The sequence below is a fragment of the uncultured Jannaschia sp. genome (assembly GCF_947494025.1).
GTDB lineage: Bacteria > Pseudomonadota > Alphaproteobacteria > Rhodobacterales > Rhodobacteraceae > Jannaschia.
Genome location: NZ_CANLTQ010000023.1, coordinates 1 through 46,446, shown reverse-complemented (window position 1 = coordinate 46,446; position 46,446 = coordinate 1). Strand labels below are relative to the sequence as shown.

Here is a 46,446-nt window from a genome sequence, read left to right as displayed (position 1 = left end):
TCTCCCCCGTCAGGGGCTGAGAGCGGCCGCCACGTAACCGGACCGGCCGCCGGATACACAGAACTCCTGACACTCCCCGCAGGCCCCCGCGGTTGCGGTCCGCACCCACCAATGCTTCGTCCGGCAGCGCACGCAACTCATCAACGCTTTGCGCGGCCATCTTGCGGAGTTCGGGTTAACCGCACCGAAGGGACCGGTGAGCCTAAAGCTGCCGGAGAACGCCCTCGCCGACGAGACCGCGGACCTGCCCGGTCCGCGAGATGGGCGGGATTTATTTCAAGCAGATCGCGAACCTCATGGAGGTAATCGAGCGGCTCGCAGCCGAGTTGCGCCGTCTGTGCACCATCCCCGGGATCGGCCCGGTGACCGCCGGCGCCGTGGCCGCCTTCGCGCCTGACCTCGACACCTTCGGCAGCGGGCGGAACTTCGCGGCCTGGCTCGGCCTCGTGCCCCGGCAACGATCTACAGGCGGGAAGGCCAAACTCGGTGCGGCGAGCAAGATGGGTCAGGCCGACATCCGGCGGTTGCTCATCGTCGGCGCGATGAGCGTGATCCGCTGGGTGGTCCGCAAGGGCGGCAGCCCGAACCGCTGGCTCGCCGCTCTCGTGGCGCGAAAGCCGAAGATGGTCGCGGCCGTGGCACTCGCGAACAGGATGGTGCGGATGATCTGGGCCGTGTCCACGAAGCAGGAGGATTACAGGATGGCGTGACCTGCGCCCCAAAGGGGCAACGGCACGACATGGCCGCAAGGCCGGGGCGAGCGATCGACGAGGAGTACGCGACACGGACGCGCGCGTTCATGGCAGGGACATTCAGACGCGGGGCTCGAGCGCTTGCGGCTCTCTGAACCGATGTGAACCCAGCCATCCGAACAGCATGACCCACCCGTGGCGTCATCGAAGGCCACGCTCAGAGGCCTGACACACGTCCGATCGAGGCTCCCGCCGACGAACCGAAGATCAGGCTTGCCAAACAGGGGGCATCCACGCACGCCACGGGTTTGCCGGAAGCTCCAACTCATGAGTAGGATGGAGCATCATGAGCAAGACCACGAACAAGATTCCCCATGAAGTGGGCGAGCGCGCCATGCGGAAGGTTCTCGACGGCGAAGGCCAGCACGGCTCCCGCTGACAAGCGATCACGTCGACTGTGGCGAAGATCGGGGGATTTCGTCGAGGCGCATCGTGATGCGCATGGGGGTGAGCCGATCTGCGCAGTGCTGCCGATCGCTCCTTCCACAGCACTCCGGCGGCGCGGTCCGGTCAGACCGGGCCAGCCCGATACCGGCCTGCGGACACCCCCGCGCGACCGGGCCTTTTCTTGCATGAGACCCAAGTTCGGCCTGATGCCCGGTGGATCGAGGAGCACCGCGCCGGCACGCCTTGCGTCGCCTCCGGCGCCTTCCGGGGGATGTCCGGCGCCGCACGGACGATCCCGGCCGGGAACGCCATGTGCGGTGCGGGCTCTCCTGCGGTTCCCGATGAGCAACCCTGCCGCTTCGGGGCGATCGCCCCCGGTCACGGCGATCGGACACCGGCCGGATCGCCGGACTCGCGCCGCCGCCCGACACGAACGACCGGCGGCGATGCGGCCGAGGATCCGCCCGCAAAGCTCCATCGCGTGGAATGCGGCCCTGTTCCATCTCCCGCCGAAAGCGAACCGGACGGACGACCCCGCGGGAATCCCCGGTGCGTCAGGATGGGAGCAAACCGCGTTAATCGGCTATAGCGGATCGCGATAGATTAAAAAAAGATATCGATACGACCTCGAATGTCAAAATCATGAGCCGACCGCCTGTCTTAATGGCGGAATTTTGCCGGCATTTTAAAGTCTGAGGCAAGAAACCGCTAGGACATCCAACGCAATCGCCACTGGCATTGTTCCAATCCGTAGATTGGCACAAGGGTTCCTGCAGGCATCTGACGAGATATCGAGCGTCGATGATCCTGATAGCTGGTGCCGGGGGTCCGCTTCGCCGGAGTTGCGGTGCAATTGTACGTTCGTCAATCCGTCTTAGAGATCATGACCCTCAAGGAGGCCATCTTGACCGAACGATATCGGTGTCTTCCCGCATCTGAGCCAGGAAACTCTGTCTCCGAACAACAAGGTACGTCATGACAGCTCTGAACCCCGCGCGTAAGAATCTGCTTCAAATGTTCGCCCTCGACGCCCGTATGGTGCGTGGTTCCGGCTTTCGGCTCTTCGATGAACAGGGTCGCGAATACTTGGATTTCCTGTCGCAATACGGGGCGCTCCCCTTCGGCCACAATCCGTCCGAAATCTGGACGGCTCTGAACGCGGCGCAGGCCGAGGCGCTGCCCTCCATGGTTCAGCCGCTCCGCCCTGTCGAGGCCGAGCGTCTTGCCGAGCGCCTGGCCGAGGTTACGCCGGGCGATCTTTCGATCACCACGCTGACGAACAGCGGAGCCGAAACGGTCGAGGCAGCAATCAAGCTCGCTCGGCTCAAAAGTGGAAAGACGGGCATCCTGTCGACGGGCAACGGTTTTCACGGCAAGACGCTTGGCGCGCTCTCGGCCACTGGTAAACCGATGTATCAGGAAGGATTCGCCGCTCCGGCGCCGGGCTTCGACCACATCCCCTACGGCGATCTGAACGCGTTGCGCGACCGCCTCTCGGTGGCCGCGGACGGCATCGCGGCCTTCATCTTCGAGCCGATCCAAGGCGAAGGCGGTGTCATCTGCCCGCCCGAAGGCTATGTCGACGGTGCCATAGCGCTTTGCCGCGAATACGGCGTGCTGACCATTCTCGACGAGATCCAGACCGGGATGGGCCGCACGGGCAGGTTGTTCGCCTGTTCGGACGGCGCCGAGGTGCCCGACATGCTGCTCCTGTCGAAGGCGCTCGGCGGCGGCATGATGCCGATCGGCGCCCTTGTCGTGCGCCCCTCGGCGTGGGACGACGATTTCGGTCGGCGCCATAGTTCTACCTTTGCAAACAATAACCTGGCCAGCCGGGCGGCGATGGCCACGCTCGACCGCTTGCTCGCCGACGATCAGGCTTTGATCCGTGACGTTGCCGAGAACGGAGCCTATCTGCATGGCCGTCTGGAGGACCTGCGGAACAAGTATCCGGAGGTCATTCGCGAGGTGCGCGGACGTGGCTACATGCTGGGCCTCGAATTCCAGCGATTCGACAAACGCGCCGATTCCGCAATCATGGCGTTCGCGAGCCTGAACGGGGGCGTCATGCCGCTGATCAGCTCCTATCTGCTCAATGTCGAGGGCGTGCTCACGGCGCCGCTTTTCAACGAGACCCATGTGATGCGCCTGCAGCCGACCCTTACTTCCGGGCGGGTCGAGATCGACCGCGCGGTCGCGGCGCTGAACGCGGTCTGCGATGTGCTGGCAGCGCGGGATTATTATCGGTTGGTTCGGCACCTCGTGGCCAAGCCCGTGCCAGCGTGTTCCGACCTGCCTGATGCGGAAGCGCGGCCTGCCGTGACGCCGCCGATGCCCGATCAGGAAGGCCGCTTTACCTTTCTTATCCACTACACGGAACCGGAAGATATCTTTCGCTCCGACCCGTCTTTCCGCCAGTTCAGCGCGGACGAACTCGCCAACTGGTGCAACTGGGTCAAGCAGTTCGGGCCCGGCTTCGTCCGTCGCATGCCCGAGGTCACGTCGAAGACCGGCGCGACGGCAGAAGGGTGGCTGATGTCCGTTCCAATGCTGCCTCAAGACATGCGCGGCGGTGGGCGCAGTGTTGCGGCGAGCATGATCAAGGGCGGCGTCGATCTGGCCGCGAAGAACGGTGCGTCGCGGGTGGGCCTCGGCGCCTTCACCTCGATTGTCACTCGCGGCGGCGAAACGGCCACGGGCCGCGGTGTGCCGATCACCAGTGGCAACACGCTGACCGCGGTCTCGGCCGTCAAAGGCATCGAACGGGTGGCCAGTCGGGCGGGCCTATCGCTCGAGGACGCGCATGTCGTCGTGGTGGGCGCGTCCGGCGCGATCGGCCGCCTGGCAAGTCTGATGCTCGGCCGCCGGATCGGCCGGCTGAGCCTCGTGGGCAATGCCGCCAATCCTTTCACGCCAAGGCTTCTCTCCCGTGTGGCCGACGAGGTCTATGGCACGCTCCTCGATCCGCCCGAGATCACGAAGCATCGTCCGGGCAATCTGCGAACCGTTGTCCGTGGGATCGCCCGGCAGGCCAAGTTCGGCTTACAGGGCGAAAGAAAGGGTTTGGCCGAACGATTTGGCACCGCCTTTCAGAGCCAAGGCACGCGGCCATTGGTCGACTGGAGCACGCCGCTCGAGGTCGCGGTTGCGGATGCCGACATCGTGTTGGTCGCGACGAGCTCCGAAATGGCCCTGATCGATCCGCTCGATCTGCGGCCCGGCACGCTCGTCTGCGACATCGCGCGACCGCCCAACGTGGCCCCGGCCGAGATCCCGTCGGCCCGCGTGCTGGTTTTTGACGGCGGACTGATCCAGCCGCCCTTCGAGGTCGATCTCGGCCCGTTCCAGACATTGCCCGCCAATCTTTGCTGGGGATGCCTCGGCGAGACGATGCTGCTGGCGCTGGCACGGGAAAAGCGGGATTACAGCATCGGCTCGCGCCTGTCGCTCGCGGATGCCGATCACCTCGCCGAACTTGCCGACCAGCACGGCTTCGAGCCGGCGCCGCCGCAATGGTACGGTCGTCACGTCGCCGAGGGAGAACTTGCGGCCTTCGCGGGTCACGTCGCCGCGACCCGTATCGATCGCCCCGGTGCCTCGGAGCGTGCTGGAACTATCGGCAAGCGTGCCTGATCTTCCTCGACGTTCCGTATCATCGGAACGTCGCGACTCCTGCGGCCACGGTATCGGGTTCGTGTTTTCTCAAGCCGATCCATCATTCTGAACGGGCATCGCTCGCATGATTTCCCCTGCTGCCCGTTCACCCGACTGGATGGCCCCCTCGATGTAGCCCGTCCATTCCGACGCGGTTTCCGTTCCTGCCCAATGCAACGGACCGATCGGGATTCGCAGGTGCTCGCCGTAGCGGGCGAACACACCCGGCGGCGCATAGGCACCGTAGCATCCGCCCGACCATTCCTCGTCGGTCCAGTCGTGATCGATATAATCCAGAGGTCGCAGCGCTTCGGGACCGAAATGCTCGGCAAGCATCTCGAGCACGACGATGCGACGATCCTCCGTCGTCAGATCGGCATGCCGGATCGCATGGTTGCCATCGAAGAACCCGACGAGCAGACCCCGATCCTGGCCCGTCGGTGATACGTCCATGATCGGCGTTGTGGGAACGTCGTCGCGCAGGATCGTACCGTTCAGCCCTCGTTTGCGCCAGAACGGCGTCCTGTAGAGAACCCAGAACTTGATCGAAGAGCCCATGGACAGACGGTCGTGGATCGCGGTCTTCGGTTGCGGCAATTCCGGCGTGAACCGGATCCGGCGCAGGAGCGTCGGCGGAACCGCGATGATAGCCTTGCGGGCGGTGAACCTGCCCCTTTCGCTATGCACTGTCACAGCGTCGTCGTTCCATTCGATCGCGCTGACCGCCGCTTCGAGGCGTAGCCGCTCCCCGATCTCGTCGGCCATGAAACGGCTGATCTGATGAACGCCACCATGAAAAAGGAGGTTCTGCGCCCCGCCGGTATCAGAAGATATCAAGACTTCGAGCCCACCGCCCGACTTCAAGTAATGCAGAAAGAATAACAGCGAAACTTGCGATGGCTCGGCGCAGAGGATCGTGGCGCAGACTGTTCGGAATGCGACGCGAGGCAGGGGATGGAGGACATTTCGCGCGATCCATGTTTCCACGGTCATCGCGTCGAGCCGTTCCGCTTCGGGATGCGCCCAGGGTCGCTCGGTGTCGAGCGGTGCCATAAGCCGCTCGAGCTTCCACCGGGCATGCAGATAAGCGAGGCCGCCCCCTATGCCGAAGAGCCGGCTCAGATCCTCGCGCGGGCCCTGCCGCTCTCTTTTGCTGATGCGAAAGACCGCATTGCCATCGAGATAGGTTGGGTATGGGCGGACGCGATAATGGGCGGCGAGACGCTTCAGCCGTGCCTGCCCCGGTGCCATCCACATGCCGCCAAGATCGATGTCGAGGTTTCCGATCACGCCCGGTTTGGTCCGCCCGCCGACGCGATCCCGCGCCTCGAGGATGACGAAGCCTTCGCGACCCTTCGTGATGAGTGTCCTCGCCGCCGACAGACCGGCAAATCCCGCACCGACGATTACCGTATCCAGCATTGAGTTCTTTCCTCGCTTCCTGCGGCGCGGGTTTCACGCAATCGGGCCCGTGATGAAAAGAACAAGACAGAGCCGGTGTTCGAAGCCCGTGCCGCGGAGGAGAGGCCTGATCTGGGCATTGTCATCACCGTGTTTTCCTGGGTGCCGCTCGCGCGCGGGGCTGGGTCGAAGACAATCGGGCCCGCCGGCCTTGGTCGAAGCCCGGCTTGGATCCGACGGAGCTTTGGTGTCCGAGGGGTGATCCGGGGGTACCATGCAAGACAGCCCTTCGGTCCGGTGCCGGCTTGTGCCTGCCAAGATGCGGCGCAGGCAAGCACACCCGCCCGTATCAGTTCGGAATAATCGGCCGACTATTTTCCCGCGGCAGCCTCTGCGAACTTGGTCAAAGCGTCTTCCATCCGCCCGACATATTCGGCGTCCTCGTCAATATCGAGACCATCGAACATGTCCGCCGGCATCTGCCACGCGATCTGAGCGATGCCGCTGTCGTCACCATAGACGAGCATCCTGAGCGGTAGCTGAAGCCCGGCCCGGATATCATCCTGCATCGCCTGGGTCCCGAGCTGTGGATTCCCGAAGATCAGAAGCTGCGCGTCTTGGAGCTCAAGACCCGCCGCCTCGGCCCCGGCTCCGTGATCCACCCGGGCAAAGACCGTGGCGCCCGCCTCGTCGACGGCCGACTCGAGCCGATCCATGACGGCGGAAACCGAACCCTCTGCCTCGACGGTCATTATGTCCCCGAAGGCCAATGTGGGCGCGATGCTGCAAGCGGCAATCAATGTCAGTCCACGCTTCATGATGTTCTCCTTATGTCTGCGCGGCGAAACCGGCCCGTCGCGCAAGGGTTCCGACACGCATCTTCGCGTTCGATCGGTCCTGTTGCGCGAGGCCTTTCCGGCATTCCTATCCCATGTCCACCGACATAGTTGGCAGGAATGACCCACTTGGATCCACCTGTTTCCGCGCTCTGAACTGGTCCGCCCGCAACGCATCGCTGCGTATGCGCGACTCGCTGACCGTCCGGTTCAATCCCGTCATGGCGTGAGCCGCGATCAGCACGATGCGGGAGACGAGGCCATCGTTGCGAACGCCGTGGATGAAATTGCCTTCGAAGACAATGCAGCGGTCGGATCGCTAGGTGGCGGATGGACCTGCCACGGTCATCGCACAACCCTCGACGGGGATGTCGAGACCCAGAAGCAGCCGCGGCCGGGTGTTGGTGGACCCCGGTGAGGGGCAATCCGAGTGCCGTGCGCGAGACGCGAGACGCGAGACGCGAGAAATGGGCTACATCCGCGCCCTCCACTACCCTCGCATTGACGTTCAGGATGCCCGCTGTCCCCGGACAGGCTGCGCGTACGGCTTCGTGCGGACCGTCTTCGCCAAGCAGGAACAGGATCCCTCGCCCAAGGATTCGCAGAGACACCACTGAAGGCTTATTGTCGCCGATCCTTTCCGACATGACCACCATCGCCAACACACTACAGGACAGAACCGTCAGCCGCGCCTTGCCAATGAGCGGCAACGACGGCAACGAATACGTGGGTGCCTGTAGCGTCTTTTACTGGGGTCTATCGGCGAAAATCGGCGGGATCCGTTGATGCGACCGCGACACCGATCAGACGGTTGTCCGCGGTTGGCGCAACGACTAAGGACGGGGTGACATTGCCGTCCTTGTACACTTCGTAAGGACTTCCGGTAACGTTCGCAGGAAGGTTCCGTTCGCTTGCAACGACGAGATTTCGAGACCAGTGCCGGGGCGAGCCCCGCCTCCATCAAGCCGTTCCAGGTTCGTGGCCGGTTCTTCACCGCCGTCGCGCTGCGCCTCGACACGGGCGTGGACGACGGGTTCTTCGCCGCGCTCGACGCGCATATCAGCCAGGCCCCGGCCTTCTTCGACGACGCCCCCATGGTGCTCGACCTCGAGAATGTGTCCGGAACCCTGCCGAAGCCCGAGCTCGTCCGTCTCATCGACGGTTTGAAGAACCGTGGCCTGTCGGTGTTCGGGGTCCAGAACGGAACCGAGGAGCACGCTGCGATTGCGCGTGCGGCCGGACTAATCCCGATGCCCGGCGGCCGCGAGGTCCCGCTCGAGCGCAGCACGCGCAAGAGCGCTCCGGCCCCCGAGCCCGCGCCCGTGCAGCCGGAATCCGCCCCCGCGACGCGCCTGATCACGGAGCCGGTGCGCTCCGGCCAGCGTATCTTCAACGACCGTGGCGATCTGGTCGTGGTCGCCTCGGTCAGTGCGGGGGCCGAGCTGATCGCCGAGGGCAACATCCATGTCTACGGCCGGCTGCGCGGCCGAGCCCTGGCCGGCGTCAATGGCGACACCAACGCGCGCATCTTCTGCCAAAGCCTCGACGCCGAGCTTCTCGCCATTTCGGGCCTGTACAAGACCAGCGAAAGCATGAGCCCGGCGATCCGCAACGAGCGCGTTCAGGTATTCCTGCGCGACGAGATGCTCTGTATTGAGAAACTCGCATAACCCTTCACAGAACAGGAGGACATCCCTTGGCCAAGACCATCGTCGTCACGTCCGGAAAGGGCGGCGTCGGCAAGACCACGTCCACCGCCGCCATCGGGGCGGGTCTCGCCAAGCGTGGCCACAAGACGGTTGTGATCGACTTCGACGTGGGCCTTCGCAACCTGGACCTGATCATGGGATGCGAGCGCCGCGTGGTGTTCGACCTGATCAACGTCATCCAGGGCGATGCCAAGCTGAAGCAGGCACTGGTCAAGGACCGCCGTCTCGACACGCTGTCGGTGCTTCCCACCTCGCAGACCCGCGACAAGGACGCGTTGACCCCCGAGGGCGTGGAGAAGGTGCTGAGCGAACTCAAGGAAGAGTTCGACTACATCATCTGTGACAGCCCCGCAGGTATCGAACGCGGCGCGCATCTGGCCATGTACTTCGCCGACGAAGCCATCGTCGTGACCAATCCCGAAGTCTCTTCGGTGCGTGACAGCGACCGGGTTCTCGGGCTTTTGAACTCCAAGACCCGGCGCGCCGAGAAAGGCGACGGCGATCCGGTTAAGGCGCATCTCCTGCTGACCCGCTACGACAACGACCGCGTCGCCAAGGGTGAGATGATGCCCATCGACGACGTGCTGGAGATCCTCGCCATTCCGCTTCTGGGTATCATCCCCGAAAGCACCACCGTGCTACGCGCCTCCAACGTCGGGATGCCGGTCGTGATGGACGAGACGTCCAATGCCGGAAAGGCGTATGAGGACGCGGTCTCCCGGCTGATCGGCGAGCAGATCGAAATGCGCGTACAACCCCAGGAGCGTCCCAGTTTTCTGCGCCGTTTCCTGGGTCGGAGGGCTTAAGCGATGTTCGGTTTCTTCCGCCAGCAGCCGCGCCGGTCCGACAGTGCCCGAGCGGCCAAGGAGCGATTGCAGATCCTGCTTGCCCATGACCGTAGCGACCGGGCCCGCGATGATCTGCTGCCTCTTCTCCAGCGCGACATCCTCGCGGTCGTCAAGCGCCACATGCGCGTCGACGGCGATGCGGTGGAGATCAAACTCGAGCGCGGGGACGACATGTCGAGCCTGGAGATCAACATCGAAGTTCCGGACGCGCAGCCCGGGCAGGCAGGCTGAGCGCCCCCGCGCCGGTGCCAATGGGCTCGGCGACTTACGGAACCGATGTGCCCGGCGCGACGGGCTCTGTCTCAGACCTCTGTACGATACGCTTCGTATTCGGGCGCCGTCAGTGAAATCCTCGGCTCCCTCGCAGATCGCCGTCCATGGCTGATGCCAACTGACGGGGCCCAGGACAGCGACGTATCGTGGCAGGTGATAAAGCCTGCTACGGTCGTCGCAGGTGCGCTGCACCGTTCGACGGCTGATCGCGGATCGCGCGGGGGCAGACATCCGATCACCTGTCTCCGGACCCGCCGCGATTCCCGGCGTCGGCGGTCGACCGAGGCTCTCGTCCCGTGCGCGAGCTCGGTCCATTCCGGACCCGCTCCGTTTGGCGAACGGATCACGACCGGATCGCACATGGAGCACCGGCGTGATTGCGGCCGTCCCGGCCGTCAGAGCGGCCGCCGGAGCCACCGCGAGATGACCCCGACAATTCCCTCGCGGAACAAAAGGACACTGATAACGAATATGATCCCTTGGATGATGGTCACCCATGCACCGAGGGTTGCGAGATAGTTCTGCATCGTCACGATCACGGTGGCGCCGACCAACGGGCCGAAGATGGTTCCCATTCCGCCCAGCAGCGTCATCAGCACGACCTCGCCCGACATCGACCAGTGCACGTCGGTCAGGGATGCAAGCTGGAACACCTGACTTTTGGTCGCGCCGGCCAGTCCGGCCAGCGTGGCGGACAGCACGAACACCATGAGCTTGTAGCGGTTCACGTGGTAGCCCAGGGAGACCGCGCGCGGCTCGTTCTCGCGGATCGCCTTCAACACCTGTCCGAACGGCGAATGGATGATGCGGTAGATCAGAAGGATCCCGCCGAACGTGATCGCCAAGACGAAGAAGTACAGGACGAGATTGTTCTGCAGCGAGATTAATCCGAAAAGGTCGCCGCGCGGGACCGACTGGATGCCGTCCTCGCCGCCGGTGAATTCGGCCTGCAGGGCGAAGAAGAAGACCATCTGGGCGAATGCAAGCGTGACCATCGCGAAGTAGATGCCCTGGCGCCGGATCGCCAGAAACCCGATCGCGAGGCCCAGCACGGCGGCGGCGGCCGTCCCCGTCAGCACCGCGAGCTCGGGCGTGAAGCCCCAGACCTTGGCGGCGTGGGCGGCGACATAGCTGGCGCCGCCGAAATAGGCGGCATGCCCGAACGACAGCAGCCCCCCGAAGCCCAGGAGAAGGTTGAAGGCCGCCGCGAAGAGAGCGAAGCACATCACCTTCATCGCGAAGACCGGATAGACAAGGAACGGCAGCGCGACGAGCACTAGGAGAAGGACGGCGAAGATCGCCTTGTGCAAGGTCGGCATTCCCGCGCTCCGGGCCGCCGGCGCCGCGTTTGAGATAGTTTCCGTCGTCGCCATCAGGCGGTCCTCCCGAACAAGCCCTCGGGCTTGATCATCAGTACGATTGCCATGATCACGAAGATCACCACCGCCGATCCCTCCGGGTAGAAGACCCGCGTCAGGCCCTCGACCAGGCCGATGCCGTAGCCGGTCAGGATCGCGCCCATGATCGAGCCCATGCCCCCAATGACGACGACGGCGAATACCACGATGATCAGGTCCGCGCCCATGTTCGGGTTCACCGAATAGATCGGCGCGGCGAGCACGCCCGCAAAGCCGGCGAGGCCCACGCCGAACATGTAGGTCAGCGCGATCAGCCGGGGAACGTTGATCCCGAAGGCGCCGACCAGGACCGGGTTCTCGGTCGCGGCCCGGAGATAGGCGCCGAGACGGGTCTTCTCGATCATGAACCAGGTGCCGAAGCAGACGACGACCGACGCGACGACGACCCAGGCCCGGTAGTTCGGCAGGAACATGAAGCCGAGGTTCTGGCCGCCGGCCAGCGCACCGGGGATCTGATAGGGCTGACCGGAAATGCCGTAGTAGTTCCGGAACAGGCCCTGGATGATGAGGGCGACGCCGAACGTCAGGAGCAAACCGTAAAGATGATCGAGATGGTATAGCCGGGAAAGGGCCACGCGCTCGAGCGCGAGGCCGGTCGCGCCCACGATCACGGGTGCCAGAACCAGAGCCCACCAGTAGCCGAGGCCGAGATAGGTCAGCAGCATCCAGGCCACGAACGCACCGAGCATGTACTGCGCGCCATGGCTGAAGTTGATGATGTTGAGCAGGCCGAAGATCACCGCCAGACCCAGCGAGAGAACGGCATAGAACGATCCGTTGATGAGGCCCAGCAGGAGCTGTCCCATCATGACCTGCGGCGGTATTCCCAGAAGTTCGAACATGTGCCTGCTCAGTGACGTTCAGGATGCGGGATGCGGCGCGCCGCGATCGGGCGCGCCGCGGCCGGTTCAGCCGGCCTGTTGCGAGAAGTCACACTCGTCGATCATCGGCAGGAAGGCTTCCTCGCCCGGAATGACGGCCCTCTGTTCATAAAGGTCCCACTCGCCCTCGGACGCGTCCGGCGACTTGACCTCGAAGAGGTACATGTCGTGGATCACCCGGCCGTCGGCGCGGACATGGCCCTCGCCGAAAAGCGGATCGTCGAATTCCGTCTGCTTCATTTGGGCAACGACCTCCTCGCCCTCGGTCGAGCCGGTCGCCTCGACCGCGCGCAGGTAGTGCATCGTCGCCGAGTAAACACCGGCATGAACCATGGTCGGCTTGGCGCCGTGCTGCTCCTCGAACCGTGCCGACCATTCGCGGGTCTCGTCGTTCTGGTCCCAGTAGAACGCTTCGGTCAGCTGCAGGCCCTGCGCCGTCTCCGTCCCGAGCGCGTGAACGTCGGAGATGAACATCAGCAGCGCGGCCAGCGAAATGCCGCTTTGCGTGATCCCGAACTCGGAGGCCTGCTTGATCGCGTTGACGGTGTCGCCGCCGGCATTGGCGAGGCCGATCACGTTCGCGCCGCTGCCTTGCGCCTGAAGCAGGAAGGACGAGAAGTCGGTGGCCGGGAACGGATGCCGGACCGTGCTGACGACCTCACCGCCGGCCTCCTCGACCACGCGCGCGGTGTTCTCTTCCAGCGAATGGCCGAACGCGTAGTCGGCCGTCAGGAAGAACCACTGGTCGCCGCCCGCCTGCGTGACGGCCTGCCCTGTTCCCTTGGCGAGCGCCGCGGTGTCGTACGTCCAGTGCACCGTCGTCGGCTGGCACTGTCCTCGCGTCAGCTCGGTCGAGCCGGCGCCGGAGTTGAGGAAGACGCCGTTGTTCTGGGCCGTGATGTCGGCCACGGCGAGCGCCACCGACGATGTCGGCACGTCGAGGATCGCGTCGACACCTTCCTGATCGTACCATTGCCGCGCGATGTTCGAGCCGACGTCCGGCTTGTTCTGGTGGTCCGCCGACAGGATCTCGACGTTGAGCCCTTTCTCCTCGGCGCCGAAATCCTCGACCGCCATCCGCGCGGCGATTACAGAGCCTTCGCCCGATAGGTCCGCGTAGGTTCCCGAACGGTCGTTCAGCACCCCCAGCGTGACGTCCATCGCGTCCTGCGCGAAGCCGGGTCCGGCAATTGCGGCGATTGCGGCGGTGCCGATGGCCAGCCTTCTGATCATGGTCTTTCTCCCTTGTTGCGGCGCCGAGGCGCCGATGAGTTCCGCTATACGCCGAGATAGGCGTGCAGCTTGTCCGTGTTGGCCTCCAGCGCCTCGCCGGGAATCATGTCGACGATCCTGCCCTGATCGACGACGTAGTGCCGATCGGCCACGGAGGCGGCGAAACGGAAGTTCTGCTCCACCAGCACGATCGTGAATCCTTCGGCCTTGAGTGCGGCGATCGTGCGGCCGATCTGCTGCACGATCACGGGGGCCAGTCCTTCGGTCGGCTCGTCGAGCAAGAGGAGCCGGGCGCCGGTGCGCAGGATGCGGGCAATGGCCAGCATCTGCTGCTCGCCCCCCGAAAGCTTGGTCCCCTGACTCCGGCGGCGTTCGAGAAGGTTAGGAAACAGCTCGTAGATACGCTCGACCGGCAGGCCGCCCTCCTGGATGCGCGGCGGCAGCATCAGGTTCTCCTCGACGTTGAGCGACGAGAAGATCCCGCGCTCCTCGGGGCAGAGGGCAATGCCGAGACGGGCGATGTGCCGGGGCTGCATCCCGATCGTCTCGGTCCCGTTGTAGGCGACGGAGCCGGTGCGCTTTCCCAGGATGCCCATGACCGCCGCCAGGGTGGACGTCTTGCCGGCGCCGTTCCGGCCCAGCAGCGTGACGACCTCTCCTTCGCCGACGTCGAAGTCCATTCCATGCAGGACATGGCTCTCGCCGTACCACCCCTGGAGGTTCCTGACCTCGAGCAGCGGAGTGCCGGCCGGGGCGGCCGCGTGGCGTTCGACCGTCGTGTCAGTCATGGCCCGCTCCGATATAGGCGTCGATCACCTCGGGGGAACGCGAGACGGTCTCGTAGTCGCCCTCCGCGAGGATCTCGCCGCGGGCCAGCACGGTTATCCGGTCCGAAAGGTCCGCGACCACCGACAGATTGTGCTCGACCATCAGGATCGTGCGGTTCTCGGCGATGCGCCGGATCAGCGCCGAGATCCGCTCGACGTCCTGTTGCGCCATGCCCGCCATCGGCTCGTCGAGCAGCAGCATTCCGGGCTTCAGCGCCAGCGTGGTGGCGATCTCGAGAGCGCGCTTGCGCCCGTAGGACAGCTCGGCCGCCCTGTGATGCAGGAACTCCGCCAGACCGACCTCGGCGACGTACGATTCCGCCTCGTCGTCGAAGCGCGACAGCGTCTTTTCGGACTGCCAGAAATCGAAGCTCTCGCCGCGCGTACGCTGCAACGCGATCCGGACGTTCTGCAGAACGGTCAGATCGGCGAACACCGCCGAAATCTGGAAGGATCTGACCATGCCCAGCCGGGCGATCCTGGCCGCTCCCATCCGCGTGATGTCCCGCCCCTCGTAGGTGATGGTACCACGGGTCGGCTGCAGGAATTTCGTGAGGAGGTTGAAGCACGTCGTCTTGCCGGCGCCGTTCGGCCCGATCAGCGCGTGGATCGTACCCTTCTCCACGCGCAGCGACACGTCGTTGACCGCGACGAATCCCCTGAATTCCTTTGTCAGGCCGATCGCCTCCAGCGCAACGCTCATCCCGTCACGCCTTCGTCCGCCAGCGGCACTGGATTCTCAACTGGTACCAAGCTCGACAAACCCTCTCGTTTGATCGCCGCCCTGATATCCTCAGGTCCGGACAATGTCGAACAAACCATGCCACGCCGGAAAGTAAACCGCCATCGACGTCCGTCGTCGACCGAAGCTGACTTGGGGGCGCCTGCCGCGACGGCGCATCGCGATGGGAGCGATCTTCAGGGAGCGCCGGCGGCGTCGACGACGTTTTCCGTTCGTCCGGGCCGTCGTCAGCGCTATCTGCCCCCGCGATAGCGATATTGGCCAAGGTAGCGTTTCGCTCCGATCCGTCGATCCGACGTCAGCCTATCTTCGCGAACCTGAAACCTGGAGATTTCACAATGGCAACCACCGGCAAGCAACTGTTCACGACATTGGAAGCGGACGGAACGCTGACCGTCGCGATCGAGGACGTGACCCTCCCCGATCCGGCCGGCAACCAAGTGCTCGTGAAGATGGAAGCGGCGCCGATAAACCCGTCGGACCTCGCCATTCTGGTCGGTGGGGCCGATCTGGAAAATGCCAGCTATTCGCCGGGAAAATTCGTCGCGTCCGTCCCGGAGCCGTTCAACGCGGGTTCGAAAGCGCGTCATGGGATAAAGCTGCCGGCCGGGAACGAAGGCGCCGGCACGGTCGTTGCCGCCGGCGACGGCGACACGGCCAAGGCGCTCGTGGGACAGCGAGTCTCCTGTGTCCCGGGCAATGCCTACAGCCAGTACTGCATCGCCAACGCCGACATGTGCCTTCCGTTGGGCGATCATTCGGCCGAGGACGGCGCAAGCGCCTTCGTCAACCCCATGACCGCTCTTGGGTTCGTGGAAACCGCCAGAATGGACGGGCAGAACGCGATCCTGCACACGGTCGGGGCATCCAACCTGGGCCAAATGCTGACCCGGATCTGCAAGGAGGATGGCTTCGGTCTGGTCAACGTCGTTCGAAAGGACAGCCAGGCCGGCTTGCTCGAAAGGCTCGGCTCCACGCATGTCGTCAACTCCTCGGATGACGACTTCATGCGTCAGCTGCGCGACGCGATCGAAGACACCGGCGCATTCTACGGCTTCGATCCGATTGGCGGCGGCCAATCGGTCGACGATGCGTTCAAGGCCATGGAGCAGGTCGCGGTAAGCAGAATGACAGAATATTCGCGCTATGGCTCGAACCAGCCGAAGCGCATGTTCATATACGGGCGTCTGGATACCGGCCCGACGGTCCTGTCACCGAGCTACGGCTTTGGCTGGACCCTTTCAGGCTGGCTGCTGTTTCCCTTCATCCAATCGGCCGGAAGCGAAACCGTCAGCCGCATGCGCGACCGCGTGCGCGAGAATCTCGCCACCACCTTCGCAAGCCATTACAAGAAGCGCGTCAATCTCGACGAGATGCTGACCCGGGAAGCGGTAACCGATTATCGTGCGATGAAGACGGGCGAGAAATATCTCGTCACGCCCTGGTCCTGATGGCGTGTCGCGGAAGCGGCGATAAGGGCGATCTCGACGTGGTACGCCTTGCCGCACGCGCGATACGATGAAGTTGACCCGCTTCCGTGGCAACCCTGTGCCGGGGTCCCAGCCATGACTGGCTGATCCGGTCGAACGCCCGACGACGTGGTGCGCGCGTCGGGAGACGGGACTGGCAAGGGGTCGCCCTCGACATGGCGATCCCGGTCCGTGGATAGAAAGACCTTGTGCATCACGACGACAAGGGCAGCCATCGCCGCCCTGTTCGCGAAATCCGCTTCAGAAGGCTTGAACTGCCCGCTGGCGCATGTGTCGCGCGAGGTCTGCTCGGTTGGGAAGCACAGATGAGTTGCCGGCCCCGAGCGCCGACGGCTGCACGATCGACACGACGAGGAGAGACGGCATCCCTTTGCTCCTGCTCCTGCTCCTGCTCTTGCCGACCCCGCCGCGCGGGCGCCTCGTCAGCCAACGAGGGTTTCGGAAACCAGCACCGCGCCCAGCCGTGCGACCTCTTCCACCAGAATATCCAGGTCGTCCTTTGTTGTCCGGTGATTGTTTACCGCCGCGCGCAAACAGTGTCGCCCTCTCACGGTCGTGTCCGAGACCGCGGCGATGCCGGTTTCCTGCATCCGCACCATGATCTCGGTGTTCAGCTGCTTGACCGCCGCTTCCGGAAGGCCGCCGGGATCGTAGCGGAAGCAGACAATGTTGATGGCCGTCGGAAAGCACAGCTCCAGGTTCGGCTTGGCTGCGATCCGTTCGGTGAGGTGGCGGGCATGGGCGAGGTCCTGCTCGATCAGCCGCCCGAACTTCGCCAGCCCATGTTCCTTCAGCGCCATCCAGACCTTGAGGGCGCGAAACCCCCGCGATGTCTGGAGGCCGAAATCGTGCAGCCACGCCCCCGAGGCGATGCCCCGCGGCGCCCCCTCGAGGTATTCCGGCATGACGGAGAAGGCACCGAGATGCGCCTCGGCGTCCCGCACCAGCGCGCAGCCGACCTCGAACGGCGCATGGAGCCATTTGTGCGGGTCGAGGGCGATGGAATCCGCGCGTGCGATGCCGCGCACCAGCGCCCGTCCGCGGGGCGCGATCGCGAGAAGCGCGCCGATGCAGCCGTCCACGTGCATCCACAGCCCTTCCGCGGCGCAGATGTCCGCGATCGCCTGGAGGTCGTCGATGGCACCGGTGTTCACGGTCCCGGCCGTCGCGATCACACAGGCGGGGTGCAGTCCGGCCGCCCGGTCGTCGGCGATGGCCCCGTGCAGGGCGGAAAGATCCATTCGGCAAGCCGCGTCGGACGGCACCCGTCTCAGCGCCCGATTGCCCAGACCCATCGCTTCGACCGCGATCTGGTGGCAGGAATGGATCTGGTCGGAGCCGTAGAACCGCATCGGCGCAGGCAGCGCGCCGACGCCAAGCTCGCGCAGGTCGATGCCCGACATCGTGTTGCGTGCAACGGTCAGGCCGATCAGGTTGGCCATCGAACCGCCTGAGACAAGCGTGCCGCCGGCCTCCGGTGGGTAACCTGTCATCTCCTTCATCCAGTTGACGACCTGCTTGTCGATCTCCGCCGCGGCGTGGTCACCGCCGCCGAGATTGGAGCCGAGGATGGCGGCGAGAAAATCCCCAAGAGCCCCGGTGAAGTTGCTCGCCCCCATATACCACATCCAGAACCGTGGATGGATGTTGCCCATCGGGTAGGGCAGAACGTCCGTGACGATCTGGCGGTAGATTTCGGGGAGCGGCTGGCCGTCCTCGGGCACGCCATCGCGGAAGCGCGAACGCACATCCGGCGGCATGTCTTGCCACACCGGCCGGGAACGGACGTCCCGGACGTAGTTCACGGCATCGTCCACCATCCGGTGCGCGACAGCGCGGTGGGCTTCCCAATCCGCGGGATCGAGGGTTTCCGGCGTGTGCGACATGGTTCAGGCCTGATAGCCGGGGGTCGAGCGGGATAGCTCGATCTCCTCCCCGGTCATCTCCTCGGGGATCGCTTCGAAAAGCGGCGTGGACATGTAACGCTCGCCGGTGTCCGGCAGCATGCACAGGATCACCGCGCCCGGCTCGGCACGTTCGGCAATCGTCATCGCCACGGCGAAGGTCGATCCTCCCGAAGTGCCGGTCAGGATGCCTTCGGACCGCGCCAGTTTCTGCGCCCACGCGATGCCGTCCGGTCCGGCCACGGGGATCAGCTCGTCATAAAGCCCGCCATCCACCGCTTCCTGAAGGACGTGAGGGATGAAATCCGGCGTCCAGCCCTGGATCGGATGAGGCTGGAAAGCCGGGTGGCTCTGAGCGGGCGAGTGGTCGGCATTGCGCGACTGCACGTGGCCGCTGCCGAGCAGCTGCGCGTCGGCAGGCTCGCAGAGGACGATCCTGGTCTCGGGACGCTCGCGGCGAAGCGCGCGGGCCACTCCCGTCACCGTTCCCCCGGTGCCATAGCCGGTGACCCAGTAGTCGAGGCGGAAATTCCTGAAATCCGCGATGATTTCCCGCCCCGTGGTATGCTCGTGGATACGGGCGTTGGCTTCGGTTTCGAACTGCCGGGCCAGGAACCAGCCGTTCGCGTCGGCAAGCTCCACCGCCTTCTGGTACATGCCGAAGCCCTTTTCCGCCCGCGGCGTCAGCACGACCTTCGCCCCCATCATCCGCATCAACTTGCGGCGCTCGACGGAGAAGCTGTCGGCCATCGTCACCACCAACGGGTAACCCTTCGCGGCGCAGACCATGGCCAGACCGATCCCGGTATTCCCCGACGTCGCCTCCACCACCGTCTGGCCGGGACGCAGGCGGCCGTCCCGCTCGGCTTCCTCGATGATGCTCAGCGCCAGTCGGTCCTTGACGGAGCCGGCCGGATTGAAGAACTCCAGCTTTACGTAAAGCTCGACATCCTTCGGCGCGAGACGGTTGATCCTGACCGCGGGTGTGTCGCCGACCGTATCGAGCACGCTATGGTAGAGGCGTCCTCGTCCATCGGCGGTGCGCACCGTCATGGCATCCATGGCTGTTCTCCAATCCTGTTCGGGGTCAATGCTGATGCTCTGCTGGTGCGAAGAGGATCAGTTCGACGCGCTCGTCGCCGTCCACATAGGCGTCATGTCCCGGCGGTATGCCGAAAAAATCGCCCTTGCCGATCCGCGTCTCGCGCCCCGTATCCAGCATCCGCACGACCAGCTCGCCCGACATGCAGTAACCCGTGTGCTGCATCGGGCAGGTATCGGGCGAGCCGAGCAGGGGCTTCTCGTCCTTCTCCCAGGTCCAGCCCTTCTCGAAGATGGCATGCATTCCGACGCTACCGTCCGCCATGTTTAGAATTGAGATGCCGCCCCGTTCCTTCATGTCGAGGCACTGATCCGGCGTCTCGAACCGGCGTGTCTCGATTGCTGTTTCCGGCATGGTCTTCTCTTCCTGTTGCAGGACCACCGGGCAAATCCACCGGCTGCAAGTCAGGCTACCGGACGCTTCTGGCGCATGCTTGACGGACATCTGAAGATTTCCTGTAGAGCCCAGCGATTTTCCTGTAGTCTTCGTCATGGCCTGGACATTCGGAGAGTTTCATCTCGACCCGGATCGTTTCCAGCTCGATCGCCGCGGCGTCGCCGTATCGCTCGAGCCGCAGGTGCTTGCCCTGCTGATCCTCCTCGTCGGGAACCATGACCGCTTGGTTTCCAAGAACGAGATCGTGGACGCGGTTTGGGCGGGTCGAGCGGTTTCGGACAGCAGCATCTCCAGCCGCATCCGTTCGGCGCGTCGGGCGGTCGACGACAACGGTGTCCGGCAGGGGACAATCCAGACAGTCCACGGTCGGGGCTTCCGCTTCGTCGCAGAGGTCAAGACGACGACGCCCGGGCGGATCGCATCCGCCACAGGGACAACCGCACCGCGCGAGCACCCGACGAGACGGCCGTCGATCGCGATCCTCCCCTTCCGGCCGCTCGGGGCAGAACCGGACCTCGGTATTCTGGCCGAAGCGATCCCGCACGAGATCATCGAGGCGCTCTCGAGGCTGCGCTGGCTGGCGGTGATCGCGCGCGGCTCCTCGTTCCGCTTCGGAATGGCCGCGACCGACCTCGACGTGATCGCGGCGGCCCTGTCGGCGCGCTACGTCCTGACGGGAATCGTCGAATGTCACGGCGGAAGGGTCGCGGTGGCGCTGGAACTGGTGGAGGCACGTTCGCGGCGGGTTCTCTGGGCCGACCGCCTCGAGGCCCGCCTCGACGACATGGACGAACTGAGGGCGCGGATCGTCGCTCAACTGGTCGCCGCGCTCGAAACGCATATCCCGTACAACGAAGCGAGCCGCGCTCGGTCGGGCGCCTTCGAAGATCTCGACGCTTGGGCCAACTACCATCTCGGCCTGCGGCATCTCTATCGCTTCACCGCTGCCGACACCGCACGGGCACAATCCTTCTTCGAACGCGCGATCGCGGCGGATCCGAATCTGGCTCGAGCGCATGCAGGGCTTTCGTTCACCAGTTTCCTCACCGCATTCCTGCGATTCGGTCCCGATACGGCGGCGGCGGTGCGCGCCACGCGGCAACATGCCGAGTGTGCGCTGGCGCTCGATGCGCTCGATCCTTTCGCGAATTTCACGATGGGCCGGTCGTTCTGGCTGACCGACCAGCCGGAGATCGCGGCGGACTGGCTTTCGAGGGCGACGACGCTCAACCCGAACTACGCTCAAGGGTTCTACGCTTCGGCATTCACCACGATGCTGACCGGCGACGCGGACGCGACCATCGGCGCGCTGAATACCTCCCTGAATCTCAGCCCCCTCGACCCGCTTCTCTACGGGGTCCATGGGGTGCGAGCACAGTTGCTGATGCAGCAGGAGGATTACGAGGCTGCCGCAGGCTGGGGCGACCGCGCCGTGACACTCCCCGGCGCACATTATCTCATCGGGATGATCGCGCTTATCGCCAACGGACTAGCCGGGCGGCAGGAACGCGCCCGGCGCTTGCGACAGGATATCCGTCGGCGCAAGCCGGATGCGAGCGCAACGGATTACTTCACCGCCTTCCCGATCCGCCACGCGGCATCCCGCGCGCGCATCGCCGTCGAACTGGCCAGGCAGGGGTTCTGACGGGCCGCGTGCCGGCAGCCTGTCGAGGACGACACCCACCATGGAGCGCGGTCGGACCCGTGTCGGAGACGTCCTGCCTCGGGAAAGGCAGCTCGTCCGGAAGGCAGCGGACGCGTCGAACCCGTTGACGACCCCGGCGTCGGGTCGATCCGCTGCAGCGTCTCGGCCGCCCCCCGGATCTGTGCGTCCCGACCTGCACGGTTCGTCGAGGCGTTGAATGTCTCGAAGCGGACGATCCCGGCGGCGGCGAGCGTGGTCCCGGCCAGCTCGGCCAGGAGCGGGAGGGGAAGGGCCTTCGCGTTCGTGGCGGGCTCGTTCGCGTGCCGGATGACAGATGACGGCGCCGCGCGTCGGTTCGTGTCGAGGGGGCCTCGCGTTCGGGGAAGCCGGCAGAACGGCGCCGGTCAGAACCGGACGCGCGCGCCGACAAGGACGGCGTTCAGCGCGTCGACCTCCCCGCGGGTGTCGTTCACGAAGACGTCGTCGAGCTCGTAACGGCGGAAGCCGAGATACGCCTCGGTGTTGAGGTCCGCGATTTCCTGCACGGCGAAGAAACCCCAGGATCCGGCCTCGACCAGATCGCCGCCGGGGCCGCCGAACGCGGCGTTGGCCTCGCCCCGGAAGTGGTCGACGGAGACCCGGGTCTCGCCGATGCCGAAATGGTCCCGGAGGTAGCCGAGCTTCAGGAACATCGCCGTCGGCGCCTCCCCCTGCCCCGCGATGTCGCCGCGCGAGGCGGCCACGGTGGCGTTGAAACCGGAGGGGAGCAGCACGGAGGCCGAGCCGACCCAGAACGCGTCCGTCCGGTCGTCCGCGCGCCCCGCCCGCCGGTAGGCGAGCGCCGCGGCCACTTCGCCGAACCCTGTCTCGCCCTCGTACCGAAAAGTCACCGCCGGATCGAGGCCGTCGCCGTCGTCGCCCTCTGCGGCGGAGATGCCGAACGACACGCCGTTCCTGTCCGGCGTGTCGTAGCGGACGCGCAGGGCGCGGTCGCCGTCCTGCATATCGAAGAAACCGTCGAGCCGGCCAAGATCGCGACCGCTCGCGTCGCGGAAATGCAGCCCCCCGGCCACGTCGTCCACGTCCGATTCCGACCCCGCGAAATCGGTGCCCGACAGGTCGGCATGCGCGGCGTCCTCCGCCGCGGTGTCGCCCTTTCCGACCGAAAGGGTTCCGAAGCGGTCGCCCTCGACGAAGACATGCGCCTGCCGCGGATCGCCGGCATCGCCGTTCCGGTCCTGCGACCCGAACCCGATCCCGTCCGACGAATGGGTTTCCGCCGACAGCACGAGTTCGAGACCGGCGGTCAGGTCGGGGCCCATCCGGCCTTCGGCGCGGAACTCCAGCCGGGAGCCGGAGCCGTCGTTGTCCGCGAGAAAGGTCCGGTCCCGGGGCCCTTGTTCGGCGTGGAGCACCATCGGGTTGATCTGACCGCCGAAGGAGAACGTCACACCCGCCGCATCGGCCGCCGCGGCGCCGGTGTCCGTCCGCATCGCCGAGAGGCGCGTCTGCGCGGTCGCCGGCCCGGCGGCCGCAAGCGAAAGGCCGAGGAGGATGAGTGTCCGGATCATCGCGAAAGGGTCGCAATTCGCCGGGGGGACTTCAACGCGCAAACGACGCTACCCCGAGGGGTCGACGCACCCCGGTGATGGAGGGGGGCCGGAACACCGGCCCGCCCGCGTCCGCGCCCCGGCCGGCGTTGTCTGCCCCCGGGGCCCGCCTCCGGCTCAGCCGCGCGCGCGGCGGCGCCGGGCGAGCGCGGCCATGCCACCGACCAGAAGCAGGCCGGAAGCGGGCAGCGGGATCGGGGCGACCTCGATCACCGGGGCGATCGTGACGCTCGCGGCGGAAAAGAACGCCGTCTCCGCGAAGCCGTCGTCCGTGCCGAACTCTCCTGTCAGCACGGCGAGCGCGCGCGGCCCGAGCGCGTCGGCGAGGCTTCCGTCGTCCGGACGGAAGTCGATCTCGATCACGTCGCCGCCATCGGTGCCGGCGTCGATCTCGAAGCCGAAGCCCGCGACGCTGCCCGAAAGGAGGCCGTCCACGAGAACGGCGCCCGGCGCGTCGCCGGTCTCGAGCGCGGCGGCGATGGCGATGTCGGCGCCGTCGGCGCTCAGGCCCGCGAAGGACAGGTCCGATCCGGGAACGAAGAACGCCTCGCCCGTCCCGCTCAGGACCGACGCGCCGGTCGCGAGGCCGAGCGTCGCCGCCTGCCCGGTCGTGGCGAGACAGGCGAAGGCGCCGGCCAGAAGGGTTCTCGTCGTGGTGGAAGTCATGCGGTGGTCTCCTTTTGAAATGACCTTGAGGAAGAACGGGGCGTCAGGCGACGACGAGGCTGTTGTCGGTGAAGGCGAGCCCGGCGAGGCTGGCGCCCAGCACGAGGATCGAGTCGCCGTCCTCCGCCAGTTGCAGGAGCACGTTCGCGCCCAGTTCCCGCGCATCGGCCGGCGTCGCCCCGCCGAGGTCGATGAGGTCGCCCTCGCTCGCGTCGAAGTCGCGGATCTGGACGGTGTTGCGCGCGCCGGCCTCGGAGGTGAACTCGAACACGTCCGCCCCGCCCGCGCCGCGCAGCACGTCGAGCCGCCCGCCGCCGGAAACCAGCCGTTCGTCCGCATCGGTGCCGCGCAGGCTGTCGTTCCCCGCCGTGCCCGCGATGAGGATCGGCGCCGCGCCCGCGCCGAGGTCGAGCCCGACCACGACCGGATCGTGGTCCGAGGCCGCCGCCGGCGAGCCGCCGTCGAAGAGGCCCTGATCGGTGGGCCGGAGCGGATCGGTGAAGGTTCCGTCGAGGTTGTAGTCGAAGAAGACCGGCTCCTCGTCGTTGATGTCCCAGATCGTGGCCCCGGTCACCTGCGCCGCCATCGCGTCGTTGGCGAGCGCGTAGTCGAGCGTCCCGACCTGACCCGAGAAGCGGTAGGAGGTCGAGGTCAGCCCCTCTTCGGCGGCCACGAGGTTCGTGTAGCCCGCCGCCGCGAGGACCTGCAAAGGCGTCTCCTGCGCGTAGGAGTTCAGGTCGCCGAGGATGATCCGGTCGGGATCGCCGGAACCGGTCGGATCGCTGGCGAGCCAGGCATCGACCGCCGCGGCGGCCTGCGCGCGGGCCTCGTCGTTGGACCCCGCCCCGTCGCCCCGGTCGGCATTGTCCCCGAACGGACTGACCGAGCCCTTGGATTTGAAGTGGTTGGCCGCCGCCGTGAAGCGCTCGCCGGTGGCGATCTCCTCGAAGGTCGCGGCGAGCGGCACGCGGGCGGTGCCCGGCCCCTCGAAGATCGGATTGCCCGGATCGACGCCGAGCCCGGCGAGCTGATCGTCAGTCAGCGTCGCGACGCTGGTGCCCGGCGCGAGGCGCGTCGTTTCGCTGTTGTAAAGAAAGGCCACCGCGATCGCGTCGCCGCCGACGAATTCCTGTTTCGGATCCACAAATGCCCAAGGCGCCCCCTCGATCCCGTCATTGAGGCGCGAGACCAGCTCCGCGATCGCGAAATTCTCGCCGGCGAAGTCGTTCTCGATCTCGTTCAGCGCGATCACGTCGGCATCCATGCCCCGGATGACCGAGACGAGCTTGTCGGATTGGCGCTCGAACTCCGCCGCGCTGCCGGCGCCGCGGGGGCCCTGCCCGATATCGGTCTGCCCTTCGAGCGTCGTGAAGTAGTTCAGCACGTTGAGCGAGCCGACCTTGTAATCGCTGCCCACATCCGCCGGCGCGTCGGGCCGCTCGTCGCCCGGCAGGGGCTCGAACGCGGCGCCTTCGGGCAGGCGGAGCCGCCATTCGCCGAAATCGAAGTCCACGATCGCGGTCAGGTCGAAATCCTGCCCCATCCGCACGCCGCTGGCGAGGGTGAAGGGGTCGCCGTCGGGTTCCGGGATCGGGTCGAAATCGTCGCGGGCCGCGTTGCGGCCGTCGTCGATGGCGATGGTCCGGTCCGCCACCTCGGCGAGATAGGCCGCGTTGCCCGCCACGTCGGGCGCGTTGAGCTGCGTGTACTGGTAGACCGGGCCGCCGGCGGCCAGCGTGCCGTTGTTGAACGCCTCGTAGTCGAAGCTCTCGGTGAAGGTGAGCGGCTCGTTGAAGTCGACAAGCATGCTTTCCAGCGCTTCGCGTGCGGCGAGGGGCGGCAGCGCGCTCTCCACGGCGAGCGACAGGACATCGGTCTCGACCGCCGCATCCTCGATGCGGATCTCCGCGACCTCGATCGTGGTCTTGCCGAACCGCTCGACCACGGTGCCGAGCACCCGGACCCGGTCGCCCGCGGCCACGTCCAGCCGGGTGTCCCCGCCCTCGAAGGCGAAGATGCCTTCGGAGGTCATGTCGTCCGTGTCGAAGTCCGTCCGCTCCTCCATCAGGAAGAAGCCGTCGAGGTTGCGGAAGTCGTCGTCGTCGCCGCTCTGGAAGTCGCCGGAAACGATGGCCTCGACCACGACGGCCTGCCCGGCGAGCGGGCTCGCCTCGCCCGCGCCCTGGATCGCGCTGACGAGGGTTGGCGCGTCGTCGATGGTGACGTCGCCGGTTCCCGGTCCGCCATCGTCGCCCGTCGTGCCGGCCGTGGGCGAGTTCGGCGCGCGGTTGTTGAAGTCGAGTATCTCGAAGTCCGATACATCGTCGGTGTCGACGCCGTCCTCCACGCGGCCCACGCCGGCGGGCAGGAAGCTGCCGTCCGGGCCGACGACCGGCGCGCCGAAGGCGAAGCTCTCCGCCCCCTCGCCGTCCGTCACGCCGACCGCGTCGAGCACGACCTCGTTTCCGGTCACGGTCCCGCCCGCGAGGCTCGCGGTCTCCACCAGTGCGATGGTGTAGGAGGAGTTCTCGATGGAATCGTCCGCGATCACGAGGTTCGGCGTCACGCCGTAGGTCGTCGCCGCGATGCCGTTCGCGGCGAGGAAAAAGCCGTTCGCGCCGATCGCGTCCTGCGCGCCGAAATCGAGCCGGACGTCGATCGCGCCGTTGCCGGACCCCGCATCGCTTTCCACGACGATCACGCTCAGGCCGTCCAGCGAGGCTCCGGCCTCCCCGAAGAGCTCGATATACTCGCTGTCGACTCCGGTGGTGGAGCCCAGCACCTCGTTCAGGACGAGGGCCTGTTCCGGTGCCGCGTCGTCGAACACCGCGTCGGCGTGGAAGTCGAGGTTCTGCATCCGCATGTCATTCTCCGGTTCTGTGTCGGCAAGCGCAGAGGGCGTCCGCGCGAAATTGCTGGTGGGATATCCGGCGTCGGCCCTCGTCAGCGTCGGCACGGTGCGGACGTGTCGAAGGCGCCGCCCGAGGACAGGATGAGCGAGGTGTCCGCCACGCGGGCGCCGCCCGGACCCCGCGCCCGGAACAGGTCGGGCACGACGGACAGGTTCGGCGCGCCCGCAACCGCGGCGGAGCCCGCCTCACGGTCCGCAAGGCGGAGAAGGTCGAGCGTGAATACGGAGGGATCGGCTTTTCCGGCGGGGATCTGTGCGGCGCTGGCGGCTTCGGCCATGACGATTTCCTTCTGGAACCGAACCTTTGCGAGTCGGCGTTCCCGCCACGGGCTGCCTGCTTCGACGGCCCCTCTCGCCGGGTTGCTAACACACGCGTAAGGGTTAACGAAATAAATGTTCGGTTCAGCGCCGACCTGCATGATGCGGCCGTCCTCCGGGACCACGCTCTTGTCGGTCGTCGTCATCCGCGGCCGCGTGGACTTGCCGCAGCCCGAGGGACTCGCGAAACGGCGAACGCGCCGGGACGCGATCTCGAGGTCGATCCCGTGGATGCCTCGATCGCGCGCTGGTGCTTGACGGAGCGGCGCGGCTCCATGCACGTCGCCCGGCTCACGCCCCGGCCCCCCGTCCCTGCTGGGGCCAGCCCGCCCGGCCCGGATCGCGGTCGGGCAAAGGCAGCGTCACCTCCCGCCCGCTCTCGGCCGACATGTAGAAGGCGGTGAGCAGCGCGATGGCGTCGCGCGCATCCGCGACCGAGACGGGCGGCGGGGCGCCGGTCTCGAGCGCGTGGTGGAAGGCGCGCATCTGCCCGGTGAAGCGGTTGCCCGGATCGGGCAGCGTCGCGACGAGGTCGTCGACCCGGGCCCGGATCGCAGGGTCGCGGATGGTTATCGTCCACGGCCCCTTGCCCACCGCGTAGGGCTCCCGCGTGGATTCGAAGGTCACGTTCTCGAAGGCGAGGAACAGGCGCGAATACTCGTCCTGGCTCGCCACGTTCGCGGTGAGCGCGCCGAGCGCGCCCGAGACGAAGCGCAGCGAGGCGGTGGCCGTGTCCTCGGTCTCGATGTCGTGGGCGCGGGTCGCGAGGCGGCCGAACACCGCCTCCACCGGCCCCATCAGCCACGTCATCATGTCGTGGATGTGGATGGCATGGGTCGTCATCGTGCCGCCGAGCTCGGTCTCCCACGTGCCCCGCCAGGGGATCGCGTAGTAGTCCGCATCGCGGAACCAGAACGTCTCCGCCGTCGCGGCGAGCGGCTTGCCGGCCAGCCCCGCGTCGATGATGGCCCGCGCGGTCATCGCGCCGGTGCCGTAGCGGTACTGGAAGATCGGCATGAGGTGCCCCGGGGACCGCGCTTCCGCCCTGGCCATCGCGTCGATGTCGCGCAGCGACCCGGCGAGCGGCTTCTCGCAGATCACGTGCTTGCCCGCCTCCAGCGCGGCCAGGACCTGCGGCAGGTGCAGCGCGGGGGGCGTGCAGATGTCGACGATGTCGATGTCGTCGCGCACGAGGAGGGCGTCGAAATCCTTGGTACCCTCCACCCCGTAGGCCCTGCGGGCGGCGTCAAGCCGGCCGTCGTCGAGGTCGCAGACGGCCGCGAGCTCGAACTGGCCCGGCAGGGCGGCCCAGGCCTCCTCGATATGGCCGAGGCCGACGCCGAGGCCGATGGTCGCGACGCGATAGGTGCTCATGTCCGGAACTCCGCATTCTGTTGCGCATCCCGCGCAGGTTGGTCGTCGGAGGTGATCTCCGCCCCTGCGGCCGGGTCTGGTCCGATGCGCCGCGTCCCGTCAATTCATCCCCGTGGTCGCGATGCCTTCGACCAGCGCGCCGGCGCCCGCGTCGGGGCGATGTCGGTGCTCGCGGGCGTGGCCGCGTCGCGCGGCAACGACAAGAAGCGCGAGGTCCGGATCGACGCGATCGCGCCCGACGATCCCGGCCCCCGCGCCGCTCGGCCGACGCGAGGGGGGCGGGGCGACCCCTCACCCGGGCCACAAGCGCGGCACGGGTTCAGGATTTCTTAGACCCTGACGGGCTAGGGCACGCCGATACGCGGAAGAAGGGGTGCCACGATGACGGATGGTGGGTCGCAAACGCTGTCTCTGGAACAGCTCGCCAGCAAGGTCGCCGGGACGTTCGAGGTGGCCTTTTTCGAGCTCGAGACGATCCGCGACACGTCCAGGGAATTCGACCGGCAGGTCGAACGCCTTCTGGAGGCGACGGAACCGGGGGCGTCCGACGAGGCCGGGCAAAGCTCCTACAGCAGCTTCTTCGCCCATACCGGCCGCGCCGCGGAGGCCGCGCAGGAAGCGGCGCAGTCGCTCGCGGACAAGAAGTTCCAGACCGCCCTGATCTCCGTGACCACGACCCTGCAGGAGATCGACCGTTGCGCCGTCGAGCTGCAATCGGTCTCGTTCCTGACCAAGACGACGCTGGCAGAGACCTCCGCGGGCACCGAACAGGTGTCCGTTTTCGTGGAAACGCTCGACACCCAGCTCAAGGAATTGCAGCGCTCCTCCAAGGCGTCCTCCAAGCTGATCTCCGCGATCCAGCAGCGGAGCGGCCTCGCCCGGGCCGAGCTTGCCACGATCGCGAGCGAGTTCCGTTCGATCCTGCGGCAGGGCGAATCCCGACAGGACAACCTCGCCAGCCTCAAGACGGCGCACGAGGCCCATATCGAGCACATCAAGACGGCCGCCGCCGATCTGCGCTCCGGCGTGGGCCAGGCCGTCGGCCGCCTCGTCGGCTGCCTGCAATTCCCCGACGCCTTCCGGCAGCGCGTGGAGCATCTGGACGCCGCCCTCGACTCGGGCGGCGATGCGGAGGAGGCCGGCGCGCTCGCCGCCGTGGTGTCCGCGCAGCTCGACGCGCTGGCCCGGGATCTGGACCGCGAGACGGGCGGCGCGGTCGACGCGCTGAACGCCCTGTCGAGCACGCTCTCGGGCGACACCGCGCTCGGCAGCGACGCGGGCTTCGACGCCTCCAACGCCTGGGTGGACGCGAACCGGCGCACGAACGACGGGATGCTGAACGCCGTCGCCTCGGGCCGCGCCAAGCTCGACAACACGGTGGAGCTTCTGGGCGACCTCGTGGAGCGGATCGACCGGGCGCAGGAGAACCTCAAGACCGCGAGCAACCTCAACGGCGCGCTCGAAACCTCGGTCTTCAACGCGCTGATCGTCGCCAGCAAGCTCGCGAACACCGACACGCCCCTGCCCTTCCTCGCCGGCCACGTGCGCGCGGTTGTGGAACGCTCGTCCGGCCTGATCGAGCAGATCAGCGTCGCCCTGAAGCGCATCCGCCGGACGTCCAAGGCACTCGAGCGGACGGGCCTCGAGGCGGATCTGGAGCAGCTTGCGGCCATCCAGGAAAGCCTGTCGGAACGCTCCACGGGGATCGCCCGGATGGTGAAGCAGATCGCCACCGCCCGCGAGGCGCTCCAGTCGCAGTCGATGCGCCTTTCGACCTCGTCGGGCGCCGCGATCCAGGCCTTCCAGATCGCCGCCGACTACGCCCCGGCCTTCGGCGATCTGGCCCGGACGGTCCGCGCCGCCGCGGAGGCGGGGGACGGACCCTATCGGGACGTCCCATGGCTTTATGCGAGCTACACGATGGAGGTCGAGCGGGACGTGCACCGCGGGGCGCTCGGTTTGCCGGAAGCCGAGGCCGAGGACGGGGAAGACGCGGACGATTTCGACGACTTCCTGCTCTAGACCGCCCTGCCCCGCCGGCCGCGCCGCCGGGCGATTTGACAAACCGGCCCCGGCGGTCTTCAGATCGCCCATGGCGCCGGTCGTACCCTTGTCCCGAATGCCCGCCCCGCGCGGGTCATGCCGCGCGGTCCGCAGGCCGCGGCCTCGACGCGCGCGGCCGTGACGCCCGGACCGGACACCGACGTAGCGGTGCTCGGCGCGGGGATCGTCGGGCTGGCGGTCGCGCTGGAGGTTCAGCGCAGGGGCCGTCGCGTCGCGCTCATCGCGCCGGACGATCCCCGGGGGCGCGCCTCCTTCGGCAATGCCGGCGTCGTCAGCCTCGGCTCCATCCTGCCGGTCGCGGGGCCCGGCCTCGTCGGTCGCCTGCCGCGCTACCTCCTCGGTCGGGATCCGGCGGTGCGGATCCGTCCGGGCGCCCTGCCCGCCGCCGCGCCGTGGGCCGCGCGATTCCTGCGCCTCTGCAACGAAGCCGCCTGGCGGCAGGCGGCCCGCGCGCTGGCCCCGCTGGTCGCGGCCAGCCTCGCCGCGCACGAGGCCCTGGCGGCGGATCTCGGCTGCGCGCATCGCATCCGCCGTCACGGCTATCTGCGGGTCTGGCGCGAGGAGGGCGGCCTCGGCGGCGCCGCGCTCGAGCGCGAGATCCTGCGCGAACACGGTGTCGCGACCGAGGCGCTCTCGGCGGACGCGATCGCCGAGATCGAGCCCCACCTTGCGCGGCGCTACGCCTGCGGGCTCCTCGCGACGGACTCGGCCTCCATCCACACGCCCGGCGACCTGCTCGACCGGATGGAGCGCGCGTTCCTCGAACGCGGCGGCACGCGGTTGCGCGCGCCGGTCCGCGCACTCGCCGCCACCACGGACGGGGTGACGCTCTACGTTTCGGCGGGCGAATGCCGGGCGGCGCATGCGGTGGTCGCGGCGGGCGCCCGCTCCGCGCCGCTCGCCCTGCCGGCGGGCGACCGCATCCCCCTCGCCGCCGAGCGCGGCTACCACCGCGAGGTCGCGCTCGCGGGCAACGCCACGCTGACGCGCCCGGTCCACGACGCGGCGGGCGGCTTCGTCATGGCGCCCATGGACGGACGGATCCGCGTCACCTCCGGCGTGGAGCTCGCCCGGCCGGACGATCCGCCCGATCACGCCCAGATCCACGGGGCCTTCGCCGATGCCGGGCAATCCCTGCCCTTCGCGCCCGAAAGCGCCGGCGAGATCTGGATGGGCAGCCGGCCGTCTACGCCGGACAGCCTGCCGGTGATCGGCGTCGCGACGAAAACGCCGCGCGTCGTCTACGCCTTCGGGCACGGCCATATCGGGCTCAGCACCGGACCCGTGACCGGCCGTCTCGTCGCCGACCTGCTCGACGGGAAACGGCCGGACGTGCCCCTCGACCCCTTCTCGCCACGTCGCTTCCGCGAGGCCGCGACGCGCTGACGGGTCGGCCTTTCGACCCGACCAGCGCCCGCGACGGGGGCGGAGCCCCCGGCAGGGATGGTTGGAAGGCAAGGACGAAGCAGCGTCAGCGGAGCATGAGGCCGCCATCGACATGGAGCACGGCGCCGGTCACATGGGCGGCGCCCTCGGAAAGAAGGTAGGCGATCGCGCTTGCGGCGTCGTCCGGCTCCCCGATGCGGCCCGCGGGGATCGCTGCCGCCGCGTCCTCCATCGCGCCGGCCGTCGTCGCCGCGTGCCCGGCCGCGTCCTTGCGCGTGAAGCCCGGCACGACGCAATTCACCGTGACCCCGGCGGGGGCGAGCTCCACCGCCAGCGACTTCGCCAGCGCCTCCAACGCGGCCTTGGCGGCGGCCGTGGCCGGGAAGCACATGCCCGCCACGCCGAAACGATGCGCCACGAAGGAGCTGACCGCCACCACGCGGCCGGAGGGCGAGGCGCGGAGGTCGGGCAGGGCCGCCTGCGCCAGACGCAGAAAGGCCACCGGCATCGCAGCGAAGGCATCCGCGAGATCCTCCGGCGCGAGCTCGGCCACGGCGACGCGCTGCGCTTGCCCGGCATTGCTGACGATCCCGTCCACCCGCCCGAACGCCGCACGGGCCGTCGCGATGATTGCTTGCGGCACGGAAGGGTCGCCGAGATCGCCGAGGCAGAGCTCGGCCGCGGCGCCGGCCTGCCGGACCTCCGCCGCGACCCGCTCCAGCCCCGCCCGGTTCTGCCGCGCGTGGAGCAGGAGCGACAGGCCCGGCGCGGCGATCCGGCGCGCGGTCGCCGCGCCGATGCCGCTGCTCGCCCCGGTGACGACGACGACCCGTTTGCGTTCCACCATGCGCGCCTCCTGCCCGTTTCGGCGGCATTCGCACCGCCCGGACGCGGAGGATGCCATGCTTCGTTGACAATGAAACGGGGGCGGGGCCAATCTTTCCCTCAAACGAAGAGCGACGGCCAGCGAAGCCGCCGCGCACCGACGGGGGACCACAGGACATGAACACGACGATCCGGCGCCTATGCGCCACGACCGGGATGCTGGCCCTCCTCGCGGGCGGGGCGCAGGCGCAGTCGATCGCCATCGCGATCGGCTCCGAGCCCTCCACCCTCGACCCGCAGCTGCGCGACGACGGCGGCGAACGGCAGGTCAACGACAACATCTACGAAACGCTGATGGCGCGCACGCCGGAGGGCGCGCTCGAGCCCGGACTGGCCACGGAAGCGACGCAGGTCGACGAGACCACGTGGGAGTTCGCGCTGCGCGAGGGCGTCACCTTCCACAACGGCGAACCGTTCGACGCCGACGCGGTGGTGGCGAGTGTCGAGCGCATCATCGACCCCGGGAACAATTCCGAGCAGATGGCCTATTTCGGCACCATCGCCGGCGCGGAAAAGGTGGACGACATGACGGTCCGGATCCTGACCGACGGGCCCGATCCGATCCTGCCGTCGCGGATGTACTGGATGAAGATGATCCCGCCGGGCTACGCCGTGGAGGGCGATCTCGCTGCGGCGCCGGTGGGGACCGGACCCTACCGCTTCGCCGACTGGTCGCGCGGCGAAAGCATCACGCTGGAGCGCAACCCTGATTACTGGGGCGCGGCGCCGGACGTGGAGGAAGCGACCTACCGCTTCGTGGGCGAGGCGGGGACGCGGCTTTCGGGCCTGATGGCGGGCGAGTTCGACGTGATCACCAACCTCCTGCCCGAGTTCACGCGGACCGTGCCGAAATTCGCCGCCGTCGACGGGCTGGAGACGTCGGTCTTCGTGCTGGGCACCGACAACGAGCTGACCTCGGACCCGAAGGTGCGCGAGGCGCTCAACCTCGCCATCGACCGCGAGGCGATGGTGGAGGCGTTGTTCCAGGGCTATGCCGGCATCGCGCAGGGCCATCACGTCAATCCCGCCGCCTTCGGCTTCAACGACGACCTCGAGAGCTACCCCTACGACCCGGAGCGGGCGCGCGCGCTGATCGAGGAGGCGGGCGCGACGGGGCAGACCATCCAGGTCGTGGGCGAATCCGGCCGCTGGCTGAAGGACCGCGAGCAGATCGAGGCGGTCGCGGGCTACTGGGCGGAGACCGGCCTCGTGCCGGAGGTGCAGATCCAGGAGTTCTCGCAATACCTCGACAGCCTGATGGGCGACGGCCCGCGGCCCGACTCGATCTTCATCGCGAACTCGAACGAGCTTCTGGACGCCGACCGGGAGGCGTCCTTCATCTACCACATGGACGGGGCCGCGGCGTCGAACTCGGACGCGGAGATGGCGGCGATGATCGACGAGGCGCGGGTGACGACCGACAACGCGGCGCGGCAAGACCTCTACGACGAGGTGTTCCGGCGCGGGCACGAGCTGAACTACACGGTGCCGCTGTTCAACCTGCAGGACATCTACGGCATGTCCGAGCGGATGGAATGGCAGCCCCGCACCGACGCCAAGCTCCTCATCAAGGAGATGGTGGTCACGGAGTAGCGCGCGGATGGCGGCCTTTCTGCTCCGGCGCCTCCTGCAGGGGGCGCTGGTCGTCCTCGGGGTCACCTTCACGGTCTTCGTGGTCACCCGCGTCTTCGGCAACCCGGTCGACCTGATGCTGCCGCTCTCCGCCTCCGCGGAACAGCGCGCGGCCTTTGCTGCCGAGCTCGGCCTCGACCGCCCCCTGCCCGCGCAATTCATGCAATTCGTGGGCGAGCTGCTGCGGTTCGATTTCGGCGAAAGCACGTGGCAGCGCCGCCCCGCGATGGCGGTCGTGCTGGAACGGCTGCCGAACAGCCTGCTGCTGATCGGCGCGGGGCTCGGGCTCGCGATAATCCTCGCGCTGCCCGCGGGCCTGCTGGCCGCGGGGCGGCCCGGCGGCCTTCTCGACCGCGTCGTCACGGGGATCAGCCTCGCGGGCCTGTCCATGCCGCAATTCTGGGTCGGCCTTCTGCTTATCGTGCTTTTCGCGGTCGCGATCCCCGTGCTGCCGACCTCCGGGATGGGCACGCCCGCGCATCTCGTGCTGCCGGCGGTGACGCTGGCGCTGGTGCCCTTCGCGCGGATGACGCTCTTCGTGCGCTCGCAGATCATGGAGGAGCTGAACCGCCCCTATATCCGCACCGCCCTCGCCCGCGGCCTGCCCCGGTCGCGCGTCCTCGTGGGCCATGCGCTGCGCAACACGCTCGTCCCGTTCCTGACGCTCGTGGGGTGGGAGCTGGTCCTCGCGCTTGCCGGCTACACCGTGGTGGTGGAGACGGTCTTCGCCTGGCCCGGCATGGGGCTCGTCGCGATCCAGGCGTTGCAGCGCGGCGACCTGTTCCTGGTGCAGGCCATCGTCTACACCGTGGCCGTGCTGATCGTTCTGGTGAACATCCTGCTCGATGTCGTCTTCAAGCTCGTCGACCCCCGGATCGGCCTTGGCTGATCCCGCCTTCTCCGAGGGACGCGGCCGGCGGGCGCGGGCGATGGCGGCCGAGCTGGGCGAGGACGTGCCCGGCCTGATCGGGCTCCTGCTCCTCCTCGGCGTGGTCGGCATGGCCCTGCTCGCGCCGTGGATCGCGCCCCACGATCCGGCCGCGCAATCCGTGCTCGCCCGGCTGGCCCCGCCGGCCTGGCTGGCGCGGGGGGATCCCGCGCACCTGCTCGGCACCGACGCGCTCGGCCGCGACGTGCTCAGCCGGATCATCTGGGGCGCCCGCGCCACGCTTCTCGTGGGCGTCGCGGTGGTGCTCCTGTCGGGATCGTTCGGCGTGCTCGTGGGGCTTGTGGCGGGCTACGCGGGCGGGCGCACGGATGCCGTGCTCATGCGGCTCGTCGACATCCAGGTCTCGTTTCCCGGGGTGCTCCTTATTCTGCTCATCGTGTCCGTGGTCGGCCCGAGCCTTCTGACCATCGTGGTCGTGCTCGCCATCACCAACTGGATGATCTACGCGCGCCTCGTGCGCGGCACCGTGCTGTCGCTCCGCAGCGCGCCCTATGTGGAGGCGGCGGAGATCGTGGGCTGCGGGCCGGTGCGGATCCTGTGGCGCCATATCCTGCCGAACCTCGTCTCGCCGCTCCTGACCGTGGCGATCCTCGAATTCACAAACGTCGTCCTGGCCGAGGCCGCGATCTCGTTCCTGGGCCTCGGCGTGCAGCCGCCCGCGACGAGCTGGGGCCTCGATGTGGCGAGCGGGCGGGACTACGTGTTCGTGGCGTGGTGGCTCGTGACCTTTCCGGGTCTCGCCATCGCGGTCACGGTGCTGGGGGTGAACCTCTTCGCGGGATGGCTGCGCGTCACCACCGACCCGCGCGAGCGCGAGAAGCGGTTCGGCTGGTCCCGTGCCGCGCGGGCGCTTGCCGGACGGGCGCAGTGACCGCGCCGCTCCTCGCTGTGCGCGACCTCCGCGTCGTTTTCCCCACCCGCGCGGGGCTCGTGCGGGCCGTTTCCGACGTCTCGCTGGAGGTCGCGGCGGGGGAGACGCTGGGCATCGTGGGCGAATCCGGTTCGGGCAAGAGCGTCTCGGCGCAGGCGATGCTGGGCCTCCTGCCGCTGCCGGGTCGGGTGACGGGCGGCGAGATCCTCTGGCGGGGCCGTCCGCTCGGCGACGCGGCGGGACTGCGCGGCCGGGAGATCGCCTGCGTGTTCCAGGACCCGATGCAGTCGCTCAATCCGCTGATGACGATCGGCGCGCAGCTCGTCGAGACGCTGCGCCATCACCACGGCCTGTCCCGCCGCGCCGCCCGCGACCGGGCCGCCGAGCTTCTGGCGGAGGTCGCGCTCTCCGCGCCCGCGCGGCGCCTCGACCAGTATCCGCACGAACTTTCGGGCGGCATCCTGCAGCGCGTCGCGCTCGCACTGGCCCTCGCCTGCGAGCCCGCGCTCCTGATCGCCGATGAGCCGACCACCGCGCTCGACGTCACGGTGCAGGCGGAGATTCTCGACCTCCTCGCAGGATTGCAGGCCCGCCGTGGGCTCGCCGTCATCCTCATCACCCACGACCTGGGCGTCGTCGCGGGGCTGTGCCACCGGGTCGCGGTCATGTATGCGGGTCGCGTCGTGGAGACGGGCGAAATCGACGCTCTTTTCGCGAACCCCGCACATCCCTACACACAGGGCCTCCTGCGCGCGACGCCCGGGCTCGACAACCGGACGGAGCGCCTCGTCGCCATCGACGGCGCGCCGCCCTCGCTCCGCGCGCCGCCCGCGGGCTGCCCGTTCCGGCCGCGCTGCCCGATCGCCGACGCGGCCTGCCTCGCGCCGCCCCCCTTCGCGGCCACGGATACCGGTCGGGCGGCCTGCTGGCGGGCGGGCGCGGCGGCCTGGGCGGAGGTGGCGCCATGACCCCCACCCTCGCGGTCGAGGATCTCAGCGTCGATTACACGGTGACGGATCGGGGCGGGCTCTGGCCGCGCCGGCGCCAGGTCCCCGCGCTCCGCCGCATCGGCTTCGAGATCGAACCCGGAGAGACGCTGGGCCTCGTGGGGGAGTCCGGCTCCGGCAAGACCACCGCCGGTCGCGCCATCCTGCGCCGGGTCGAGACCTCGGGCGGCCGCATCCTGTTCCGCGGCACCGACATCACCCATGCGAGCGGCCCCGCCCTGCGGCGGCTGCGCGCGGAGATGCAGCTGATCCTGCAGGACCCGTTCACCAGTCTGAACCCGCGGATGCGGATCGCCGACATCGTGGGGGAGCCGCTTCTGGTCCATCGCCGCGCCGCCTCGCGCGCCGAGATGCGGGACCGCGTGGCGGCGCTGCTCGAAAAGGTCGGCCTGCCCGCCGATTCCGGGGCGCGTTTTCCGCACGCGTTCTCGGGCGGTCAGCTCCAGCGCGTGGGCATCGCCCGCGCCCTCGCGCTCCGCCCCGGCCTCGTGGTCGCCGACGAGCCGGTCTCCGCCCTCGACGTTTCCGTGCGCGCGCAGGTCGTGAACCTGATGCAGGACATCCAGCGGCAGGAGGGGCTGAGCTACCTGTTCATCGCCCACGACCTCGCGGTCGTCCGCCATATCTCGCACCGCGTGGCGATCCTCTACGGCGGCTGCATGATGGAGATCGCGGGGCGCGACGCGATCTACGACAATCCGCGCCATCCCTATACCGAGGCGCTGCTGTCCGCCGTGCCGGTCCCCGACCCGCCCGCGCAGCGGCTGCGGCGGCGGAGCGCCCCGCCCGCTGCGGCGCCGGACATGGCACAGCCGAATGCCGGTTGCGTCTACGCGGCCCGGTGCCCCCGCGCGACCGGGCATTGCCGCGCCGAGGCCCCGCCCCTCGCGGAGATCGCGCCCGGCCACAGGGTCGCGTGCTGGCATCCGCTTTGAGGGGCGGGCCGGGCGAACGTTCTTTCGCGCAAAATTACTTTACGTCACCTGATCGGGGCGGCGCCGCGTCGCGGGACCGGTTCCCGCCGTCGCGTCGGAGGCACAGCTGCGGCGTGACGGGGGCGGTCGGGGGCCAGCCGGCCCTCCGGGCGGCGGAACGGCGCGTCCGCATCATCGAGACGCCGCGCGCATCGCCCTGCCGTGCCGGTTCCGTGTCGTCAATTCGCCCCGTCATCGCCCAGCCGTCGTCCCGTCCCGCCGTCGAACACGCTCGCCTCCGCCAGATCGACCAGGAATTGCACGCCCCGGGCCGGCGCGAGGCGGGCGGGGGGGCGGAACACCCGGGCGGTCATCTCCCGATCGCCAAGAGCGAGGAAGATCAGCGCCTCGCCGCCCAACGGCTCCACCAGCGTGATATCCGCCTCGAACGCAAAGGGCCGGCGCATCGGCCCGGCCATACCCTGCGGCGCGATCGCTTCCGGTCGCAGGCCCAGCGTGACCGAGGCTCCCGCCGGAAGCCGGGCATGGCCGGGGCCGAGCGGCAGGACCGGCCCGCCGGACAGCGCCACCGCCGGCGCGTCGCCCTCCGCCACGATGCGGCCCTCGAGAAGGTTCATCGGCGGGCTGCCGATGAAGCTCGCCACGAAGTCGGAGACGGGGCGATGATAGACCTCCTCCGGGGTGCCGACCTGCTCGATCCGGCCATCGCGCATCACCACGATCCGGTCGGCGAGCGTCATCGCCTCGACCTGATCGTGGGTGACGTAGATCACGGTAGTGCGGACCTTCTCGTGCAGCTTCTTGATCTCGGTCCGCATCTGGCCGCGCAGCTTCGCGTCGAGGTTCGAGAGCGGCTCGTCGAACAGGAACACGTCCGGGTCGCGCACGATGGCGCGGCCCATCGCGACGCGCTGCCGCTGGCCGCCCGACAGCGCGGCGGGCCGACGCTCCAGATAGGGGTCGAGCCCGAGGATGCCCGAGGCACGGGCCACCTTCCGCGCGATCTCCTCCTTCGCGCGCCCGGCGAGACGCAGGCCGAAGGCCTGATTTTCGCGAACGGTCATGTGCGGGTAGAGCGCGTAGTTCTGGAACACCATCGAGATGTTGCGGTCGCGCGGCGGCAGGTCGTTCACCACGCGGTCGCCGATGCGGATCTCGCCCCCGGTGATGTCCTCGAGCCCGGCGATCATCCGGAGCGTCGTCGACTTGCCGCAGCCCGAAGGCCCCACGAAGACCACGAACTCCTCGTCGGCGATGTCGAGGTCGAACTCCCGCACCGCCGGGGTCCGGCCGTAGGATTTCGCGACCCCCTTCAGGGTGACTTCGGCCATCGCGCCCTCCTCAGGCCTTGACCGCGCCGGCGGTCAGGCCGCCCACGAGGTATTTCTGGATCAGGGTGAAGAAGATCGCGGGCGGGATCAGCGCCAGCGTCGCGGCGGCCATCATCTGCCCCCAATCCACCCCCGACTTGCCGACGAAGCCCAGAAGCCCCACGGCGAAGGTCTTCTTCGATTCCGAAGTGATGAGCATCAGCGAGAACAGAAGCTCCGACCAGGCGGCGGTGAACACGAAGCCCACCGTCGCGCCGATCCCCGGCAGCATCAGCGGCAGCACGATCCGCACCAGCGCCTGGAAGCGGGTGCAGCCGTCGATCATCGCGGCCTGTTCCAGCTCGGCGGGAATGCCCTCGTAGAAGGAATGCATAAGGAACGCGGCGAAGGGCAGGTTGAAGGCGGTGAAGACGAGGATCAGCCCGATCCGCGTGTCCACGAGCCCGATCGGCGCGAGCAGCTGGTAGAGCGGCGTGATGACCATCACGATCGGGAAGAGCTGGGTGATGACGAGGAACACCATCAGCGCGGATTTCCCCCGGAAGCGGAAGCGCGAAAAGGCGTAGCCGATCCCCGCGGCGAGCAATGTCACGGCGGCGGCGGTGCCGAGAGCGACGACGATGGTGTTGGCGAAGAAAACCGGAAACGGGCTTTCCTCGATCACGTAGGCGAAGTTCGCCAGCGTGGTCCGCGAGGGCCAGAGCGTCGTCCCCTCCCGGTAGAGGATCTCGTCGGGCGTCAGCGCGATCCGGAGCAGCCACAGCAGCGGAAACAGCGCGAAGGCGAGATAGAGCAGCCGCACGAGCCAGAGCGCGGTGCCGGTCACCGCCCTCATCGTCCGAGCCTCCCGCGGACCCACAGGAGAAGGACCGAGTAGATCACCAGCATCACCATCAGCACGGTCGCGAGCGCGGAGGCGTAACCGAAGTTCATCGAGCTGTAGGCGGAGGTGAAGACGTAGTTCGGCAAGGTCTGCGAGCTGTTGGCCGGCCCACCCTCGGTCATCACGAAGATGAGCTCCGGCGAGTTCGCGACCCAGACGGTGCGCAGCAGGATGGTGATCGTGATCATCGGCAGCAGGAACGGCACGGTGATATGGCGGAACGCCTGCCACGGCGTCGCGCCGTCGATGGCCGCCGCCTCGTAGAGGTCCGAGGGGATCGAGCGCAGGGCGGCCAGCAGCGTGATCGCGAAGAACGGCACGCCCCACCAGATCATCGCCGTGATCGGCCCCCAGAGCGCGAGGTCCGGATCCGACAGGATGTTGCGCGGCTCGTCGAGCACGCCAACGGCGGCCAGCGCGGCGGGAAGCGGGCTCACGAGGGGATTGTAGAGCCATTGCCAGTTCAGCCCCGACAGAAAGGTCGGCACCGCCCAGGGCAGGAACACGAGCGACTGGAACACCGCGCGACCGAAGAACGGCTTGTTCAGGATCAGCGCCAGCCCGAGACCCAGCCCGAGCTGGAACGCGACCGACCAGAAGGTCCACTTCGCGGTGTTCGAGAGCGCCAGCCAGAAGGTCCGGTCGCTCCAGATCTCGGCGTAGTTCTCGAACCCGCTCCAGCCGCGCGAGGCGGGGCGGAAGATCACGTAGTTCTGGAACGAGAAGGAGATGCCCACGGCCAGCGGGACGAGCATGACGAGCGCCACGACCAGCAGCCCCGGCGCCACGTATCCGTAAGGTTCGGCGGCGCGGAGCCGCCGCCGAAAGGTGCCCGGCGAACGTCCCGTCGCAGGATTGTCCGCCGCGAGGCTCACGGGTTCTCTTCCATCCAGCGCTGCTGCGCCTCGGTCAGGAAGCTGTCCCATTCCTCTGCCAGCTCCTCGGCCGACATCTGGCCCAGAAGCGCGGCCTGGCTCGTCTCGACCGCGATCACGTCGAAGAACTCGCCCAGCTCCGGCAGGTGCGCGGGCCAGGTCATCAGCTGCCACTGGTCGCCCTCGAGCTCGGCGAAGAAACCGTCGAAGACCGGGTCGCTGTAATAGGTGTCGTCCTCGGGGATCTCCACGGCGGGGACCACGCCCATGAACTTCGCCCATTCGAGGTTGACCTCGGGCGCCATCAGCTCGCCCAGGAGCTCCTTCGCGAGCTCGGGGTTCTCGGAGCTCGTCGGCACGGCCCAGCCGATCATGCCGATCGGCGGCGAGATCTGTCCCGGAGGTCCGAGCGGCACCGGCGCGGTGGCGAAGTCGTCGCCCATCCGCTCGCGCACCTGGATGAGCGCGTCCGGATCCTGATCCATGAAGGCGCAGGTGCCCGAGTAAAAGCCCGAGACCTGTTCGTTGAAGGCCCAGTTCACCGAATCCTCGGGCGCGGCGCCGTCGTTGTAGAGGTCGAGCATCATCTGGATGCCCTCGACCGCCTCGGGGCTCCCGAAGACCGAGGTGCCGTCCTCGTTGAACCAGGTCTCCGCGCCGGTCATGGCCGAGGTGGCGAGCCACCAGCCGACGAACCCACCGGTCGAGCCGCGCAGGCAGTAGCCATACTTGCCGTCGAGTTCGGAAACGGCGCGGGCCATCTCGTTGAACTCGTCCCAGGTGGCGGGCGGCTCGGTGTAGCCCGCCTCCTCGAGGAGAGGCTTGTTGTAGTACATCGCGCGGACGAAGTAGCCGTAGGGCACGAAATAGGACGTGTCGCCGTAGATCTTCGTGAAGTCCATCGTGGCGTCGGTGAGTCCGTCCGCCCCCTCCCATTCGGAGAGCCAGGGGCCGAGATCGGTCAGCGCATCGTTGATCGCCAGCGTCGAGATCCAGCGCTCGGGCATCTCCAGCACGTCGATCTGCTGGCCGGACATCGCCATGTTGAGGATGCGCTCGAAGGCGGAATCCCACGGCACCGAGACGAGCTCGACCTCGACGCCCTCATGCGCGGCCTCGAAGTCGCTCACGATCTGTTCCATCAGGCCGGTGCGCTCGTTGGTGGTCAGCACCTCGACCACGCGCAGGGTCTGCGCTTGCGCCGCTCCGCCCGATACGAGGAGGGCCGCCAGCGCGGCCGAGGGTAGCAATCTCGTCATTTCGTTTCTCCCATGTTGTGCATCGTGGTCTTGCGCGCCCCTTCTCCGGGGGCCTCCGTTCCGAGCGCCTGCTCGATGTCGCGCCACAGATCCTCGACATCCTCGAGCCCGACATGCAGGCGTACCATGTCGTCGGGGATGCCGAAGGCCTCGAAGGAATTGGTCAGGCCCGGCTGGATCAGGCCGAGCTGCGACGGGAAGGCGAGGCTCTCGTGCCCGCCCCAGCTCACGCCCAAGCGCACGATCCGCAGCCGGTCGCAGAACGCGCGCGCCGCCCGCGCGCCGCCCTGCAGGTGGATCGCGAAGAGGCCCGAATACCCCGAGAGCGTCCCCGCCGCCGCGTCCCCGAGCCCCGGATGGCGCACCCGCGCCACGGCCGGATGCGCGGCGAGGCGCGTGGCGATCTCCAGCCCCGCGCGGTGGTGCTGCCGCATCCGCATCGGCAGGGTCCGCATCCCCCGGATCAGCAGCCACGCATCGAACGGCGACAGCTTCGCCCCGAGGCTTGGATAGGCGACGCGGTTGATCTCCCCGATCCATTCGGCGGGGCCGCAGACGATGCCGGCGACGGTGTCGGAATGGCCCGAAAGATACTTCGACGCCGAATGGATCACGAGGTCCACCCCGTGCTCCGCCGGGCGCTGGAAGGCCGGGCTTGCCCAGGAATTGTCGATCACGCTGACCGCCCCGGCCTCCCGCGCGATCCACGCCAGCGCGGCGATGTCGTGGACCTCGAAGGTCATGCTGGTCGGGCTTTCGAGGTACAGCATCCGCGCGCCTCGCAGCGCATCCCGCACCGCGCCGTGGTTGGCGCCGTCGACGAAGACCGCCTCGATCCCCATCCGCTCCATCAGCCCGGTCAGGATGCGGTAGGTGTCGGGATAGACGTGGCGCACGCAGACGACCTTGTCGCCGGTCCGGAGCAGGCCGAGGAGCGTGGCCGAGATCGCGCCCATCCCGCTCGCGAAGCCGCGCGCGTTCTCGCACCGCTCCATCGCCGCGACCTTGCGTTCGAAGGCGCGCACGGTGGGGTTCAGTCCACGCGTGTAGATCGAATGCCGCTCGGGCGCGCGGAACGCCGCCTCCATCGCGTCGACGCTGTCGAAGGTGAAGAGGCTGGTCTGGTGGATCGGCGGAACGGCCGCGCCGCCGGTGTCGGTATCCGCGGCGAGGAGCGAGGCGAAATCGTCGGGGATGCAGGGCTCAGGCGTCACCGCGCAGCTCCCGTTCCACGAAGTCGAGAATCCGGGTCACGGCCGCCACCGCGCGGTCCGCGTCGCGCGCCGCCACCGCCTCGTAGAGGTCGCGGTGGTCGGGCTGGCTCGCATCGGCGAAGGGCTCGGTCACGAACGGGTTCTCGTCGGAGGCGTTGAACCCTTCGGATATGCGCGTGATGAGCTGCCGGAAGATCTGCAGGTAGAGCGGATTGCCGCTGGCGACGTAGAGCGCCTCGTGGAAGGCGCGGTCCTGCCGGATGGCGAAGCCGTGCGCGGCATAGGCCGCCTCCATCGCTTCGAGCGCCTCGCGCAGGCGCCCCACCTCCGCGGGCGTGCCGCGCCCGACGGCGAGGCGCGCGGCGTCGGTCTCGATCGCCCGGCGCAGTTCCAGCGAATGCAGCACCGCCTCCCGGCCCGGGTCGATCGTCACGGGGACATGAAGCGCGCCGGCCCGGATCTCCTGTTGCAGATAGGTGCCGCTGCCCATGCGCGTCTCCACGAGGCCCATCGCCTGCCAGGTCTGCAGCGCCTCGCGGATGGTCGGCCGACTGACGCCCAGCTGCGCGGCCAGCGTCCGCTCGTTCGGGAGCCGGTCGCCCACGCCAAGGCCGGCCGCCTCGATATAAGCTGTCAGGGATCGCTGGATGCGGCCAAGATACCCCTCCGCCTTCAACGGCCGAAGGGAGACCCGGCCGGGTCCCAGGGACGTGACGCTCATTTCCGAATCCTGATCGTTCATCGTCGCGATCCTGCCAATCCGAACGCATCTGTCAAGTGGCCTTACCAATTTTCCGGGTGATAAGGTTGTACTCGACCGTTCCCAGCGACCGTGCAGGAAACGCCGGCAAACTGCCATTATGCAGGGTTATCTTCCACTGGCGACACCGATTAGCTGCCATTAGGGCCTTGGTCTTCTTCTTCCAGTTGTGTTATATAACAGCTACTTAGGAAGATATACTTTTCGACACTGATGCTTCAACTGCCAGGCGAGAGCGCGCGCCGACGTTGGCGCGAGCCTGCCTTCCGTTCACCTCTTGTTCCCAAAGGTCCGGACCCTTTCCTCAGCCATCCCGGTGCCGTTGCCGGCCGGGACGCGGCCCGCCCCGATCGGCGGCGGCCTGTCGAAAGGGCGATCATGCCCCGCATCCCCATCGTGGCCGCCCGTTTTGCCGAAGTGCCTTCCGTCACAGACATCGAGCGCCGTCTGTACGCGCACCTGGCGCAGCTTCGGGGGCAGCGGACCGGGAGCGGCCCCGGGACGCCGTCGGACGGTGACGAGGACATCCACGTATGGCAGCTCTGCCTGCCCCGGTCCGGCAAGCTCCGCATCCATCGCCGCGCCCGCGCCGTTCACGACCGTGCCGAGGCCGCGACCGGTCTTGCGCACCTGTCCGCCGCGACCCGCGCCCGGCTCTCCGTCCTGCGCGCCGGGGCCGACCTCGTGGCGATCCCGACCGAGCACCGCGCCGACGAGATCGCCGCCGCCCTGCACGCCGACATGCCGTGGATGGCGCCGGCCACCGAGACCGTCTGGCATGCGATGCGGCGCTCGGTCCGCGAGGGCGATCCCGGCCTGCGCCTGTCGCCGCTGCTGCTCGTCGGGCCGCCGGGGATCGGCAAGAGGTCCGAAGGACGGGCTCGGGCGCTCGGATTGCTCGTTGGGGCTCCCACGACGATCGTCGACGCCACGAGCGAGCCCGCGGGGTTTGCAATCGTCGGCTCTCAGGTTGGTTGGGCGTCGGCCGGGCCGGGGCGGGTGCTGGAGACGATCCTGGCGCATCGTGTCGCTAATCCGCTGATCGTCGTCGACGAGATCGAGAAGGCCGGGTCCGTCCGGTCGAAGTCCGGCACCGCGCACGACCTCGCGCAGGCGCTGCTGCCGCTTCTCGATCGATCGACGGCGGCGGCGTGGTCCTGCCCGTACTTCCGGGTGGGATTCGACATGTCGTGGGTCGGCTGGGTGCTGACCGCCAACACGACCGAGGGGCTGTCCGCGCCGTTCCTCAGCCGCTGCCCGCCACTGCACCTGTCCGGTCCGACCAGGCAGCATCTTCAGGACTTCGCGGTCCGGCAGGCATGTGGCCTGCCCCTATCGGGTGGTCCGGTTTCAGTCTTAGTGCATGACGGGTCTCGGTGCCATTGCCGTTGCCTGGGGCGAGGAGGATCCGCCGTTGCGTGACGGCCAGTGGATGGCCTCCGGAGCTGGTGGTCGATAGCCTAGCGACGAATGAGGCCTCACGGTGTTGTAGTGGACGCGCCATGCCTCGATCACGACGCGCGCCTCGGCGAGGGAACAGAATATCTCCCCGTTCAGCAGCTCGTCCGTTGCCCGGCAGGCGATTGCAGAGCAGTCTGCCGAGAGGGGCGGAGCTTCGAGTTGATGCTCTCGCAGTAGCCGTTCTCCCAAGGGCTTCCCGGCTCGATGAATGCCGTCTTCGCTCCGACCGCATCGATCCAGTCCCGAACGGCTTTGGCGATGAACTCCGGCCCGTTATCCGAGCGCACGTGACCGGGCACGCCCTGCAGGATGAACAGATCGGTCAACGCGTCGATCACGGCGGTCGAGTTCAGCTTCCGGTCGATCCTGATGGCCAGGCACTCCCGAGTGAACTCGTCGACGACGTTGAGCATGCGGACCTTCCTTCCCTCGTGGGTCCGGCTTTCGACGAAGTCGTAGGATCCCGCTACCCGGCAGGGCATTGCGAAGCAATGTCCCGAGTATCCGTGATGATCAAGCGGGGGTTTCGGTCCATTTCCTTCCGTCTCGGAGGAGTG

General features: G+C 67.8%; 38 protein-coding genes and 1 pseudogene. 16 read left to right on the top strand and 23 right to left on the bottom strand.

Annotated features, from left to right (window positions below; translation table 11 throughout):
• The first annotated feature begins 260 nt into the window (after window positions 1–260).
• Together Q1B08_RS17080 and Q1B08_RS17075 are read left to right on the top strand one after the other, a co-directional pair.
• Window positions 261–710: a transposase gene (locus Q1B08_RS17080; RefSeq protein WP_299821565.1), complete on the top strand. Its 450-nt coding sequence runs from the start codon at window positions 261–263 to the stop codon at window positions 708–710.
• A gap of 1,404 nt (window positions 711–2,114) precedes the next feature.
• Window positions 2,115–4,772, top strand: coding sequence for an aminotransferase class III-fold pyridoxal phosphate-dependent enzyme (locus tag Q1B08_RS17075; protein ID WP_299821563.1), 2,658 nt, complete (start codon window positions 2,115–2,117; stop codon window positions 4,770–4,772).
• Window positions 4,773–4,841: 69 nt separating this feature from the next.
• Here the strand turns inward: Q1B08_RS17075 and Q1B08_RS17070 are convergent, their stop codons facing one another.
• Entirely contained in the window at window positions 4,842–6,215 is a 1,374-nt protein-coding gene (locus Q1B08_RS17070; RefSeq protein ID WP_299821562.1) for an NAD(P)/FAD-dependent oxidoreductase, read from the bottom strand.
• A gap of 350 nt (window positions 6,216–6,565) precedes the next feature.
• A complete protein-coding gene (locus tag Q1B08_RS17065; RefSeq protein WP_299821560.1) occupies window positions 6,566–7,012 on the bottom strand; it encodes a DUF302 domain-containing protein in 447 nt (148 codons plus the stop codon).
• Between the two features lie 663 nt (window positions 7,013–7,675).
• Between Q1B08_RS17065 and Q1B08_RS17060 the strand changes: the two genes are divergently transcribed.
• The 4 genes from Q1B08_RS17060 to minE all read left to right on the top strand — a co-directional run bounded on the left by Q1B08_RS17060 (window position 7,676) and on the right by minE (window position 9,818).
• Window positions 7,676–7,816: a hypothetical protein gene (locus Q1B08_RS17060; protein ID WP_299821559.1), complete on the top strand. Its 141-nt coding sequence runs from the start codon at window positions 7,676–7,678 to the stop codon at window positions 7,814–7,816.
• A 125-nt stretch (window positions 7,817–7,941) separates the two neighbouring features.
• A complete protein-coding gene (gene minC, locus Q1B08_RS17055) occupies window positions 7,942–8,700 on the top strand; it encodes a septum site-determining protein MinC (protein ID WP_366140041.1) in 759 nt (252 codons plus the stop codon).
• 26 nt (window positions 8,701–8,726) lie between these two features.
• Window positions 8,727–9,545: a septum site-determining protein MinD gene (gene minD / locus Q1B08_RS17050; protein ID WP_299821558.1), complete on the top strand. Its 819-nt coding sequence runs from the start codon at window positions 8,727–8,729 to the stop codon at window positions 9,543–9,545.
• Window positions 9,546–9,548: 3 nt separating this feature from the next.
• On the top strand, window positions 9,549–9,818 hold the full coding sequence (minE, locus tag Q1B08_RS17045) for a cell division topological specificity factor MinE (RefSeq protein WP_299821557.1): 270 nt from the start codon (window positions 9,549–9,551) through the stop codon (window positions 9,816–9,818).
• A 437-nt stretch (window positions 9,819–10,255) separates the two neighbouring features.
• On the opposite strand, the gene Q1B08_RS17040 is transcribed toward minE, so the two are convergent.
• The 5 genes from Q1B08_RS17040 to Q1B08_RS17020 form a co-directional block, all read right to left on the bottom strand.
• A complete protein-coding gene (locus tag Q1B08_RS17040; protein ID WP_299821555.1) occupies window positions 10,256–11,179 on the bottom strand; it encodes a branched-chain amino acid ABC transporter permease in 924 nt (307 codons plus the stop codon).
• A 53-nt stretch (window positions 11,180–11,232) separates the two neighbouring features.
• Window positions 11,233–12,120, bottom strand: a complete 888-nt coding sequence (locus Q1B08_RS17035) for a branched-chain amino acid ABC transporter permease (RefSeq protein ID WP_299821553.1) — start codon at window positions 12,118–12,120, stop codon at window positions 11,233–11,235.
• Between the two features lie 66 nt (window positions 12,121–12,186).
• Entirely contained in the window at window positions 12,187–13,392 is a 1,206-nt protein-coding gene (locus Q1B08_RS17030) for an ABC transporter substrate-binding protein (protein WP_299821551.1), read from the bottom strand.
• Window positions 13,393–13,436: 44 nt separating this feature from the next.
• Window positions 13,437–14,180: an ABC transporter ATP-binding protein gene (locus Q1B08_RS17025; protein WP_299821549.1), complete on the bottom strand. Its 744-nt coding sequence runs from the start codon at window positions 14,178–14,180 to the stop codon at window positions 13,437–13,439.
• Window positions 14,173–14,922 carry an ABC transporter ATP-binding protein gene (locus Q1B08_RS17020; RefSeq protein WP_299821547.1) on the bottom strand — a complete coding sequence of 250 codons (750 nt, stop codon included), beginning with the start codon at window positions 14,920–14,922 and terminating at the stop codon, window positions 14,173–14,175. The genes Q1B08_RS17025 and Q1B08_RS17020 overlap by 8 nt, the downstream gene beginning before the upstream one ends.
• A gap of 377 nt (window positions 14,923–15,299) precedes the next feature.
• Here Q1B08_RS17020 and Q1B08_RS17015 point away from each other — a divergent pair, with 377 nt between their 5' ends.
• Window positions 15,300–16,412 carry a zinc-binding dehydrogenase gene (locus Q1B08_RS17015; RefSeq protein WP_299821545.1) on the top strand — a complete coding sequence of 371 codons (1,113 nt, stop codon included), beginning with the start codon at window positions 15,300–15,302 and terminating at the stop codon, window positions 16,410–16,412.
• A gap of 461 nt (window positions 16,413–16,873) precedes the next feature.
• On the opposite strand, the gene Q1B08_RS17010 is transcribed toward Q1B08_RS17015, so the two are convergent.
• Genes Q1B08_RS17010 through Q1B08_RS17000 form a run of 3 tightly spaced genes read right to left on the bottom strand, consistent with a single transcriptional unit; the run spans window position 16,874 to window position 19,811 of the window.
• A complete protein-coding gene (locus Q1B08_RS17010; protein ID WP_299821543.1) occupies window positions 16,874–18,337 on the bottom strand; it encodes a pyridoxal-dependent decarboxylase in 1,464 nt (487 codons plus the stop codon).
• Between the two features lie 3 nt (window positions 18,338–18,340).
• A complete protein-coding gene (locus Q1B08_RS17005; RefSeq protein WP_299821541.1) occupies window positions 18,341–19,417 on the bottom strand; it encodes a pyridoxal-phosphate dependent enzyme in 1,077 nt (358 codons plus the stop codon).
• A 25-nt stretch (window positions 19,418–19,442) separates the two neighbouring features.
• Window positions 19,443–19,811: a cupin domain-containing protein gene (locus Q1B08_RS17000; RefSeq protein WP_299821539.1), complete on the bottom strand. Its 369-nt coding sequence runs from the start codon at window positions 19,809–19,811 to the stop codon at window positions 19,443–19,445.
• Between the two features lie 136 nt (window positions 19,812–19,947).
• Here Q1B08_RS17000 and Q1B08_RS16995 point away from each other — a divergent pair, with 136 nt between their 5' ends.
• Window positions 19,948–21,498 (top strand): winged helix-turn-helix domain-containing protein, encoded by a 1,551-nt coding sequence (locus Q1B08_RS16995; protein WP_299821537.1) that lies wholly within the window; start codon window positions 19,948–19,950, stop codon window positions 21,496–21,498.
• A gap of 404 nt (window positions 21,499–21,902) precedes the next feature.
• Here the strand turns inward: Q1B08_RS16995 and Q1B08_RS16990 are convergent, their stop codons facing one another.
• From Q1B08_RS16990 to Q1B08_RS16970, 5 genes are all read right to left on the bottom strand, one after another.
• Entirely contained in the window at window positions 21,903–23,069 is a 1,167-nt protein-coding gene (locus Q1B08_RS16990) for a hypothetical protein (RefSeq protein WP_299821535.1), read from the bottom strand.
• A gap of 156 nt (window positions 23,070–23,225) precedes the next feature.
• Window positions 23,226–23,774 carry a hypothetical protein gene (locus Q1B08_RS16985; protein ID WP_299821533.1) on the bottom strand — a complete coding sequence of 183 codons (549 nt, stop codon included), beginning with the start codon at window positions 23,772–23,774 and terminating at the stop codon, window positions 23,226–23,228.
• Between the two features lie 43 nt (window positions 23,775–23,817).
• Window positions 23,818–26,637: an ExeM/NucH family extracellular endonuclease gene (locus Q1B08_RS16980; protein ID WP_299821531.1), complete on the bottom strand. Its 2,820-nt coding sequence runs from the start codon at window positions 26,635–26,637 to the stop codon at window positions 23,818–23,820.
• 80 nt (window positions 26,638–26,717) lie between these two features.
• Window positions 26,718–26,963: a hypothetical protein gene (locus tag Q1B08_RS16975; protein WP_299821529.1), complete on the bottom strand. Its 246-nt coding sequence runs from the start codon at window positions 26,961–26,963 to the stop codon at window positions 26,718–26,720.
• Window positions 26,964–27,294: 331 nt separating this feature from the next.
• Complete coding sequence (locus Q1B08_RS16970; RefSeq protein ID WP_299821527.1) at window positions 27,295–28,377, bottom strand: Gfo/Idh/MocA family oxidoreductase; 1,083 nt, start codon at window positions 28,375–28,377, stop codon at window positions 27,295–27,297.
• A 381-nt stretch (window positions 28,378–28,758) separates the two neighbouring features.
• On the opposite strand from Q1B08_RS16970, the gene Q1B08_RS16965 reads away from it, so the two are divergent.
• Complete coding sequence (locus tag Q1B08_RS16965; RefSeq protein WP_299821525.1) at window positions 28,759–30,399, top strand: hypothetical protein; 1,641 nt, start codon at window positions 28,759–28,761, stop codon at window positions 30,397–30,399.
• A 117-nt stretch (window positions 30,400–30,516) separates the two neighbouring features.
• Entirely contained in the window at window positions 30,517–31,827 is a 1,311-nt protein-coding gene (locus tag Q1B08_RS16960; RefSeq protein ID WP_299821524.1) for an FAD-dependent oxidoreductase, read from the top strand.
• An 85-nt stretch (window positions 31,828–31,912) separates the two neighbouring features.
• Here Q1B08_RS16960 and Q1B08_RS16955 read toward each other — a convergent pair whose 3' ends face one another.
• Window positions 31,913–32,674, bottom strand: coding sequence for an SDR family oxidoreductase (locus tag Q1B08_RS16955; RefSeq protein ID WP_299821523.1), 762 nt, complete (start codon window positions 32,672–32,674; stop codon window positions 31,913–31,915).
• A gap of 155 nt (window positions 32,675–32,829) precedes the next feature.
• Here Q1B08_RS16955 and Q1B08_RS16950 point away from each other — a divergent pair, with 155 nt between their 5' ends.
• From Q1B08_RS16950 to Q1B08_RS16930, 5 genes are read left to right on the top strand one after another with little or no spacing between them, the layout of a single operon-like run.
• On the top strand, window positions 32,830–34,305 hold the full coding sequence (locus Q1B08_RS16950; protein WP_299821522.1) for an ABC transporter substrate-binding protein: 1,476 nt from the start codon (window positions 32,830–32,832) through the stop codon (window positions 34,303–34,305).
• 7 nt (window positions 34,306–34,312) lie between these two features.
• Window positions 34,313–35,233, top strand: a complete 921-nt coding sequence (locus tag Q1B08_RS16945) for an ABC transporter permease (RefSeq protein ID WP_299821521.1) — start codon at window positions 34,313–34,315, stop codon at window positions 35,231–35,233.
• Entirely contained in the window at window positions 35,226–36,164 is a 939-nt protein-coding gene (locus Q1B08_RS16940; protein WP_299821520.1) for an ABC transporter permease, read from the top strand. The genes Q1B08_RS16945 and Q1B08_RS16940 overlap by 8 nt, the downstream gene beginning before the upstream one ends.
• A complete protein-coding gene (locus Q1B08_RS16935) occupies window positions 36,161–37,132 on the top strand; it encodes an ABC transporter ATP-binding protein (protein WP_299821519.1) in 972 nt (323 codons plus the stop codon). Before Q1B08_RS16940 ends, Q1B08_RS16935 begins: the two co-directional genes overlap by 4 nt.
• Window positions 37,129–38,106 (top strand): oligopeptide/dipeptide ABC transporter ATP-binding protein, encoded by a 978-nt coding sequence (locus tag Q1B08_RS16930; RefSeq protein WP_299821518.1) that lies wholly within the window; start codon window positions 37,129–37,131, stop codon window positions 38,104–38,106. The genes Q1B08_RS16935 and Q1B08_RS16930 overlap by 4 nt, the downstream gene beginning before the upstream one ends.
• A 218-nt stretch (window positions 38,107–38,324) precedes the next feature.
• Here Q1B08_RS16930 and ugpC read toward each other — a convergent pair whose 3' ends face one another.
• Genes ugpC through Q1B08_RS16900 form a run of 6 tightly spaced genes read right to left on the bottom strand, consistent with a single transcriptional unit; the run spans window position 38,325 to window position 44,389 of the window.
• A complete protein-coding gene (gene ugpC / locus Q1B08_RS16925) occupies window positions 38,325–39,437 on the bottom strand; it encodes a sn-glycerol-3-phosphate ABC transporter ATP-binding protein UgpC (RefSeq protein WP_299821517.1) in 1,113 nt (370 codons plus the stop codon).
• Window positions 39,438–39,447: 10 nt separating this feature from the next.
• The gene (locus tag Q1B08_RS16920) at window positions 39,448–40,272 is read right to left on the bottom strand and encodes a carbohydrate ABC transporter permease (protein WP_299821516.1); all 825 of its coding nucleotides are present in this window, start codon (window positions 40,270–40,272) and stop codon (window positions 39,448–39,450) included.
• Entirely contained in the window at window positions 40,269–41,195 is a 927-nt protein-coding gene (locus Q1B08_RS16915) for a sugar ABC transporter permease (RefSeq protein ID WP_299821515.1), read from the bottom strand. Before Q1B08_RS16915 ends, Q1B08_RS16920 begins: the two co-directional genes overlap by 4 nt.
• Window positions 41,192–42,454 carry a sugar ABC transporter substrate-binding protein gene (locus Q1B08_RS16910; RefSeq protein ID WP_299821514.1) on the bottom strand — a complete coding sequence of 421 codons (1,263 nt, stop codon included), beginning with the start codon at window positions 42,452–42,454 and terminating at the stop codon, window positions 41,192–41,194. The genes Q1B08_RS16915 and Q1B08_RS16910 overlap by 4 nt, the downstream gene beginning before the upstream one ends.
• Window positions 42,451–43,668 carry a PLP-dependent transferase gene (locus Q1B08_RS16905; RefSeq protein WP_299821513.1) on the bottom strand — a complete coding sequence of 406 codons (1,218 nt, stop codon included), beginning with the start codon at window positions 43,666–43,668 and terminating at the stop codon, window positions 42,451–42,453. Before Q1B08_RS16905 ends, Q1B08_RS16910 begins: the two co-directional genes overlap by 4 nt.
• Window positions 43,658–44,389, bottom strand: coding sequence for a FadR/GntR family transcriptional regulator (locus tag Q1B08_RS16900; protein ID WP_299821511.1), 732 nt, complete (start codon window positions 44,387–44,389; stop codon window positions 43,658–43,660). Before Q1B08_RS16900 ends, Q1B08_RS16905 begins: the two co-directional genes overlap by 11 nt.
• A gap of 417 nt (window positions 44,390–44,806) precedes the next feature.
• Here Q1B08_RS16900 and Q1B08_RS16895 point away from each other — a divergent pair, with 417 nt between their 5' ends.
• Window positions 44,807–45,850 (top strand): AAA family ATPase, encoded by a 1,044-nt coding sequence (locus Q1B08_RS16895; protein WP_299821509.1) that lies wholly within the window; start codon window positions 44,807–44,809, stop codon window positions 45,848–45,850.
• On the opposite strand, the pseudogene Q1B08_RS16890 reads toward Q1B08_RS16895, so the two are convergent.
• Window positions 45,785–46,350: pseudogene (locus Q1B08_RS16890) on the bottom strand (integrase core domain-containing protein); the annotation flags it as partial. The gene Q1B08_RS16895 and the pseudogene Q1B08_RS16890 overlap by 66 nt on opposite strands.
• Between the last annotated feature and the right edge of the window lie 96 nt (window positions 46,351–46,446).

Coding starts and splice junctions, on each gene's coding strand:
- Q1B08_RS17080 (WP_299821565.1), top strand. CDS start 261: ATGGGCGGGATTTATTTCAAGCAGATCGCGAACCTCATGGAGGTAATC.
- Q1B08_RS17075 (WP_299821563.1), top strand. CDS start 2,115: ATGACAGCTCTGAACCCCGCGCGTAAGAATCTGCTTCAAATGTTCGCC.
- Q1B08_RS17070 (WP_299821562.1), bottom strand. CDS start 6,215: ATGCTGGATACGGTAATCGTCGGTGCGGGATTTGCCGGTCTGTCGGCG.
- Q1B08_RS17065 (WP_299821560.1), bottom strand. CDS start 7,012: ATGAAGCGTGGACTGACATTGATTGCCGCTTGCAGCATCGCGCCCACA.
- Q1B08_RS17060 (WP_299821559.1), top strand. CDS start 7,676: ATGACCACCATCGCCAACACACTACAGGACAGAACCGTCAGCCGCGCC.
- minE (WP_299821557.1), top strand. CDS start 9,549: ATGTTCGGTTTCTTCCGCCAGCAGCCGCGCCGGTCCGACAGTGCCCGA.
- Q1B08_RS17040 (WP_299821555.1), bottom strand. CDS start 11,179: ATGCCGACCTTGCACAAGGCGATCTTCGCCGTCCTTCTCCTAGTGCTC.
- Q1B08_RS17035 (WP_299821553.1), bottom strand. CDS start 12,120: ATGTTCGAACTTCTGGGAATACCGCCGCAGGTCATGATGGGACAGCTC.
- Q1B08_RS17030 (WP_299821551.1), bottom strand. CDS start 13,392: ATGATCAGAAGGCTGGCCATCGGCACCGCCGCAATCGCCGCAATTGCC.
- Q1B08_RS17025 (WP_299821549.1), bottom strand. CDS start 14,180: ATGACTGACACGACGGTCGAACGCCACGCGGCCGCCCCGGCCGGCACT.
- Q1B08_RS17020 (WP_299821547.1), bottom strand. CDS start 14,922: ATGAGCGTTGCGCTGGAGGCGATCGGCCTGACAAAGGAATTCAGGGGA.
- Q1B08_RS17015 (WP_299821545.1), top strand. CDS start 15,300: ATGGCAACCACCGGCAAGCAACTGTTCACGACATTGGAAGCGGACGGA.
- Q1B08_RS17010 (WP_299821543.1), bottom strand. CDS start 18,337: ATGTCGCACACGCCGGAAACCCTCGATCCCGCGGATTGGGAAGCCCAC.
- Q1B08_RS17005 (WP_299821541.1), bottom strand. CDS start 19,417: ATGGATGCCATGACGGTGCGCACCGCCGATGGACGAGGACGCCTCTAC.
- Q1B08_RS17000 (WP_299821539.1), bottom strand. CDS start 19,811: ATGCCGGAAACAGCAATCGAGACACGCCGGTTCGAGACGCCGGATCAG.
- Q1B08_RS16995 (WP_299821537.1), top strand. CDS start 19,948: ATGGCCTGGACATTCGGAGAGTTTCATCTCGACCCGGATCGTTTCCAG.
- Q1B08_RS16990 (WP_299821535.1), bottom strand. CDS start 23,069: ATGATCCGGACACTCATCCTCCTCGGCCTTTCGCTTGCGGCCGCCGGG.
- Q1B08_RS16985 (WP_299821533.1), bottom strand. CDS start 23,774: ATGACTTCCACCACGACGAGAACCCTTCTGGCCGGCGCCTTCGCCTGT.
- Q1B08_RS16980 (WP_299821531.1), bottom strand. CDS start 26,637: ATGCGGATGCAGAACCTCGACTTCCACGCCGACGCGGTGTTCGACGAC.
- Q1B08_RS16975 (WP_299821529.1), bottom strand. CDS start 26,963: ATGGCCGAAGCCGCCAGCGCCGCACAGATCCCCGCCGGAAAAGCCGAT.
- Q1B08_RS16970 (WP_299821527.1), bottom strand. CDS start 28,377: ATGAGCACCTATCGCGTCGCGACCATCGGCCTCGGCGTCGGCCTCGGC.
- Q1B08_RS16965 (WP_299821525.1), top strand. CDS start 28,759: ATGACGGATGGTGGGTCGCAAACGCTGTCTCTGGAACAGCTCGCCAGC.
- Q1B08_RS16960 (WP_299821524.1), top strand. CDS start 30,517: ATGCCGCGCGGTCCGCAGGCCGCGGCCTCGACGCGCGCGGCCGTGACG.
- Q1B08_RS16955 (WP_299821523.1), bottom strand. CDS start 32,674: ATGGTGGAACGCAAACGGGTCGTCGTCGTCACCGGGGCGAGCAGCGGC.
- Q1B08_RS16950 (WP_299821522.1), top strand. CDS start 32,830: ATGAACACGACGATCCGGCGCCTATGCGCCACGACCGGGATGCTGGCC.
- Q1B08_RS16945 (WP_299821521.1), top strand. CDS start 34,313: ATGGCGGCCTTTCTGCTCCGGCGCCTCCTGCAGGGGGCGCTGGTCGTC.
- Q1B08_RS16930 (WP_299821518.1), top strand. CDS start 37,129: ATGACCCCCACCCTCGCGGTCGAGGATCTCAGCGTCGATTACACGGTG.
- ugpC (WP_299821517.1), bottom strand. CDS start 39,437: ATGGCCGAAGTCACCCTGAAGGGGGTCGCGAAATCCTACGGCCGGACC.
- Q1B08_RS16920 (WP_299821516.1), bottom strand. CDS start 40,272: ATGAGGGCGGTGACCGGCACCGCGCTCTGGCTCGTGCGGCTGCTCTAT.
- Q1B08_RS16910 (WP_299821514.1), bottom strand. CDS start 42,454: ATGACGAGATTGCTACCCTCGGCCGCGCTGGCGGCCCTCCTCGTATCG.
- Q1B08_RS16900 (WP_299821511.1), bottom strand. CDS start 44,389: ATGAGCGTCACGTCCCTGGGACCCGGCCGGGTCTCCCTTCGGCCGTTG.
- Q1B08_RS16895 (WP_299821509.1), top strand. CDS start 44,807: ATGCCCCGCATCCCCATCGTGGCCGCCCGTTTTGCCGAAGTGCCTTCC.